This is a genomic window from Streptomyces sp. PH9007 (genome assembly GCF_059813725.1).
Window position 1 is genome coordinate 6079442 of the sequence record NZ_CM187440.1, and the last position, 55724, is coordinate 6135165.

53 protein-coding genes and 1 pseudogene (1 of these 54 cut by a window edge) are annotated in these 55724 nt (G+C 73.0%); 33 read left to right on the plus strand and 21 right to left on the minus strand.

Translation table 11 applies throughout. The features are described 5' to 3' along the window. Window positions 1-10: 10 nt before the first annotated feature. Window positions 11-277 (plus strand): hypothetical protein, encoded by a 267-nt coding sequence (locus ACTFAP_RS27755; RefSeq protein WP_495682861.1) that lies wholly within the window; start codon window positions 11-13, stop codon window positions 275-277. A 562-nt stretch (window positions 278-839) separates the two neighbouring features. Continuing rightward, window positions 840-941, plus strand: a pseudogene (locus ACTFAP_RS27760) (HipA family kinase); the annotation flags it as partial. 604 nt (window positions 942-1545) lie between these two features. Here the strand turns inward: ACTFAP_RS27760 and ACTFAP_RS27765 are convergent. Next, the gene (locus ACTFAP_RS27765) at window positions 1546-1845 is read right to left on the minus strand and encodes a hypothetical protein (RefSeq protein ID WP_500467734.1); all 300 of its coding nucleotides are present in this window, start codon (window positions 1843-1845) and stop codon (window positions 1546-1548) included. 19 nt (window positions 1846-1864) lie between these two features. Here ACTFAP_RS27765 and ACTFAP_RS27770 point away from each other — a divergent pair, with 19 nt between their 5' ends. Further along, entirely contained in the window at window positions 1865-2608 is a 744-nt protein-coding gene (locus ACTFAP_RS27770) for a hypothetical protein (protein ID WP_500469582.1), read from the plus strand. A 105-nt stretch (window positions 2609-2713) separates the two neighbouring features. Beyond that, window positions 2714-3151, plus strand: a complete 438-nt coding sequence (locus ACTFAP_RS27775; RefSeq protein ID WP_500467735.1) for a hypothetical protein — start codon at window positions 2714-2716, stop codon at window positions 3149-3151. A 538-nt stretch (window positions 3152-3689) separates the two neighbouring features. On the opposite strand, the gene ACTFAP_RS27780 is transcribed toward ACTFAP_RS27775, so the two are convergent. Continuing rightward, window positions 3690-4667: a DUF8094 domain-containing protein gene (locus ACTFAP_RS27780; protein WP_500467736.1), complete on the minus strand. Its 978-nt coding sequence runs from the start codon at window positions 4665-4667 to the stop codon at window positions 3690-3692. An 854-nt stretch (window positions 4668-5521) separates the two neighbouring features. Continuing rightward, entirely contained in the window at window positions 5522-6031 is a 510-nt protein-coding gene (locus ACTFAP_RS27785; protein WP_500467737.1) for a GNAT family N-acetyltransferase, read from the minus strand. Window positions 6032-6150: 119 nt separating this feature from the next. On the opposite strand from ACTFAP_RS27785, the gene ACTFAP_RS27790 reads away from it, so the two are divergent. Together ACTFAP_RS27790 and ACTFAP_RS27795 are read left to right on the plus strand one after the other, a co-directional pair. After that, window positions 6151-6570, plus strand: a complete 420-nt coding sequence (locus ACTFAP_RS27790) for a tyrosine-type recombinase/integrase (protein WP_500467738.1) — start codon at window positions 6151-6153, stop codon at window positions 6568-6570. Between the two features lie 95 nt (window positions 6571-6665). Next, complete coding sequence (locus ACTFAP_RS27795; RefSeq protein ID WP_500467739.1) at window positions 6666-7532, plus strand: GNAT family N-acetyltransferase; 867 nt, start codon at window positions 6666-6668, stop codon at window positions 7530-7532. Window positions 7533-7872: 340 nt separating this feature from the next. Here ACTFAP_RS27795 and ACTFAP_RS27800 read toward each other — a convergent pair whose 3' ends face one another. Continuing rightward, a complete protein-coding gene (locus ACTFAP_RS27800) occupies window positions 7873-8061 on the minus strand; it encodes a tetratricopeptide repeat protein (RefSeq protein WP_500467740.1) in 189 nt (62 codons plus the stop codon). Window positions 8062-8245: 184 nt separating this feature from the next. On the opposite strand from ACTFAP_RS27800, the gene ACTFAP_RS27805 reads away from it, so the two are divergent. The 6 genes from ACTFAP_RS27805 (at window position 8246) to ACTFAP_RS27830 (ending at window position 13504) form a co-directional block, all read left to right on the plus strand. Beyond that, the gene (locus ACTFAP_RS27805) at window positions 8246-9088 is read left to right on the plus strand and encodes a HipA family kinase (RefSeq protein ID WP_500467741.1); all 843 of its coding nucleotides are present in this window, start codon (window positions 8246-8248) and stop codon (window positions 9086-9088) included. Further along, window positions 9085-9483, plus strand: coding sequence for a DUF3037 domain-containing protein (locus ACTFAP_RS27810; RefSeq protein WP_390124603.1), 399 nt, complete (start codon window positions 9085-9087; stop codon window positions 9481-9483). The genes ACTFAP_RS27805 and ACTFAP_RS27810 overlap by 4 nt, the downstream gene beginning before the upstream one ends. Window positions 9484-9565: 82 nt before the next feature. Next, window positions 9566-10327, plus strand: coding sequence for a 3-oxoacyl-ACP reductase FabG (fabG, locus tag ACTFAP_RS27815; RefSeq protein ID WP_500467742.1), 762 nt, complete (start codon window positions 9566-9568; stop codon window positions 10325-10327). A gap of 92 nt (window positions 10328-10419) precedes the next feature. Then, the gene (locus tag ACTFAP_RS27820) at window positions 10420-11100 is read left to right on the plus strand and encodes a uracil-DNA glycosylase (protein WP_390124607.1); all 681 of its coding nucleotides are present in this window, start codon (window positions 10420-10422) and stop codon (window positions 11098-11100) included. A 278-nt stretch (window positions 11101-11378) separates the two neighbouring features. Next, on the plus strand, window positions 11379-12557 hold the full coding sequence (gene tuf / locus ACTFAP_RS27825) for an elongation factor Tu (protein WP_500467743.1): 1179 nt from the start codon (window positions 11379-11381) through the stop codon (window positions 12555-12557). A 92-nt stretch (window positions 12558-12649) separates the two neighbouring features. Next, complete coding sequence (locus ACTFAP_RS27830) at window positions 12650-13504, plus strand: fused MFS/spermidine synthase (protein ID WP_495682864.1); 855 nt, start codon at window positions 12650-12652, stop codon at window positions 13502-13504. A 32-nt stretch (window positions 13505-13536) separates the two neighbouring features. Here the strand turns inward: ACTFAP_RS27830 and ACTFAP_RS27835 are convergent, their stop codons facing one another. Together ACTFAP_RS27835 and ACTFAP_RS27840 are read right to left on the minus strand one after the other, a co-directional pair. Further along, window positions 13537-14514: a DUF8017 domain-containing protein gene (locus tag ACTFAP_RS27835; RefSeq protein WP_500467744.1), complete on the minus strand. Its 978-nt coding sequence runs from the start codon at window positions 14512-14514 to the stop codon at window positions 13537-13539. Between the two features lie 22 nt (window positions 14515-14536). Continuing rightward, the gene (locus ACTFAP_RS27840; RefSeq protein ID WP_500467745.1) at window positions 14537-15397 is read right to left on the minus strand and encodes an EamA family transporter; all 861 of its coding nucleotides are present in this window, start codon (window positions 15395-15397) and stop codon (window positions 14537-14539) included. A gap of 108 nt (window positions 15398-15505) precedes the next feature. Here ACTFAP_RS27840 and ACTFAP_RS27845 point away from each other — a divergent pair, with 108 nt between their 5' ends. Together ACTFAP_RS27845 and ACTFAP_RS27850 are read left to right on the plus strand one after the other, a co-directional pair. After that, complete coding sequence (locus tag ACTFAP_RS27845; protein WP_390124617.1) at window positions 15506-16081, plus strand: helix-turn-helix domain-containing protein; 576 nt, start codon at window positions 15506-15508, stop codon at window positions 16079-16081. Between the two features lie 17 nt (window positions 16082-16098). Next, window positions 16099-16653, plus strand: a complete 555-nt coding sequence (locus tag ACTFAP_RS27850; RefSeq protein ID WP_390124619.1) for a YbaK/EbsC family protein — start codon at window positions 16099-16101, stop codon at window positions 16651-16653. A 10-nt stretch (window positions 16654-16663) separates the two neighbouring features. Here ACTFAP_RS27850 and ACTFAP_RS27855 read toward each other — a convergent pair whose 3' ends face one another. Together ACTFAP_RS27855 and ACTFAP_RS27860 are read right to left on the minus strand one after the other, a co-directional pair. Further along, window positions 16664-17566: a serine hydrolase gene (locus tag ACTFAP_RS27855; protein ID WP_390124622.1), complete on the minus strand. Its 903-nt coding sequence runs from the start codon at window positions 17564-17566 to the stop codon at window positions 16664-16666. Next, a complete protein-coding gene (locus ACTFAP_RS27860; RefSeq protein WP_400008981.1) occupies window positions 17566-18516 on the minus strand; it encodes a LysR family transcriptional regulator in 951 nt (316 codons plus the stop codon). Before ACTFAP_RS27860 ends, ACTFAP_RS27855 begins: the two co-directional genes overlap by 1 nt. A gap of 127 nt (window positions 18517-18643) precedes the next feature. On the opposite strand from ACTFAP_RS27860, the gene bla reads away from it, so the two are divergent. Beyond that, window positions 18644-19603 carry a class A beta-lactamase gene (gene bla, locus ACTFAP_RS27865; RefSeq protein ID WP_500467746.1) on the plus strand — a complete coding sequence of 320 codons (960 nt, stop codon included), beginning with the start codon at window positions 18644-18646 and terminating at the stop codon, window positions 19601-19603. 12 nt (window positions 19604-19615) lie between these two features. Here the strand turns inward: bla and ACTFAP_RS27870 are convergent, their stop codons facing one another. Further along, window positions 19616-20026, minus strand: coding sequence for a CoA-binding protein (locus ACTFAP_RS27870; RefSeq protein ID WP_495682871.1), 411 nt, complete (start codon window positions 20024-20026; stop codon window positions 19616-19618). Between the two features lie 59 nt (window positions 20027-20085). Here ACTFAP_RS27870 and ACTFAP_RS27875 point away from each other — a divergent pair, with 59 nt between their 5' ends. The 7 genes from ACTFAP_RS27875 (at window position 20086) to ACTFAP_RS27905 (ending at window position 29299) form a co-directional block, all read left to right on the plus strand. Further along, entirely contained in the window at window positions 20086-20715 is a 630-nt protein-coding gene (locus tag ACTFAP_RS27875; RefSeq protein WP_500467747.1) for an IMPACT family protein, read from the plus strand. Window positions 20716-20862: 147 nt separating this feature from the next. After that, on the plus strand, window positions 20863-21951 hold the full coding sequence (locus tag ACTFAP_RS27880) for an LLM class flavin-dependent oxidoreductase (protein WP_500467748.1): 1089 nt from the start codon (window positions 20863-20865) through the stop codon (window positions 21949-21951). Continuing rightward, window positions 21948-22607 carry a CE1759 family FMN reductase gene (locus ACTFAP_RS27885; RefSeq protein ID WP_495682873.1) on the plus strand — a complete coding sequence of 220 codons (660 nt, stop codon included), beginning with the start codon at window positions 21948-21950 and terminating at the stop codon, window positions 22605-22607. The genes ACTFAP_RS27880 and ACTFAP_RS27885 overlap by 4 nt, the downstream gene beginning before the upstream one ends. Before the next feature lie 73 nt (window positions 22608-22680). Then, on the plus strand, window positions 22681-23733 hold the full coding sequence (locus ACTFAP_RS27890; RefSeq protein WP_500467749.1) for a pectinesterase family protein: 1053 nt from the start codon (window positions 22681-22683) through the stop codon (window positions 23731-23733). A gap of 190 nt (window positions 23734-23923) precedes the next feature. Next, entirely contained in the window at window positions 23924-25078 is a 1155-nt protein-coding gene (locus tag ACTFAP_RS27895; RefSeq protein WP_500467750.1) for an exonuclease SbcCD subunit D, read from the plus strand. Further along, the gene (locus ACTFAP_RS27900) at window positions 25075-28455 is read left to right on the plus strand and encodes an AAA family ATPase (protein ID WP_500467751.1); all 3381 of its coding nucleotides are present in this window, start codon (window positions 25075-25077) and stop codon (window positions 28453-28455) included. The genes ACTFAP_RS27895 and ACTFAP_RS27900 overlap by 4 nt, the downstream gene beginning before the upstream one ends. A 31-nt stretch (window positions 28456-28486) precedes the next feature. Continuing rightward, entirely contained in the window at window positions 28487-29299 is an 813-nt protein-coding gene (locus ACTFAP_RS27905; protein ID WP_500467752.1) for an SDR family oxidoreductase, read from the plus strand. Between the two features lie 108 nt (window positions 29300-29407). Here ACTFAP_RS27905 and ACTFAP_RS27910 read toward each other — a convergent pair whose 3' ends face one another. Together ACTFAP_RS27910 and ACTFAP_RS27915 are read right to left on the minus strand one after the other, a co-directional pair. After that, window positions 29408-31099, minus strand: a complete 1692-nt coding sequence (locus tag ACTFAP_RS27910; protein ID WP_390124646.1) for a DUF885 domain-containing protein — start codon at window positions 31097-31099, stop codon at window positions 29408-29410. Between the two features lie 93 nt (window positions 31100-31192). Continuing rightward, the gene (locus tag ACTFAP_RS27915; RefSeq protein WP_495682879.1) at window positions 31193-31738 is read right to left on the minus strand and encodes a GNAT family N-acetyltransferase; all 546 of its coding nucleotides are present in this window, start codon (window positions 31736-31738) and stop codon (window positions 31193-31195) included. Window positions 31739-31898: 160 nt separating this feature from the next. Here ACTFAP_RS27915 and sigJ point away from each other — a divergent pair, with 160 nt between their 5' ends. Then, window positions 31899-32810, plus strand: coding sequence for an RNA polymerase sigma factor SigJ (sigJ, locus tag ACTFAP_RS27920; protein WP_495685027.1), 912 nt, complete (start codon window positions 31899-31901; stop codon window positions 32808-32810). A gap of 51 nt (window positions 32811-32861) precedes the next feature. Here sigJ and ACTFAP_RS27925 read toward each other — a convergent pair whose 3' ends face one another. Further along, on the minus strand, window positions 32862-33611 hold the full coding sequence (locus ACTFAP_RS27925; protein WP_500467753.1) for an SDR family NAD(P)-dependent oxidoreductase: 750 nt from the start codon (window positions 33609-33611) through the stop codon (window positions 32862-32864). A 130-nt stretch (window positions 33612-33741) separates the two neighbouring features. Between ACTFAP_RS27925 and ACTFAP_RS27930 the strand changes: the two genes are divergently transcribed. Then, window positions 33742-34476, plus strand: a complete 735-nt coding sequence (locus ACTFAP_RS27930) for a GntR family transcriptional regulator (protein ID WP_495682881.1) — start codon at window positions 33742-33744, stop codon at window positions 34474-34476. Window positions 34477-34523: 47 nt separating this feature from the next. Here ACTFAP_RS27930 and ACTFAP_RS27935 read toward each other — a convergent pair whose 3' ends face one another. From ACTFAP_RS27935 to ACTFAP_RS27955, 5 genes are read right to left on the minus strand one after another with little or no spacing between them, the layout of a single operon-like run. After that, window positions 34524-35660 (minus strand): ROK family protein, encoded by a 1137-nt coding sequence (locus ACTFAP_RS27935; RefSeq protein WP_495682882.1) that lies wholly within the window; start codon window positions 35658-35660, stop codon window positions 34524-34526. A 50-nt stretch (window positions 35661-35710) separates the two neighbouring features. Then, a complete protein-coding gene (gene purB / locus ACTFAP_RS27940) occupies window positions 35711-37141 on the minus strand; it encodes an adenylosuccinate lyase (RefSeq protein WP_495682883.1) in 1431 nt (476 codons plus the stop codon). Window positions 37142-37152: 11 nt separating this feature from the next. Further along, window positions 37153-37944, minus strand: a complete 792-nt coding sequence (locus tag ACTFAP_RS27945; protein ID WP_495685028.1) for a GDSL-type esterase/lipase family protein — start codon at window positions 37942-37944, stop codon at window positions 37153-37155. Between the two features lie 18 nt (window positions 37945-37962). After that, a complete protein-coding gene (locus ACTFAP_RS27950; RefSeq protein ID WP_500467754.1) occupies window positions 37963-39003 on the minus strand; it encodes a hemolysin family protein in 1041 nt (346 codons plus the stop codon). Beyond that, a complete protein-coding gene (locus ACTFAP_RS27955) occupies window positions 39000-40310 on the minus strand; it encodes a hemolysin family protein (RefSeq protein ID WP_500467755.1) in 1311 nt (436 codons plus the stop codon). The genes ACTFAP_RS27950 and ACTFAP_RS27955 overlap by 4 nt, the downstream gene beginning before the upstream one ends. 130 nt (window positions 40311-40440) lie before the next feature. On the opposite strand from ACTFAP_RS27955, the gene tap reads away from it, so the two are divergent. Genes tap through ACTFAP_RS27970 form a run of 3 tightly spaced genes read left to right on the plus strand, consistent with a single transcriptional unit; the run spans window position 40441 to window position 44447 of the window. Next, window positions 40441-42768, plus strand: coding sequence for a telomere-associated protein Tap (gene tap / locus ACTFAP_RS27960; RefSeq protein ID WP_500467756.1), 2328 nt, complete (start codon window positions 40441-40443; stop codon window positions 42766-42768). A 6-nt stretch (window positions 42769-42774) separates the two neighbouring features. Beyond that, window positions 42775-43335 carry a telomere-protecting terminal protein Tpg gene (gene tpg / locus ACTFAP_RS27965; RefSeq protein ID WP_495682887.1) on the plus strand — a complete coding sequence of 187 codons (561 nt, stop codon included), beginning with the start codon at window positions 42775-42777 and terminating at the stop codon, window positions 43333-43335. A 38-nt stretch (window positions 43336-43373) separates the two neighbouring features. Beyond that, complete coding sequence (locus ACTFAP_RS27970) at window positions 43374-44447, plus strand: pyridoxal-phosphate dependent enzyme (RefSeq protein WP_500467757.1); 1074 nt, start codon at window positions 43374-43376, stop codon at window positions 44445-44447. Between the two features lie 7 nt (window positions 44448-44454). Here ACTFAP_RS27970 and ACTFAP_RS27975 read toward each other — a convergent pair whose 3' ends face one another. Beyond that, a complete protein-coding gene (locus tag ACTFAP_RS27975) occupies window positions 44455-45192 on the minus strand; it encodes a Mut7-C RNAse domain-containing protein (RefSeq protein WP_495682889.1) in 738 nt (245 codons plus the stop codon). Between the two features lie 81 nt (window positions 45193-45273). Between ACTFAP_RS27975 and ACTFAP_RS27980 the strand changes: the two genes are divergently transcribed. The 3 genes from ACTFAP_RS27980 (at window position 45274) to ACTFAP_RS27990 (ending at window position 48516) form a co-directional block, all read left to right on the plus strand. Beyond that, the gene (locus tag ACTFAP_RS27980) at window positions 45274-45927 is read left to right on the plus strand and encodes a TetR family transcriptional regulator (RefSeq protein ID WP_495682890.1); all 654 of its coding nucleotides are present in this window, start codon (window positions 45274-45276) and stop codon (window positions 45925-45927) included. A gap of 87 nt (window positions 45928-46014) precedes the next feature. Further along, window positions 46015-47550: an MDR family MFS transporter gene (locus ACTFAP_RS27985; protein WP_436982202.1), complete on the plus strand. Its 1536-nt coding sequence runs from the start codon at window positions 46015-46017 to the stop codon at window positions 47548-47550. Between the two features lie 144 nt (window positions 47551-47694). Next, complete coding sequence (locus ACTFAP_RS27990) at window positions 47695-48516, plus strand: SAM-dependent methyltransferase (protein WP_495685030.1); 822 nt, start codon at window positions 47695-47697, stop codon at window positions 48514-48516. A gap of 82 nt (window positions 48517-48598) precedes the next feature. Here ACTFAP_RS27990 and ACTFAP_RS27995 read toward each other — a convergent pair whose 3' ends face one another. The 3 genes from ACTFAP_RS27995 to ACTFAP_RS28005 form a co-directional block, all read right to left on the minus strand. Continuing rightward, window positions 48599-49927 (minus strand): MFS transporter, encoded by a 1329-nt coding sequence (locus ACTFAP_RS27995; protein WP_495682891.1) that lies wholly within the window; start codon window positions 49925-49927, stop codon window positions 48599-48601. Next, complete coding sequence (locus ACTFAP_RS28000; protein WP_495682892.1) at window positions 49924-50586, minus strand: FCD domain-containing protein; 663 nt, start codon at window positions 50584-50586, stop codon at window positions 49924-49926. Before ACTFAP_RS28000 ends, ACTFAP_RS27995 begins: the two co-directional genes overlap by 4 nt. An 88-nt stretch (window positions 50587-50674) precedes the next feature. Beyond that, window positions 50675-51619, minus strand: coding sequence for an RNA polymerase sigma-70 factor (locus tag ACTFAP_RS28005; RefSeq protein ID WP_495682893.1), 945 nt, complete (start codon window positions 51617-51619; stop codon window positions 50675-50677). Between the two features lie 173 nt (window positions 51620-51792). Here ACTFAP_RS28005 and ACTFAP_RS28010 point away from each other — a divergent pair, with 173 nt between their 5' ends. From ACTFAP_RS28010 to ACTFAP_RS28020, 3 genes are all read left to right on the plus strand, one after another. After that, on the plus strand, window positions 51793-52278 hold the full coding sequence (locus ACTFAP_RS28010) for a carboxymuconolactone decarboxylase family protein (RefSeq protein ID WP_495682894.1): 486 nt from the start codon (window positions 51793-51795) through the stop codon (window positions 52276-52278). Window positions 52279-52546: 268 nt separating this feature from the next. Continuing rightward, on the plus strand, window positions 52547-53710 hold the full coding sequence (locus ACTFAP_RS28015; protein WP_500467758.1) for a pectate lyase family protein: 1164 nt from the start codon (window positions 52547-52549) through the stop codon (window positions 53708-53710). Between the two features lie 118 nt (window positions 53711-53828). Beyond that, window positions 53829-55724: the 5' portion of a heparinase II/III domain-containing protein gene (locus ACTFAP_RS28020; protein ID WP_500467759.1), read on the plus strand. It continues 69 nt past the right edge of the window; 1896 of the gene's 1965 nt are visible here — the first part of the coding sequence; the start codon lies at window positions 53829-53831; the stop codon falls past the right edge of the window.

The window sequence follows — 55724 nt, forward strand, 5'->3', positions numbered from 1 at the left end:
TGGTCGAACTTTGCCCGGTCGTCGCGCCGAGAGGGCCGGCCGGTGCGGCAGCCGCGTTGTTGACCAGGATGTCGAGCGGTCGGCCGGCCAGGCCAGCCTCGACACCGGCGAAAAGGGTCTCGACATCACCGTCCACGCCGAGTTCGGCCCGGCCGGCGAGGGCGGTCCCGCCGGCGCGCTCGCCGACGCGGCCACGGCCGTGACCGGTGGCGACGGCGGCGGACCGGCGGCGAGCGAGCGTTTCCTGTCGGACTGCCTCCGGCTTGCCGGAACCTGATGGGATGCGGCTTCCCACAACGCCGATGCTGACGGGCGGCGACGACGCGTCTTCCTCCGGGGGCTCCTGTGCTGCCGAGCAGAACTGGGACGGCTTCCGCGCCTTACTGGGCCTCGACAGAGGCGATCACCTGGGCGGTCACCGGCTACCCGGTCCGCTACAGGGAAACCGGCCCTGGCGAAGGCCGGGATCATTCCCCCCAAGGCCGAGGGAGCGAAGCTTTGCCAATGGGCAGCGGCGCCCAAGGGTGGCTTTCATGTGCTCCGGCACACCTACGCTTCCGTGATGCCGGAAAGCGGGTGAGACCGTGGTCACGCTCGCCCGGTGGCTGGGTCACTCGTCGCCGGCCATCACGTTGGAGCACTGTGCGCACGTCATGCCGGAGGCCGGCAACAGGGGACGCGGCGCGGTCGATGCGCTCTTCTGGCGGGCCGAGAGGGTCCGGTGCTCGCGGCTGAACTTCCCGGATACTCCCCAGCTGAGATCGGGGTGGGCAGCCGGGGCGGACGGGTCCGCGGAGCACCGTGGACCCCCAGGCCGGATGGGCCGATAGCCTGGGGGAATGCTCCGCGAAACGTTCGCCACCCGCTATGTCACCCCCTTGCGGGAGGGGGGATCGCTGCCCGGGATCGTCGAAGCCGACGACCTCGGCACCTATGTCATGTAGTTCCCGGGGGAAGGCCGCTGACCTGCGATTATCGCCACGGGCAGACTCCTGAACTGGGGAAACGCTACTTTCGAGAGCTTTCCGTGGCGCACGGTTTTGTGCGGCTGGGACTCCCCACGGACTCCCCGGGGGGCGTGGTTCTCCCCAGAGACTCCCCAGGGGAGTGCATGTGAGAGTGCTCGCGCAAGTGGTGCGATGGCTTAGCAGGCGCGGATAGTGGCCCGATCTGCCTGTTGAAGCCACAGCAGCTACATGGCCGTGAGTGCCTTCGCCCCTGGGCGGGCCATGAGCATCTCCAGCTTACTGATCCTTGCTTTCTCTTGGAGGCCGTATCAGCGCGGCGGTGGTGCTGGAGTCCATCTCGATGCCTGAGGTGAACACGCTCACCCGCCGGTTGAGGATGGCGTCCCGAAACTCCCTGATGACGATCCCCGGAGAACTGTCCCTGACGCCGATACCAAGAGCGCGGCGGAAGCGGCCGAGTAACTGCCGGCCCGCAGGATCGAGCGGCGCCTGGCCGCCCATCAGGGCGGCCCCGGCGGGGTGAGGACCGTGATCGGCTGGCCGATCCTCCGGGGGCTGCGACCACTGTGATGACGGCCTACGCCTGGACACCGACTCCGAGTGCCTGGCCTGCCGCGAGCACATCGAAGACCTGCGGGCCCTTCGCCGGTCGGTGACGGACGCCGTGCAGGCCGACATGCCCGGCGCCAGCCGAGACGAGCTGGGCGCTGAGATCAGCCGACGCCTGCCCCAGGCAGCTGAAGCCGCAGCCTGCGAAGACGTGGCCCGGTGCCCACGGGCCGCCGCGCGCCACGCCGCCGCCGACCACGTCGCTGCGGTAGCCCGCACTCGGACCGCTCAGGGCACGGACATATGACCCCGCAAGCGGACGCTTCACCAGTCGGGATCCCATTGATCTGCGCATGACGCATCCGCACCAGTCCGCGTACGTGTACGTCGGCAACGCGGCCACGTACCTTGTTGACCCCAGCGGCATGGATGGTTGTCCTCCTGGTTCGCTCCCGGTGACAGGGGGCGTGTGCACGAATCCAGGCGCGATCGGATCCGATCCATCGCCTGTCGAAGTTGGGCTGGATTGGCTCTCGGGTCTGGGCCCCAGCACCCAGCTCTTCGGCCCGGGCAGCCGCATGGTCGAAGAACTCAAGCGTGACTACTCCATGACTGTCATACGGGGCAGGGTCTCTGGCAAGATTGCTCAGGGTAAGCAGAGGGGCAGCGAGCCTTACAACGTCCTAGCCGAAGAAGGTTCCGCGCGCTTTGTGAAGGATGCACTTGCTGTCTTGACCCAGGGGAAGACAGCACATCTTAAATCTGCGCGAACCGGTGGACTGCACGGTAGTCTCACCGCGCTGTACCTCGGCTCCTATGTGGCAAAGTGGCGTGTGAGTGAGATGCGCAACAGTCCATGGGAAGCAGGTGCCGAGTTTGAGGTAGTCAACGACACGATTGTGGATTCCCTTATTCATCCGCCGATCCCTGCACTCCGAGACATCTGGGATGAATGTGGCATCGGTGAGGCAATAAATGGTTTCATGGACTGGGTCAATGGGCCAATGGGCCAATGGCCACAAAGTCCCAGATCCTTCGCTGGTCGGAATGAGTTCCCATTGTCATCTGAGTGGGAAACTCTTTCCGAATGAAAGATGACTTCGAGGTAACCCATGTTACTCGCGCGCAGGACAAGGATCGGCTGGCATCGGCGAACAATAGTGTTTGGTCTGCTCGCCGCAATAATTGCCGGAATCGTGTCCGTACTGATCCTGGCGCGGTGGACGATGGAGCGGACAGAGCTCATCGGCCTGGGAACCCGGGACCGCGGCTGTGGTATGGGTGAGTGGGTCACCGGGGTCTCGCAGACTGACGTGGCAGGTCAGTACACCGGCGATATGTATGGTCGGATGACATTGGAAGAAGATGGCACCGCTCACATATCAGATTTTCCTGTCCTCGGCTGGGAGATCGACCGCGAATTCGACATGGTGACAACATCGGGAACATGGCGCCTTATCGCGAGAAATAGCGAGAGGCAACTCGTGGACCTGACTTTCGACATGCCCAATGAATTGGGAGGCGAAAAGACAGGGGAAACCCTGGAGATCGGCAGCCATGCGAACGGATTTCAGCTGTTCCAATATATCGGAGATCCGGATTCCTGCCATTTGAATATCTTCAATGAAGGGTAGGAACTTGCCGCGCTTCTGAGATTAGAAGCACTGTTCCGCAGCATCTGAGGCGGCCGGTGGAGCCAGCAAGACTCCACCGGCCGTTTTGTGTACAGATTCTCATGGTGCTGCAAGGAATTGAGATCCAGGAACTCCCAAGGCGGCCTCTCCTGAGCTCCCAGCCATCAGGCCACAGGTGTTCCGCACCGGTAGGGCTTTCGCCGACTCAGCCGATTCCTGGGACCGCATGCTCCCCTCAACGAGACCAGCTCCGTTGTTGTTGGGGGGAAATTGGCCGCCGGGCGACCTGAATCATCTGCTTGCCACCGCTGGCCTTCTGCTGGATTCGGTGCTGCTCGGGTAGCCCCACCATCGCCCGTTTCCCTCTCCTGTGTCAGGTGCGGTCGCCGGCGAGACCTGGTCGATGTTCCCGTCACCGCGGGCGGTTTGCCGGATGTCTTCGTGGGCCGGGCCGCGTCGGCGCGTGCCGGTGTCCTGGTTGCCGGCGGTTTGCCGGATGGTGCCTCCGCGGCTGCGGGCGGTCTGCCTCAGGCTGCGGTCATTCGGCGCCGATCAGGTGCCAGCGGTCGCCGAGTACCTGCGGGTCGGCGGCGGGCGGGATCGATACGGCGATCTCTCCCGTGTGATGGGTGATCAGAGGGTTGCGCGGGGTGGAGTTGTAGTGCGCGGACGACTCACCGGGGATGACGTCGCCGTTTACAGCTGTCAGGGTCTCACTATGGGCGACTGTGGCCACCACCACAGTGCCGCCGTCCTCGGTTCGCAGTGACCAGGTGTGCTCGTGGAGGGGGGTGGTGGCGGTGTATCGGGCGAGCAGCAGCGGGTCCTCGGTGCTGCGCCGGTCCAGGATGTTTTGACCGACGGGTGTGGTGGTCAGGGGTGCTCCGGGGCCTTCGCCTCCGGTTTCCCACAGGTCCTCGTAGGCTGCGGCGGCGTCCTGGGGCAGGAGTTCACCGGCGGAGTCATCGGCCGGCGCGGCCTGGGCCAGGCCGTGCTCGTCGATGGCGATCGCGGGCAGCTTCTCCTTGAGAGGGACCACGGAGACGAGCAGCCAGTTCTCCCCCTCGCCCTGTTCGAACGTCAGCAGTCGCGGGTCGCCGGCGTCCGGGGCTTCGTCTGCCTGGGCCATCCACCAGGTCTCGCCGGCGGGGATGAAGACCTCGGGATTGATGTATTCCCAGTCCTCGATCGGTTCGCGGTCCGCCTCCGGACGTCCGAGGTACTGCTCCAAGTCTGCGAGGGAGCGCTGCAGCAGCGATCCGCCTTCGATCTCTTCCAGGAGGGAGGCGTCGAGGTCGCGATATGCCTGGTTGTTGGTTTGGCTGTAGGCCGTGATCACCTCCAGTGCCTGGGCCTCGGTGATAGCCCCCTGCGGTACTTCCGGGGTCTGCTCCTCGGCTGTGGCGGGGGGCGCGGAGTCGGTGGTGGTGTCCTCGCCGCCCGATGAGCAGGCGGTCAGCAAAGCCAGCGCGGCCGTTGCGCTCAGAAGTGCCGTCTTGTGCGCGAGAGGTCTCATGGTCCCCGTCCTAGATGTGCGATGAAATGGTCAACGAGCCTAGACCGGGCGTCGCAGTGTGATGACGGCAGGTGACTCCAAGGTGAGTTTGTCCAACGTTCATGCCGCAGTCGGCGGGGCAGGTCTGAGTCCGGGGCGACAGCGCCGTGGCTGGCCACGCTTACGAGTGGACAGGGCCTGGGGGAGGGTCTTCGGGCCCTGTCGGAACTGCTGTGGTTGATCACGGCCGGGCACCCCCGCTCGCGCGGGATCCTGGAGGAAGTGGGTTTCGTCGCCGCTCCCCTCGCCGCCGGCGCGGCGATCGCCGTACTGGGACCGGTGCCCGCGTACTGCGCGAGCGCCGGCGTCTACCACGCGGTCCTGGCCATCTACCTCGCCGCCGCCCGCCGCCACCAGCCCATCCCCGCCACCGCCCCGCCCCACCACACACAGCGCGCGGACCCACAGCTGGCTCGGGCCTCTCGCCCAGCCCCGCATCCTGCTGTCTCCTGTCATCCAGCCGCTCACGCAGTCTGGCCATCTTGTCTCGGGTGGCGTCCAGCCGGAACTAAGGCGGGCAGCTCCAGGACCAGCGCTGCCCGCTTACTCTTCTCCGCCTCAGATACCGGGCCCCGGGGATGCTGGGTGGGGTCGGCCTGGGGGATTGCAGCGGTTCGCTGCACCGGCGGCCGACGCCCCGCCGCTGAGCTTGGCAAGGGGCTTGATCGAGCGCGAGAAGAAGAGCTCCAGGCCGCACGAGCCGCCAACTGTTCAGCTGACTTAACACACCACCTGAACGGGAAGGGGCGACTAACTGAGGCTGCTCCGGCAGAATGATTGGCAGTCCAACGGAGCCTCCGCGAAGTCGGGCAGCCTCAGGCGGTTTCATCCAGCGTGCTGATCATGAAGGTGCATGAGTCGGCCTTGTGCTGCGGGACACTCTCGGCGTCCAGATGGGTGTACCGGTCCACATACGAGATGACGTGCCGGTACCCCAGCCGCCAGTACAGCGCTGCCGCACGGACGTTGTCCTGCCGCACCCCTATGCCCAGGTGCCGCACCCCGCGCTCCCGCGCCCGGACCTCGGCCGTGCGGATGAAACTCGTTCCGATCCCCTGTGAACGCAGTGACGCTGGCCACACGAAAAGTCCGTTAATCTCCGGGCAATTCCCCACGGCTGCCCGGACCTCGGGAGCCTCGCACCCGTCCCAGCGCACCTCGCATGTCCCGACCGGGCGCCCATCCTGCCATGCGACCAGGTACGAACCGAGTCCCGCGCGCTGCCTTGCGTACCGCTGTTCATGATTCGCCGTCACCGACTCCGACGGTAGGACGACGTCGAGCACCGCCACATCCGCCTCCCGACAATCGGCGATCCGCACCATCTCGCCCACCCCCTCGTGCCAGCCCGCGCAATCATCGTAGGCCTTCTCCGCGGACCCCTCTGCTGTCCTGCCCCCTCCGCCACGGCAAGGGAGTCCGTGGCTCGAGCCCGCGCGAGCGGATGGTCCCCCTGATCAACGGCGCCGACCGCACGCAGCGATGGTTCATCGAGGATGTATGGGGCCAGTTCGACGACGACCACACCCGCCCCGGTGCCCCGCTGTTCCCCTCCGAACGCAGATGCGCCGACGGCTTCTCGGGCCGGGTCGGCGACGATGCCCTGCGCGGTGGGCTCAAGGCCGCGGCCATGGCGCATCTGCCGACGTGGGGCGACAAGCTCACCCCGCACGTCCTGCGGCACTTCTGCGCGTCCGAGCTCTACCTCGGCGGACTCGACCTGATCGCGATTCAGGAAGTCCTCGGACACTCCTGGATCGCCACGACCATGCGATACGTCCACGTCCAGCAGACCCGGGTCGAGGACGTCTGGGTGGCCGGACAGCAGCGGGCCGCGAAGCGGCTGGAAGGACTTCTGCGATGAAGTGGAACCTGCGGTTGACCGGGGCAGCCATGTCATGTGGCTGAAAGGTGTTGAGCAAGTGCTGCCCGAACCGAGGAGATCCGGGATCATGAAGCATGCTCCCGGATGACTGGCGCCTCACCCAAGACGTTGACGACTTCCTTGCCCGAGCCGGGGGCTTCCTGCGCTCGCGCCCCGCCCTGCACAACACGCCGCTGACGGACATCGAGAAACTGCGGATACGCAGGCCGGACGCACACGGACCCGTCAACGCCGTCTTCGGCTGGCTGGAGGCCGGAGGCGAGGTCCATGCGGTCTTCTATCTCACTTCGCGCGGCTGCCTGGGCCTCACTCCCCTCTCTGTCGAGCAGACCGACGCCCTCGCCGCCCATCTGACTGTCCTCGGTCACTCGCCCGCCAACGTCATCGCGGACCACGACACCGCCACCGCATTCGCCGACTCCTGGCAGCGGCACACGGGCGCGGCGCCAGCACTCTTCTGGCGGACGCATCTCTACCGTCTCGGCACACCCACTCCGCCGCAGCCGCACCCGGAGGGCCGGGGCCGTCTCACGGACGGGACAGACCGCGAACACGTCGTGCGCTGGTGCCGTGAGTTCTGCGTCGACGTCGGGGAGCAGTCCTCCATCGACTTGATCGACGCTGGCTCCTGGGACGACTCACGCTTCGGCGACCGGCACTTCACCTTCTGGCAGACCCCGGACGGAACCCCCGTCTCGATGGCAGCCGCGACCCCGGTCATCGGCGGCATGGTCCGGATCGACCCCGTCTACACCCCGGCCCACCTCCGGGGCCGCGGCTACGCGGGCGCTGTGACGGTCGAGGCGAGCCGGGCAGCGCTGGCCGCGGGCGCGACGGACGTCGTCCTGTTCACGGATCCGGACAACCCCACCAGCAACGCCCTCTACCGGCGCATTGGGTATGTCCACGTCGCCGACTTCGCCGGGTACAAGTTCTCCTGAAGCGCACCACAAGCCGGGTGAGGGCGTGATCGGCGCAGCAACCTGCTGAACAGCCCGCCACGCTCCGCCCCGAACACCCGGTGCCGGCCACGCGCCACGGCGGTCGACGCCCGTGACCCGGAGCCGGGGGTGGGGATCATCGCGGTGGGCTGCGCCCACCCGGGGGGCTGTTCCTGGTACATAGCCGGGCGCGGCCGGGCGGTGGACGCACCGGGGCGACATCCCGTGGAAGCTCATATTGCGGCACTGGCTGCTGGCCAGTTGAACAAGTTTCGGGGCCGGCATCACTGTCTGTGCCATCTGCCACCGCGCCAGCCCAACTCCTCCTGAACCGGGCCCGTCACTCGGCCTCATCCGCAGAACCAGCTGCGCTGACCTCAGCCTGAATGCGTGCGAGCTCGCCGCGGGTGGTGAGGGTGTGGGGGTGGTCGGGTCCGAGGATGCGTTCGCGGTCGGTGAGGACCCGTTCGCCGAGTTCGAGGGCCTCCTCGATGCGTCCGGCATCGCGGTAGCAGTATGCGCACGTCATGCCGGAGGCCGGCAACAGGGGACGCGGCGCGGTCGATGCGCTCTTCTGGCGGGCCGAGAGGGTCCGGTGCTCGCGGCTGAACTTCCCGGATACTCCCCAGCTGAGATCGGGGTGGGCAGCCGGGGCGGACGGGTCCGCGGAGCACCGTGGACCCCCAGGCCGGATGGGCCGATAGCCTGGGGGAATGCTCCGCGAAACGTTCGCCACCCGCTATGTCACCCCCTTGCGGGAGGGGGGATCGCTGCCCGGGATCGTCGAAGCCGACGACCTGGGCACCTATGTCACGAAGTTCACCGGCGCCGGCCAGGGCCGCAAGACGCTGGTCGCCGAGGTGATCTGCGGCGAGCTGGCCCGCCGGCTCGGACTGCGGGTGCCCGAGCTGGTGCGCATGGAGCTGGATCCGGTGATCGGGCGGGCCGAACCCGACCAGGAGGTCCAGGAACTGCTGAAGGCCAGCGGCGGACTCAATCTCGGCATGGACTTTCTGCCCGGGTCGCTCGGCTTCGACCCGCTCGCCTACCGGGTGGACCCGGCCGAGGCCGGCCGGGTGGTGTGGTTCGACGCCCTCATCGGCAACGTCGACCGTTCCTGGCGCAATCCCAATCTGCTGGTGTGGCACGGTGACCTGTGGCTGATCGACCACGGCGCCGCCCTGATCTGGCACCACAACTGGCCCACCGCGAGCCGCTGGGCCGAGCGCCCCTACGACGCCTCCGACCACGCCCTGGCCCCGTTCGGGCCGCGTGTCGCCGAGGCCGCCGCCGCGCTGGCCCCGCGGGTGACCGCCGAACTGCTGGCCGAGGTCACCGCCCTGGTCCCCGACGCCTGGCTGGCCGGGGAGCCCGGTTTCGACACCCCCGACGCGGTGCGCGCCGCCTACCGCGAGGTGCTGGCCGCCCGGGCCCGTAGCATCCATGAACACATCACCGTGGGCCCGCCCACCGCCGACAAGCCCTCCCAGGCCCCTGGCTGGCTGACCGGCGGCCTGTCCCTCACCACCCACAGCACCCAGGACGATGCCCGATGAACCACACCCCGGCGCGGCAGCGCGAGGTCTTCGAGTACGCGCTGCTGCGGGTCGTTCCCCGGGTGGAACGCGGTGAGTGCGTCAACGCCGGTGTGCTGCTGTACTCCCAGGCCCACTCCTTCCTGGCCGCCCGCACCCATCTGGACCCGCAGCGGCTGCGCGCCCTCGACCCCGATGTCGACCTGACCGGGGTACAGGCGGCGTTGCGGGCCGCCGAGCGGGTCTGCGACGGGGGCAGCACCGCGGGGCAGGCGGCCGGGGACGGCCCGGGCCGGCGGTTCCGCTGGCTGGTCGCGCCGCGCAGCACCGTCGTCCAGCCGGGGCCCGTGCACAGCGGGCTGACGGCCGACCCGGCGGCCGAACTGGAAAGGCTGCTGGCGACGCTGGTGCGCTGAACACCGGCGACACGCCGTTGACAGGCCGGTGGCCGACTTCTAGCGTCGCCTCGGCCACCACTCGACGGCGAGGAGACGCAGCATGTCCACCACTCAGCAGCGGGTCGCGATCGTCACCGGAGCGGCCAGGGGCATCGGCGCCGCCACCGCGCTGCGGCTCGCCGCCCAGGGCCGCGCCGTCGGGGTGCTCGACCTGGACCCCGATGCCTGCCGGGAGACGGTGGAGAAGATCACCGACGGCGGCGGCACCGCGCTCGCCGTCGGCTGCGACGTCTCGGACACCGACCAGGTGCGGGACGTCGTGCGGCAGGTGGCGGCCGAACTCGGCCCGCCGCTGGTGCTGGTCAACAACGCCGGGGTGCTGCGTGACAACCTGCTGTTCAAGATGGACGAGACGGACTGGGACACCGTCATCGGCGTCCATCTGCGCGGCGCCTTCCTCATGTCGCGGGCCTGCCAGTCGTACATGGTGGAGGCGGGCTTCGGGCGGATCGTCAGCCTCTCCTCGTCCTCGGCGCTCGGCAACCGCGGCCAGGCCAACTACGCCGCCGCCAAGGCGGGGCTCCAGGGCTTCACCAAGACCCTCGCCAAGGAACTGGGCAAGTTCGGCATCACCGCGAACGCGGTGGCGCCCGGCTTCATCGTCACCGACATGACCGCCGCCACCGCCGCCCGGGTCGGCGTCGGCTTCGACGACTTCCAGGAGGCGGCGGCCGCGAAGACGGCGGTGGGACGGGTCGGCGCCCCCGAGGACGTGGCCCGCGCCATCGCCTTCTTCACCGCGGACGAGGCCGGATTCGTCTCGGGACAGGTGCTGTACGTGGCGGGCGGGCCGCTGAACTGAGCCGGGCGGGCCGCCGGTTGTCAGTGCCACCGGGTACGTTCGTGCGCGAACCAACTCTTTGGCGCACCATCGGAGGTCGCGACGTGATCGGCATGCTGCCCGCATCCTGGCAGGGCCCGCTCGGCGAGGAACTCGGCAAGCCCTACTTCAAGGAGCTCACCGAGTTCGTCGAGGAGGAGCGGGCCCGGGGCCCGGTGTTCCCGCCCCGCGAGGAGGTCTTCGCGGCACTGGAGGCCACCCCGTACGACCGGGTGAAGGTGCTGATCCTGGGCCAGGACCCGTACCACGGGAAGGGCCAGGGGCACGGGCTGTGCTTCTCGGTCCGCCCCGGGGTGAAGACCCCGCCCTCGCTGCGCAACATCTACAAGGAGATGCACAGCGAGCTGGGCCACCCCATCCCCGACAACGGCTATCTGATGCCGTGGGCCCAGCAGGGTGTGCTGCTGCTCAACGCGGTGCTGACGGTGCGCGAGGGCGAGGCCAACTCGCACAAGGGCAAGGGCTGGGAGACCTTCACGGACGCGGTGATCCGCGCCGTCGACGCCCGTCCCGACCCCGCCGTCTTCGTGCTGTGGGGGAATTACGCCAAGAAGAAGCTGCCCCTGATCGACACCGAGCGGCACGTCGTGGTGCAGGGGGCGCACCCCTCCCCGCTGTCCGCCAAGAAGTTCTACGGCTCCCGCCCCTTCACCCAGATCAACGAGGCCGTCGCCGCGCAGGGCCACACCCCGATCGACTGGCGCATCCCGGACCTGGCGGCGCCCGCCTCCTGACCGGGGGAGCCCGGGAAAACCCTTCGACATGCCAGGGCCCAACGGGCCACGATGGTGCACATGTTCCGGCAGACCTTCCTCGCAGCGCCGTCCGCAGCAGCGGACGCGCCGAAGGCTGCCGTCTTCCTGCACGCCGCAGACGGCGCCCGACGCTGACCCTCCCCGGATCGCACCGCGGACCCCGCAGGGGGAGGGTCGGTGGGATCCAGGGGGTTCGCGCGCCGGCCGGGACGGTCCCCGGCCGGCGCCACACCGGCGCAGCCGTGAAGGAAGAAACCATGCCCAAGCAGGCATACGTTCGCACCAAGCCCCACCTCAACATCGGCACCATGGGCCACGTCGACCACGGCAAGACGACGCTGACCGCCGCCATCACCAAGGTCCTCAGCGACCGCGGCACCGGCACCTTCGTGCCCTTCGACCGCATCGACAAGGCCCCCGAGGAGGCGGCCCGGGGCATCACCATCACGATCTCGCACATCGAGTACGAGACGGAGACCCGGCACTACGCCCACGTCGACATGCCCGGGCACGCCGACTTCATCAAGAACATGATCACCGGCGCCGCCCAGCTGGACGGCGCGATCCTGGTCGTCTCGGCGGTGGACGGCGTCATGCCGCAGACCGCCGAGCACGTGCTGCTCGCCAAGCAGGTCGGCGTCGAGCACATCGTGGTGGCCATGACCATGGCCGACATGGGCGACCCGGAGCTGATGGACCTGGTGGAGCTGGAGGTGCGCGAACTGCTCACCGCGCAGGGATACGCGGGGGAGTCGCTGCCGGTGGTCCGGGTCTCCGGGCTCGGCGCGCTGCGCGGCGAGCCACGCTGGAGCGGCGCGATCGAGGCGCTGCTGGACGCGGTCGACACGTACGTGCCGGTGCCCGAGCGGTACGTGGACGCGCCGTTCCTGCTGCCGGTGGAGAACGTGCTGACCATCACCGGGCGCGGCACGGTGGTCACCGGCGCCATCGAGCGCGGCACGGTGCGCATCGGTGACCGCGTGCTGCTGGTGGGCGAGGCGGGCACCGAGACGGTGGTCACCGGCCTGGAGACCTTCGGCAAGCCGATGACCGAGGCGCAGGCCGGCGACAACGTGGCGCTGCTGCTGCGCGGCGTGGCCCGCGACGCGGTGCGGCGTGGTGACATCGTGGCCCTGCCCGGCAGCGTCACCCCGCGCCGCGTCTTCACGGCGGAGACGTACCTGCTCTCCGCGGCGGAGGGCGGCCGGCGCACGGGCGTGGCCAGCGGCTACCGGCCGCAGTTCTACATCCGTACGGCGGACGTGGTCGGTGACATCACCCTGCCCGACGGGGGGACGGCGCTGCCGGGGGACGCCGTCACCATGACGGTCGAACTGGGGCACGCCGTACCGCTGGAGCCGGGTCTCGGCTTCGCGATCCGCGAGGGCGGCCGCACGGTGGGCGCCGGGCGGGTGACGGCGGTCGAGGACGCCTGAGTGGCGCGGCGGGCGGCTCCCCCCGGGGCCGCCCGCCGCGGATCGCGGCCGGACCGGGCCACGGCCCGGTCCGGCCGGGGCACAATGTCCGGGTGAGTGAGCACGAGGCGATACCGGTGATCCGGCCGGTGGCATACGGCACCGCCCGGCTGCTGCCCGACATCGACCGGGACGGCGCCTGGCTGCTGACCGTGGACGGGGCCCCGCAGTCCTACGTCGACCTGCGCGACCCCACCCACCTGGAGTTCGAGTACACCCGCCGGATCGGCCATGTCCTGGACACCATGGCCCCGGCCGGCGACCCGCTCGACCTGCTGCACCTGGGCGGTGGCGCGCTCACCCTGCCCCGGTACGCCGCCGCCACCCGCCCCGGCTCCCGGCAGCGCGTCGTGGACGCGGACGGCCCGCTGGCCGCGCTGATCGCCGAGCGGCTCCCGGTGCCACTGGCCGAGCCCATCGAGACGCGGGTGGCGGACGCCCGGGAGGAACTGGAGGCGGCGCCGGCCGGCGCGTACGACCTGGTGATCGCCGATGTCTTCGACCGCTCCCGCATCCCCGGGCCGATGACCACCGCCGGCTGCGCGCACGCGGCGGCCCGCGCGCTGCGGCCGGGCGGCTGTTACGCCGTCAATCTCGCGGACGCCGCGCCCTTCGGCTTTCTGCGCTCCCAGCTCGCCAATCTCGCCGACGCCTTCGACCAGCTGTGTCTGGTCGCCGAGCCCCCCGTCCTGCGCGGCCGGCGCTTCGGCAACCTGCTGCTGCTCGCCTCGCGTACCGCGCCGCTGCCGCCCGAGGGCCTGGCCCGCCGGGTGGCCGCCGACCCGTTCCCGGCCCGCGTGGTGCACGGCGCCGAGCTGACCCGGCTCACCGGCGACGCCCGCCCCGTACCGGAGGACGCCGCCCGTCCCTCCCCGGCGCCGCCCGCCGGGGCGTTCGGCGTCGGCTGAGCCGCGCCCGCCCGCCCCGGCGGGCGGTGGCCTCAGTCCACCGCGTACGGCCGCAGGCTGTTCATCATCGCGTCGATCGTCTCCTGGGAGGGCTCCTCCGGGTACCCGGTGTCCATCACCAGGACCCAGGTGGCCAGATCGCCCTCGGCGTCGATGTAGGAGAACGTGATCGCCTTGCCGCCCTCGGGGCCCTCGCACGCCGCGTCCGGGTCCGGCGGCACATCGGTGACCGTGGCCGTCACCGTGTAGCCGGTGATGCCGTGCTCGCTGGTGAACGGCTCCGGTTCCGTGGTGGTGAAGGTGCCTTCCTGCTCCTGGTCGTAGGCGGCCAGCACCCAGTTCTTCGCCTCATTGGTGGCGGCCTCCTCGACGCCCGAGGCGCCCTGGCCCGCCTTGGTGCCGGCGAGCGCGCGGGAGGAGGCGTTGTCCGCCTCGGCGCACCAGCCGTACATGTACTCCACCGGTCCCGACATGGCGACCAGCACGTCCTGCGGATCGGCGCCCTCCCGGGAGTCGTTGTAGCCGACCAGGGTGTCCTCGGAGTTGGTCTGCCATTCCGGCGGCACGTCGAACGCGTTGTGCTTGTCCGCGTTGGTCTGCACCCGCCAGTCCGGGGCGACCACCGGGTCCGGGACGGTGACCACCGAACGCCTCGGGTCATCGGGTGCCGGGCGGGCGCCCGTGGTGCTCTCCCCTTCGGGAGGGGTCGGCGCGGCGGACGGCTGCCCGTCGCCGCCGCGCAGCACCAGCACCGTGGTGACCACGGCCGCCGCCGCCACGACGGCCGTCGCGACGACGGCGATCGCGGCCTTCGACCGGCCCCCGCCGCCGCCCCCGCCGCCCGGCGGCGGGGTGAGCACGGTGGGCGCGTACGGCCCCGGCGGCCCGTGCGGCGGCTGGTACCCCCCGTACGGGTAAGGGGGGTGCGTGGGATGCCCGCCCTGCTGCTGGTACGGACCGTTCACCGCGGAAGGTCGGCCGTCCCCCGGCTGCTGTTCTCCTGGCCTCATGGAACAGGAGAATAGAGAAGAACTATCCGGAGGCCAGCAGCAGTGTCCCGGTCATCGCGAGCCCCGCCCCCGCCGCCTGGATCAGCCGCAGCCGCTCACGCAGGACCCCGCGCGCCGCCAGCGCGCAGATGAGCGGGTCGAGTGAGGCCAGCACGGCGGCGATCGTCACCGGGCCGATCGAGGCGGCCAGCGCGTACGTGGCGTTGCCCGCGAGATCCGCCACCCCGACGAACGCCAGCGCCGGCAGCGTCCCCGCCAGGGCCCGCCGCCCGCCCTCCGGCAGCACCGGGGCGCCGCGCCGCGCCGCCGCGAACAGCGCCCCGCCGCCCACCGCCACACTGCACAGCCGCTGCACGAACAGCGCCAGCAGCAGCCCGCGCACGGTGGTCGCCGACTGCACGATCAGCACCAGCACCGCCCCGAACCCGGCCGCCGCGACCAGCGCCAGCGCGACCGTGCGGCGCTGGAGGGCGGCGCCGCGCAGCTGCGGGCCACCGGCCAGCAGGACGCCGACCACGGCGATGCCGATGCCCGCGTACTGCAGCGGCTGCGGCCGTTCGCCGAGCACCAGCGCCACCGTGATGGGCACCGCGACGGCGGTGGCCACCAGCGGCGAGACCACGCCCATCGGGCCGCGCGCCAGCGCCCGGTAGTAGCACAGGACCGCGCCCGGCCCGATCAGCCCGGCCGCCACCGCGCACCACAGCCGCGGCCCGGCCTCGCTCCAGGCCCCGGTGGCGACGACGATCGTGCCCATCGTCACGGTGGCCAGGCTCTGCGAGACCACCATCACGGTGAGCGCCGGGGTACGCCGGGACAGCAGCCCGCCACCGAAGTCGGCCAGCCCCCACAGCAGACTGGTCACCAGGGCCAGGGCTACCATTGAGTACCTCGCAGTACAGTGCGTTGGACGAGAAGGGAACGCCGTACTCTAGCGCACTTCATTGCACTGTGGCGTACAGAATATGTGACCCCTGCGGAGAGGCCGCCCGTGACCGACCTCGATCAGCTCACCCAGTCCCTCGCCCGCAACCTGCGCCGGCTGCGCACCGAACGCGGCTTCACCCTGGACGGGCTCGCCGCCAGGGCCGGCATCAGCCGGGGGATGCTCATCCAGATCGAGCAGGCCAGGACGAACCCCAGCGTCGGCACGGTGGTGAAGGTCGGCGACGCGCTGGGGGTGAGCATCACCACGCTGCTGGACTTCGACCAGACCCCCTCCGTACGGCTGGTGCCCCCGGAGCGGGCGATCCGGCTGTGGTCCACCGAGGCGGGCAGCCACAGCACGCTGCTGGCCGGCACCGAGGCGCCGGGCCCGCTGGAGCTGTGGCGCTGGCGGCTGATGCCGGGGGAGAGCCACGTCTCGGACCCGCATCCGCCGGGCAGCACCGAACTGGTGCATGTGGAGACCGGAGTGCTCACCATCCGGCTGGACGGCGTGGACCACGAGGTGCCGGCCCGGGTGTCCGCCTCGTACGAGGCCCACGTGGCGCACAGCTACCGCAACGACGGGCAGGAGCCCGTCGAGTTCATGATGGCGGCCTCGGTGCCGTCCGCGCACGGCTGACTTGTTACGGTGCCGCCATGCGCGCCCCCATCGGAGCATTCGACGAAGCCCGTCCCGCCATCGAGCGCCTGGACCTGCTGCCCGCGCCGGTCGGCGCCGCCCTGCGCGCCTGGACGGGGCCGGTGCCCGTCGAGCAGGTGCTGTTCGTGGACAGCGACCCGGAGAAGGCCGACACCGCGGTCTTCGTGGCCGCCTACGGCGCGGACCTGGAGCAGGCCTCGGCCAACTGTGTCGTGATCGCCGGGAAACGGGGCGGGGAGACCACGCTCGCCGCCGCCCTGGTGCCCGCCACCACCCGGGTCGATGTCAACGGCGAGGTGCGCCGCCGACTGGGCGCCCGCAAGGCGTCGTTCGCGCCGATGGAGCAGGCCGTGCAGGCCAGCGGCATGGAGTACGGCGGCATCACACCCATCGGGCTGCCGGACGGCTGGCCGCTGCTGGTGGACGCGGCCGTCGTCGAACTGCCCTGGGCGCTGATCGGCAGCGGCCACCGGCGCGGCAAGATCATCCTGCCGGGCAAGGCGCTCGGCTCCCTGCCCGGTGTGACGGTGGTGGAAGGGCTCGGCCGCTGACCCGCCCGGCTCAGCCCTGCCGCAGCTGATCGCGCAGCGCCCGGGCCACCCGGCCCATGAGCGCCTCCGCCTCCGGCTGCCGGCCCGCCGGAACCTGTGACTCGGTGAGCGCGGTCACCGCGAACGCCTGACCGTCCGCGTGCTCGACCACGCCCGTCTCGTGCCGCAGGTTCAGCAGGGTGCCCGTCTTGGAGGACCACACGGTGGCGTCCGAGCTGAAGTCGGGGGCCAGCCGCTGCCGCAGCAGATTGGCCCCCATCAGCTCCCGCACCCGCTGCGCGATCCCCGGGTCGATCGCCGAAGGGGTCCACAGCGCCTGGAGCAGTTCGGTGAAGGCACGGGCGGTGCCGGTGTTGGCGCGGGCGATGTCCAGCTGCCACACCGGGTGGCCCCGGCCGCTGGTGCTGGCGCCGATCGCCAGGGAGTGCGCGAGGTGGGCGTCCGCCGGATGGAGCCGGTCCACCGGGGTGTCCTCCAGGTCGCCCATCGGGTGCCGCACGAAGACGCCGTCCAGGCCGAGTTCGTCCAGGATCCGGGCGACCTCGGCGGGCGGGGTGAGCGCGAACAGCGCGTCGGCGGAGGTGCTGTCGCTGATGGAGACGCCCAGGTAGAGCAGGTCGTCGACGGCCATCCGGGCCGGGTGCCGGAACCGGCTCAGCCCGGTCGGTCCCGGCGCGGTGACGCGACCGGGCGCCACCTCGATCTGCCGGGCGGGGTCCAGCTCGCCGCGCCGTACCCGCTCCAGCGTCGCGATGGCCAGCGGGATCTTCACCAGGGAGGCGACGGGGAGTTCGAGATCGGGGTCGATGCCCAGCTCGTCGCCGGTGGCCAGATCGCGGACCAGGAACGAGCCGCGCAGCCCGCCGTCCCGCAGCGTCGCGCGCAACTCCCGCAGCAGACGGTCCTCGTTCATCATGCGGCCGTGCCCGCCCCCGTTTCCGTTCCCGATCCTGTTCCTGCCGGTGCCCCGGCCCGCGGGCCGCTCCCGTCCTGCGGTTCGGCGCCCAGGCAGCGGGCGATGCCGCCGCCCAGCAGCTGCCTGATCCGCTCGGCGTCCGCGCGTACGGCGGCGGCCACGGCGAAGCCGCGCACCGGCCGCAGTTCGCCGAGCGGGCGCCAGTGCAGGCCCAGCTCCGCCGCCTGCGCCCGCGAGCACAGCAGCAGGTCCCGTGAGCACAGCACCTCGGCGGCGGCCGCCGCCGGTGAACCGGCCGACATGAGCTGGGCCGGCCGCAGCCCCACCGCGTCGCGCAGCCGGGCCAGCGGGTCGCGGATGTGCGGCACCTCGTCCTCCGGCTGGAGCCACACCCGGCGCGGCGGGTCGCGGTCGGTGCGCCCGGCGCGCAGCGTCTCCAGATGGATCCGGGCCCCGGCGGGCTCGGTGGCCCCGGCCAGGCCCAGCGGCACGGTCCACACCGCCTCGCTCTCCGGCACCGCGACCAGGGCGGCGCGCACCTCCTGGACCCTCACCCGCTCGGCGCGCTCGGCGGGCGGCAGCGGCCGGGGCTCCAGGATCAGCTCGTGGCGCCGTGCGTCGGCGATGAGCCGGGCCAGCGCACCGGCCGGGCAGCCGTCCGGGACGGCCAGCCGGAACGGGCGGCGCTTGGCGGTCTCCGCCTCGTGCTCCAGCAGTTCGGCCAGCTGGACCAGCCGGCGGGCGTGCGGCAGCAGATCGCGGCCGAAGGGGGTGAGCGTCGCGCGGCGCGCGGAGCGTTCCAGCAGGGGTTCGCCCAGATGCTTCTCCAGCGCGGCGATCCGGCGGCTGGCCACCGACTGGGCCATCCGGGCGGCCGCCGCGCCGACCGTGAAACTGCCGCGTTCGCTCACCTTCACGAAGGCGCGGCAGGCACCGACCAGATCCATGGCCGCGACCCTATGCCACTTCGGCATGGAACCGCGCAACCGGGTCTTGGACGGCATGGGTGGCCGGGCGGGAGGGTGATCACGCGGGCGGGGACCGTCCCCGGTCCGTGCGTGAAGGGGAGCGAAGATGCGGGTGCACAGGCGAGTCGGCGGCAGGTTCCTGACCGGGGCACTGGGGACGCTGGTGCTGGTGCCGCTGGTGGGCTGCGGCGGCGCGGACCGGAGCGGTACGGCGGACGGTGGGGGCGAGCGGGCACCGGGCGCCTCCGTTGCGGACGCGGACCTCTCCCAGGATCCGGAGGAGGAGTTCGCGCGGCTGGAGGAGGAGTACGACGTACGGCTGGGCGTGTACGCGCTGGACACCGGCAGCGGCGAGGAGATCGGCCACCGGGAGGACGAGCGGTTCGCGTACGCCTCCACCTTCAAGGCGCTGCTGTGCGGGGCCGTGCTGGAGGAGTACGGCCTGGCGGGCATGGACGAGGTGATCCCGTACGGGGAGGAGGACCTGGTCCCGCACTCTCCGGTGACGGAGGAGAACCTGCCCGAAGGGGGCATGAGCATGTCGGATCTGTGCGACGCCACCGTCCGCTACAGCGACAACGCCGCCGCGAACCTGCTCTGGGACACCATCGGCGGCCCGGCCGGACTTCAGGAGCGGCTGGCCGGGCTGGGCGACGACACGACCCGGATGGACCGCTACGAGACGGAGCTGAACGAGGCCGTGCCGGGGGACGAGCGGGACACCTCCACCCCGCGCGTCTTCGCCGCGAACCTGGGCGCCTACGTGCTGGGCGATGTGCTGCCCGAGCCGGAGCGCGCGCAGCTGAGCGAGTGGCTGATCACCAACACCACCGGGGACGAGCTGATCCGGGCGGGTGTCGGTGAGGGCTGGACCGTGGGCGACAAGACCGGCGCGGGCGGCTACGGCGGCCGCAACGACATCGCGGTGCTGTGGCCGGAGGACGGCGGTGAGCCGCTGCTGCTCGCGATCTACTCCACCCACGACGAGCCGGACGCGGAGTTCGACAACGCGCTCATCGCCGAGGCCGCCTCGGTCGCCGTCGGAGCGCTGAGCGGCTCCCGGTAACAGGAAGACAGGTTAGCCCGGCAGCCGGGGGATCTCGATCGCCGGGCAGCGGTCCATGACCATGTCGAGACCGGCCGCCCGGGTGCGTTCCCGGGCGGCCTCGTCGACCACGCCGAGCTGGAACCACACCGCCTTGGCCCCGATGGCCACCGCCTCGTCGGCGACCGCGCCGGCGAGTGCGCTGTTGACGAAGACATCCACCACATCCACCGGGAACGGGATCTCGGCGAGCGAGGCGTAGCCGCGCTCGCCGTGCACCGTCTCCGCCTTGGGGTGGACGGGCACGACCCGCTTGCCGAACCGCTGGAGCACGGCGGCGACCCCGTACGCGGCGCGGCGCTCGTTGTTGGACAGGCCCACGACCGCCCAGGTGTCGCCGGTCTCGGTGAGGATGCGTCGTACGGTGTCCGTTTCGGTGTCCATGCCTGCGTCAACGACCGCCCCGGGCACGCCATTCCCGGGCCTCGGCTTAGGCTGGCCGGATGCGGGACGCGTATGTGACGGTGGCCGGTGCGGGGGGCGTGCACGAAACCGAGGTCAACCGTTCGCGCTTCGTGTGCGCGCTGGCACCGGCGGGCACCGAGGAGGCGGCGGCCGCGATCCTCGCCCGGGAGCGGGCGGCGCACCCCACGGCCACCCATCACTGCTGGGCGTATGTGATCGGTGCGGAGGCGGGCGTACAGAAGTGCGGCGACGACGGCGAGCCCGGCGGCACGGCGGGGGTGCCGATGCTGCGGATGCTCACCCGGCGGGAGATCCGGTACGCGGTGGCGGTGGTCACCCGGTACTACGGCGGGGTGAAGCTGGGCGCCGGCGGGCTGATCAGGGCGTACGGGGGCGCGGTGGGGGCGGCGCTGGACGCGGTGGGCACCGAGACCCGGCGGCGGTACCGGCTGGCGATGGTCACGGTCGATCATCAGCGGGCGGGCCGTCTGGAGCATGAGCTGCGCGCGAAGGGGCACGCGGTGCGTGAGGTGCGCTACGGGGCCGCGGTGACGATCGAGGTCGCGCTGCCGGCGGCGGGGGTGCCCGGGTTCGAGGGCTGGCTGGCGGACGCGACGGCCGGCGCGGCACGGCTGGAGCTGGGCGCGGACACCTACGGCGTGGCCTGAGGGGGCGGGTCGGGGGAGGCGCCGACAGCCCGCGGGCCGGGCTCCGGCAAGGGCGCCGCGGGGGCCGCCGGCACGGGGGAATAGTGGGCGGCCGGGGCGTGTTCCGGCAGTATAGTTGAACAGTAAACAATCCAGGAGGCGGGCACGATGCAGTTCGGCATTTTCACGGTCGGGGATGTCACCACCGACCCCACCAACGGCACCACGCCGAGCGAGCACGACCGCATCAAGGCCATGACCGCCATCGCGCTCAAGGCCGAGGAGATCGGGCTCGACGTCTTCGCCACCGGCGAGCACCACAACCCCCCGTTCGTCCCCTCCTCGCCCACCACCATGCTCGGCTGGATCGCCGCCCGCACCGAGCGGCTCATCCTGTCCACCTCCACCACCCTCATCACCACCAACGACCCGGTGAAGATCGCCGAGGACTTCGCGATGCTCCAGCACCTGGCCGACGGGCGCGTCGACCTGATGCTGGGCCGTGGCAACACCGGCCCCGTCTATCCCTGGTTCGGCCAGGACATCCGGCAGGGCATCCCGCTGGCCATCGAGAACTACGCGCTGCTGCACCAGCTGTGGCGCGAGGACGTCGTCGACTGGGAAGGCCGCTTCCGCACCCCGCTCCAGGGCTTCACCTCCACCCCGCGCCCGCTGGACGGCGTCCCGCCCTTCGTGTGGCACGGCTCCATCCGCAGCCCCGAGATCGCCGAACAGGCCGCGTACTACGGCGACGGCTTCTTCGCCAACAACATCTTCTGGCCCAAGGAGCACTTCAAGCGCCTCATCGACCTGTACCGCGACCGCTGGGCGCACTACGGTCACGGGCCGCGCGAGAGCGCCGTGGTCGGCCTCGGCGGGCAATTCTTCATGCGCCGCAACTCCCAGGACGCGGTGCGCGAGTTCCGCCCCTACTTCGACAACGCCCCGGTCTACGGCCACGGCCCCTCGCTGGAGGAGTTCACCGACCAGACACCGCTGACCGTCGGCAGCCCGCAGGAGGTCATCGAGAAGACCCTGACCTTCCGCGAGTCCTTCGGCGACTACCAGCGCCAGCTGTTCCTGGTCGACCACGCGGGGCTGCCGCTGAAGACCGTGCTGGAGCAGCTGGACCTGTTCGGCGAGGAGGTACTGCCCGTGCTGCGCAAGGAGTTCGCCGACCGGCGGGCCGACGGCGTCCCGCAGGGCCCCACCCACGCCGCCCGGGTCGCCCAGCACAAGGAAGGAGCCCTGCGATGACGACCCCGCTGAAGCTGACGGTCATCACGGCGGGCCTCGGCAAGCCGTCCACCACCCGGCTGCTCGCCGACCGGCTGGCCGAGGCCACCGCCGCACACCTGGAGGAGAACGGCCGCGAGGTGACCACCCGGGTCATCGAACTGCGCGAACTGGCGGGCGACATCGCCCAGCACCTGGTCACCGGATTCCCCGGCCCGGCGCTGCGCGACGCGCTCGACGCGACGACGGGGGCGGACGGCATCATCGCCGTCACCCCGGTCTTCAACGCCTCCTACAGCGGACTGTTCAAGTCCTACGCCGACCTTCTGGAGGCCGATCTGCTGGCGGGCCGCCCCGTCCTGGTCGGCGCCACCGGCGGCAGCGCCCGGCACTCGCTCGTGCTGGACCACGCCATGCGCCCGCTGTTCGGCTACCTGCGGACGGTCACCGTACCGACCGGGGTGTACGCGGCGTCCGAGGACTGGGGCGGCGGCACCGACCCGCTCGTGGACCGGCTCCCCGAACGCATCCGGCGCGCCGGCCGCGAGCTCGCCGCACTCATGGCGGGCGCGCCGCGAGCCGGTGCCGCCGGGCCGGCCCCCGCGTCGGCGGCGGTCGAGGAGCGGGAGGTCATCCCCTTCGCCGAACAACTGGCGGCGCTGCGCCCCCAGCGCTGAGCCGGCAACCAAACCGAGCCCCGCGGCAACCAGGGTGCGAAGGACACCACCTCCCTCGCAGAACGGATGACCCATGCGTTCGCGTCCCCGCACCCTGGCCGCACCCCTGCTGCTGGCCGCCGCCCTGCTCTCCACCGCCCTGACCCCGACCGCCACCGCAGCGGCCGGCCACGCGGCCCCCGCCTCCCTGACGGTGGCCGCCGACGGCAGCGCGGCCTTCGCCGGCATCCAGGCGGCGATCGACGCCGTCCCCGCCAACAACACCAGCCCCGTCACCATCACCGTCCAGCCGGGCGTCTACCGGGAAGTCGTCCTGGTGCCCAGCAACAAGCCGCACATCCGGCTCGTCGGCAGCAGCGGCCGGGCCGCCGACGTGACGATCGTCTACAACAACTCCAGCGGCACCCCCAAGCCGGGCGGCGGCACGTACGGCACGAGCGGCAGCGCCACCTTCGCCGTCGACGCCGACGACTTCCAGGCCCGCAACATCACCTTCGCCAACGACTTCGACGAACTGGCCCACGCCGACCAGCCCAACCACCAGGCGGTGGCGCTGCGTACCCGCGGCGACCGCATCGTGCTCTCCAACATCGCCGCCCACGGCGACCAGGACACGCTGCTGCTGGACAGCGCGAACAAGGACCGGCAGGGCCGGGTCCACATCTCCGACTCCACCATCACCGGCAACGTCGACTTCATCTTCGGCCGCGCCACGGCCGTCATCACCCACTCGGTCATCCAGGTCACCCGCCGCCCCGACGGCACCTCGGCCGGCTACGTCACCGCCCCCTCCACCGCGCCGCAGTTCCCCGGTTTCCTCATCACCGACTCCACCATCACCGGCGACGTGAGCGACCGCACCTACTACCTGGGCCGCCCCTGGTACTCCGGCGGCGACGCCACCCTGCACCCCCAGGTGACCGTCCGCGACACCCAGCTGTCCGCCGCGATCCGCACCACCCCCTGGACCGACATGAGCGGCTTCCCCTGGCAGGGCGCCCGCTTCACCGAATACCGCAACAGCGGCCCCGGCGCGGGCACCCCGAGCGGCACCCGCCCCCACCTGACCGACCAGCAGGCCGGCTCCCACGCCCCGGCCACCTGGCTCGGCGGCTGGACGCCGTAGACCACCCGTTCCTCCTCGCGGTCCTTCCCCCGACAACACCGGGGGAAGGAACCGCACGCACCGTCCGCCCCACCCGCCGGGCGCGCCGACACGGACACCGCTTAGCGTAGGGACCTTGGCCGACCCACCCCTTCCCTGCCGGTCCGGGTGCGGCGGCGAACGGGTGTACGGAGTGATCGGAGCGGGCTGGGTGAGGTTTCTGCACACCTCCGACTGGCATCTGGGGCGGGGGCTGCACCGGGTGCCGTTGATCGAGGCGCAGCGGGTGTTCCTCGACCATCTGGTGGAGACCGCCCGGCGGCGCGAGGTGGACGCGGTGCTCGTCGCCGGGGACATCTACGACCGGGCCGTGCCGCAGCTGGTCGCCGTGGAGCTGTTCGACCACGTGCTGCGGCAGTTGGCCGGGGCCGGGGTTCCCGCCGTCATGATCTCCGGCAACCACGACTCGGCCAGAAGACTGGGAGTCGGCGCGGGGCTGATGGGGGGCGCCGGGGTGCACCTGCGGACCGACCCCGAGGACTGCGCCACCCCCGTCCTGCTGCGGGACGCCCACGGCGAGGTCGCCGTGTACGGGCTGCCGTACCTGGAACCGCAGCTGGTGCGGGAGCAGTTCGCGGTGGAGACCGCCCGGCACAGCGCCGTGCTCGGAGCCGCCATGCGGCGGGTGCGCGAGGATCTCGCCCGCCGGCCGGCCGGGACGCGCGCCGTCGTGCTCGCCCACGCCTTCGTCACCGGCGGCGCGACCTCCGACAGCGAACGCGACATCACCGCGGGCGGTGCCGCCTCGGTGCCCGCCGCGCTCTTCGACGGCGTCCACTACGCGGCACTCGGCCATCTGCACGGCTGCCAGACGCTCACCGAGCGGGTGCGGTACTCGGGCTCCCCACTCGCGTACTCCTTCTCCGAGGCCGGCCACCGCAAGTCCATGTGGCTCATCGACCTCGACGCCGCCGGCGCGGTGCGCGGCGAGCGCGTGGACTGCCCCGTGCCCCGCCCGCTGGCCAGGATCACCGGACGGCTGGAGGACCTGCTGGCCGACCCCTCGCTGGAGCGGCACCGTGAGCACTGGGTCGAGGCCACCCTGACCGATCCCGCCCGGCCCCCCGAGCCCATGGCCCGGCTCTCCGTCCGCTTCCCGCATCTTCTCGCCCTCGCCTTCGCGCCCGAACAGGCCGCCCGCGAGGGCCGCCGCAGTTACGCCGAGCGGCTGCGTGGCCGCGACGACCAGCGGATCGCCGAGGACTTCATCGCCCACGTACGGCCCGGGCAGGCACCCGACGCACAGGAACGCGCCGAACTGCGGCGCGCCCTGGAGGCCGCCCGGGTGGGGGAGCGAAACGCATGAGGCTGCACCGGCTCACCCTGACCGCCTTCGGGCCGTTCGGCGGCACCCAGCACATCGACTTCGACGCCCTGTCATCCGGCGGGCTGTTCCTGCTGCACGGCCCGACCGGGGCCGGGAAGACCGCCATCCTGGACGGGGTGTGCTTCGCGCTCTACGGATCGGTGCCCGGCGCGCGGCAGCAGGCCCCGGGTGGGCTGCGCAGCGACCACGCCGAGCCGGAGACGGCGACCGAGGTCGTCCTCGAACTCACGCTCGGCGGCCGGCGCCTGGAGGTGACCCGGCGGCCGGAACGCGAGCGGCCCAAGAAGCGCGGCACCGGAACCACGACGGAACGTGCGTACAGCGCGCTGCGCGAGCGGACCACGGACGGCGCGGGCGGCACCTGGCGGGCGCTCAGCCGCTCGCACCAGGAGATCGGCGAGGAACTCGGTCAGCTGCTCGGCATGAACCGGGAGCAGTTCTGCCAGGTGGTGCTGCTGCCGCAGGGCGACTTCGCCCGCTTCCTGCGGGCCGGCGCGGAAGACCGGGCCAAGCTGCTCGGGCGGCTGTTCGACACGCGGCGGTTCGCCGCCGTGGAGCAGCGGTTGGCGGACCGGCGGCAGGAGGCGGCGGCCGGGGTGCGGGACGGGGACGACCGGCTGCGTTCCCTGACCGACCGGCTGCGGCAGGCCGCCGGGGCCGGGGAACCGGCGGAACCGCCGGAAGACGTACTGCCCTGGGCGGCCCAGCTGCGCAGCCTCGCCCGTGAACAGCGGGACATCGCCGCCCAGGCCCTGCACGCTGCCGAGGCCGGGCACACGCGGGCCCAGCGCGCGTTCGCGCGGACGACCGAGCGGGTACGCCGCGCGGAACGGCTCGCCGAGGCCCGCCGCCGCGCCGAGCGCTGGGACGGCCAGCGGGCGGAACGCGAGCGGACCGGGTCCGAACTCGCCGCCGCCCGGGCCGCCGCGGCGGTCGCCCCGGCCCTGCGACTGCGCGAGAACGCCGAGGCGGAGCACCGGGCCGCCGCCGCGGCGGCCGGAGCCGCGCGTGCCGGGCTGCCCGAACCGCTCAGGGAGGCGCCCGCGGACCGGCTGGCCGCGCAGGAGCGGACCGTACGCGGCCACCTCGGCGCGCTGGCCGCCGCCCGCCAGGCGGAGGACCGGGCCGGCCGCCTCGCCACCGAACTGGAGACGCTGGCCGGGGAGGAGCACGAGGACGCGGAGCTGCTGGCGGACACGGCCGGATGGCTGGAGCGGTTCGGCGGGGAACGCGAGGAACTGGCGCGGCAGCTGGCGGCGGCGGAAGCGGCCCGTACCAGGGCCGGGCACCGGACCGGGACACTGGCCGACACCGGGCACCGGCTGGACGCCGCACGCCGCCGCGCCGCGCTCGCCGACGGGATCGGGGCGGCCGAGAAGGACGCACTGCTGGCCAGGGAGACGGCGGCGGGCGCGTACGAGGAGTGGCTGGAGCTCAAGGAACGCCGACTGCGCGGCATGGCCGCCGAACTCGCGGCGGGACTGAGGGCGGGCGAGCCCTGCGCGGTGTGCGGTGCCACCGAGCACCCGCACCCCGCGGCGGGCGGCCCCGACCCGGTGTCCCCGCAGGACGAACGGGCCGCCGAGGAGGCCCACCGTGCCGCATCCGCCCACCGCGAACGGGCCTCCGCCGCCCTGGCCGCACTGCGCGAGGCGCACGCCGCCGCCGACGCGGCGGCCGGGGAGGGGACGGTCCCCGGCCTGGCCCGGGCGCTGGCCGCGCTGGAGGACGAGCAGCGCGCCGATCTGGCGGTGGCGGACACCGAGGAGGAGGTACGCGGACGGTTGGCGGCGGCCGAGCGGCGCCACGCCGAACGGCAGGCCCTGCACCGGGACATCGAGCGCCGGATCGCGGCCCGTACGTCCCGGGAACGCGCGCTGCGCACGGAGCGGGACGGCCTGCTGGCGGAGATCCACGCGGCGCGCGGCGAGGCCCCCACGGTGGCCGACCGCGCCGCCGAACTGAGCGCCCTGGCACAGGCCCTGGCCGGTGCGGCGGAGACGGTCCGCGGAGCGCGGGAGAGCGCGCAGCGGTGGGAGGCTGCGCGGACCCAGGCGCGGGACGCCGCCCACCGGGCCGGATTCCCCGGACCGGAAGCGGCGGCCCAGGCGGTACGTTCCGCCGAGCACCAGCGCTCCCTGGAACGCCGCCTGAACGACTGGCGCACGGAGGAGGCCGCCATCGCGGCCCTGCTGGCGGACGCGGTCGGGACCCCCGGAAGCGATGCCGGCGTCGCGCCGGGGGCGACGGACGTTCCCCGGCAGGCGGGCGCTCGGCTGCCCGGACCGGTGCCCGGACCGGGCGAAGAACCGTCGTGGCAGCCGGGGACAGCCGGTGCGGGCGAGGGACCGCCGTCGGGTACGACGGCGGCCGGGGGCGCCGGCGGTGCCGCCGCCTTCGAGGCGGGGGACGGCGCGGGCGTCACGGTGGAGCGGACGGTTGCTTCCGTACCGGGACAGGGGCGCCGGCCGCATCCGGCGGCCGAGCAGGACGGGGACGGCGCGAAGGGCCCGGCGACACCCCGGGACCGGCGCGCCGACCCTCTGCCGGGCCAGGCCCGCGAGGTGGCGTCGGCACCGGCGCGCACGCTGACCGAGGCCGTCGCCGAGGCCGCGCGCCACCTGTCCGGCGCGGACGACGGGCCCGCCGACCCGGTCGCCGTCGTCCGGCAGGCGCTCGACGCCGCCACCGTACGGCTGCGGGAGGCCGCCGCCGCCGACAGCGCCGCGCGGACGCGCTGCCGGGAGCTGGACACCCTCTCCGCCCGGCTGGCGACACAGGCACGCGCCCTCGCCCCGATACGCGAGGAGGCCGCGCGCATCGCGCGGCTGGCCGGTCTTGCGGCCGGGACGGCGGCCGAGAACACCTACCGGATGCGGCTGGAGACGTACGTCCTGGCCGCCCGGCTCGAACAGGTCGCCGAGGCGGCCGGCAGCCGCCTGTACCGGATGTCCGCCGGGCGCTATCAGCTGGCGCACTCCGACAGCAAGGCAGGCCGAGGCCGTTCCGGCCTCGGCCTCCACGTCCTGGACGCCTGGACCGGGCGGCCCCGGGACACCGCCACGCTCTCCGGCGGCGAGTCGTTCTTCGTCTCGCTGGCGCTCGCGCTCGGTCTGGCCGACGTGGTGGCCGCCGAGGCCGGCGGGCAACGGCTGGACACGCTGTTCATCGACGAGGGATTCGGATCCCTGGACGAACAGTCCCTGGACGAGGTGCTCGACGTGCTGGACTCGCTGCGCGAACAGGACCGCGCGGTCGGCATCGTCAGCCATGTACCGGACCTGCGGGCCCGCATCCCCACCCAGCTGGAGGTGCTCAAGACCGCCCGGGGGTCCGCCGTACGGAAAACCGGGTGACGCGAGACGCGGCGTATCGCAAGGTGGGGCCATGACCCCTCATCAGCCCCTGCTCGGCCGTACCGCCCTGGTCACCGGCGCCTCGCGGCGCGCCGGGATCGGCTTCGCGACCGCCCGGCGCCTCGCCACCCTCGGCGCGAGCGTCTATCTGCACCACCACACCCCGCACGACGCCGAACAGCCGTGGGGCGCCGACCCCCAGGGACCGGCCGCGCTCGCCGCCGCCGTCCGGGAGGCGGCCGGCCCGTCCGCCGTCGTCGCGCACGGCCCCGGCGACCTGGCCGATCCGGCCGTCCCCGCCGCGCTGATCGACACCGCGGCCGAAGCCCTCGGGGGCCGCCTGGACATCCTGATCGCCAATCAGGCCCTCAGCGGCCACGACGGGCCGCTGCCGGAGCTCACCGCCGACATGCTCGACCGGCACTACCAGGTGAACACCCGTGCCTCGGTCCTCCTGGTGCAGGCGTTCGCCCGTCGTCACCGGCTCGGCGGCCCCGACGCGCCGGCCGGACGGGTCGTGCTCATGACCTCGGGCCAGGACCTGCGCGGTGGCATGCCCGACCAGATCCCGTACGCGCTCTCCAAGGGCGCCATCGCCTCCATCACCCGCAGCCTGGCCACCGGCCTGATGCGGCAGCGCATCACGGTCAACGCCGTCAACCCGGGGCCGGTCGACACGGGGTATCTCACCGGCGAGCACCACGCCATCGTCGCCGGGCTGTTCCCGGAGGGACGCTGGGGCGCCCCCGAGGACGCCGCCCGGCTCATCACCTGGCTCGCCGGGGACGAGGCCGGCTGGATCACCGGCGAGGTCATCAACTCCGAGGGGGGATTCGCCCGCTGACGCCCTCGTGATCCCGTGGTGGTGGCGCCGGGTGCCCGTGGTGCCGGGGTGAGCCCGCCGGCCGGGCCGCCCGTCCGGCCCCGAGGGGCCCGGACGGGCGGCCGTTCCTCACAGCGCCGAGAGCTCCGCCTCCAGGTCGTCCAGACCCAGCGAGCCCTGCGACAGCGCCGCCATGTGCCACTTCTTCGCGTCGAAGGCGTCACCGTGCGCCGCCCGCGCCGCCTCCCGGCCGCGCAGCCAGGCGCGCTCCCCCAGCTTGTAGCCGATGGCCTGCCCCGGCATGCCCAGGTAGCGCACCAGCTCGCTCTCCACGAAGTCCGCGGGCCGCCCGCTGTGCTGCCCGAAGAACTCCTGCGCCAGCTCCGGCGTCCACCGCTCGCCCGGGTGGAACGGCGAGTCCGCCGGGATCTCCAGCTCCAGGTGCATGCCGATGTCGATGATGACCCGCACCGCGCGCATCATCTGGCAGTCCAGGTAGCCCAGCCGGCGCTCCGCGTTGTCCAGGAAGCCCAGCTCGTCCATCAGCCGCTCCGCGTACAGCGCCCAGCCCTCGGCGTTGGCCGAGACCATGCCCACCGTGGTCTGGTACCGCGAGAGCTGATCGGCGACGTGCGCCCACTGCGCCAGCTGGAGGTGGTGACCGGGGACCCCCTCGTGGTACCAGGTGGAGACCAGGTCGTAGACCGGGAACCGGGTCTCGCCCATCGTCGGCAGCCAGGTGCGCCCCGGCCGCGAGAAGTCGAGCGAAGGGCTGGTGTAGTACGGGGCCGCCGCGCTGCCGGGCGGGGCGATCATCGACTCCACGCGCTTGACCCGGTCCGCCAGTTCGAAGTGGGTGCCGTCCAGCGCCGCGATGGCCTCGTCCATGAGTTCCTGGAGCCAGACCCGGATTTCCTCGACACCCTCGACGGCCTCGCCCTCGGTGTCCAGGTGACGCAGCGTCTCCCACGGGGTGGCGCCGGGCAGGATCTTGGCCGCCTCGGCCCTCATCTCGGCGTGCAGCCGGTGGAACTCGGACCAGCCGTACGCGTACGCCTCGTCCAGGTCCAGGTCGGTGCCGTTCCAGTAGCGCACCCAGCGGGCGTACCGCTCGCGGCCCACGATCTGCGGGGCACCGGCCACACCGGGGGAGTACGTGCCGGACAGCCACTCCCGCAGTGCCACGATCGCGCCGGTGGCCTCGCGCGCGCCCTCGGCCAGCTCCGCGCGCAGCGCCTCGGGGCCGTCCGCGACGAACTGCGCGAACCAGCTCTTCTCCGCGCCGTCCGCGATCCACTCCTCCAACTGGCCGATCACGGTGGTGACCTGACGCGGCCCGGCCGGAAGCCCGCGCTCCAGGCCGGCGGCCAGCGCGGCCCGGTAGCTCTCCAGCGAGGCGGGTACGGCGCGCAGCCGGGTGGCGATGTCCGCCCAGTCGGCCTCGGTCTCGGCCGGCATCAGGGAGAAGACGCTGCGCACATCGTGCACGGGGGAGAAGAGGTTGCTGACGGCCCGCAGGTGCTCGTCCGCCTCGTGCACGGCGAGTTCGGCGGTGAGCCGCTCGCGCAGCAGCCGGGCGCAGCGCCGCTCGGCGTCGCTGTCCGCTCCTGGGCGGCTCTCCGCCTCGGTCAGCTCCCGCAGGGTGCGCCGGGCGAGTTCGGCCCGGGCCAGCTGGCCTTCGGGGGAGTAGTCGGGCAGCCGTCCGGCGCTCTCGGCGACGCCCAGGAAGGTGCCGGTGATGGGGTCGAGCGCGACGAGGGCGTCGACGTAGGAATCGGCGAGGGCTCGGGGCAGCACGGGGCTGGTGGTGTCTTCGGACATGCGCCCCATCCTGGTACCTGACCCCGGATTCGTCACTACTGATGTGCCCGGTCGTTCCTGTCGTGGCCGGTCAGCGGCCGTGGTGCCGTGGCGTCAGGGTACGGGGGCGGCCGGATCCAGCGGGGCGGGCAGCGGCCGGGCGGCCAGGGGGGCGGAGAGCACCACGGTCTCCCCGTCAGGGTGCCGGCCGACCGTCAGGCCCGAGGCCCGCAGCAGGGCCAGGAGCCCGTGCTCGCCGCTGCCGCCCGGGGTGGTCACCGCGTAGATCTCCGTGTAGCCGGCGCCCGCGGCCAGGGTGAGCAGCCGGCGCAGCAGAGCCGTGCCCACCCCGCGCCGCTGTCGGCCGTCCGGCACCAGCAGGGCCAGTTCGACCTCGTCGCCCTCGCCGTCCCACAGCAGATGTCCCAGGCCCGCCAGGGCGCCGTCCCGGTCCCGGGCGGCGACGCCGTGCCCGAACCGGGGGCTGAGCAGATGCGGCAGCAGCCGGTCGGCCTCCTCCGCGTCCCGCACCCCGTGGTAGCGCTCGCGCAGGGTCTGGAGCGAGCAGCGGGCGTGCAGCTCCTGGGCGGCGGCCAGATCGCCGGGCCCCACCGGGTCCACCGAGCGGACGATGGTGCGATGGAGGGAGGAGTCAGCCATGGAACCACTGTCCCTCCCCGGTGTTGCCCGGCCACGAACGTCCTGTGACCGCGGGGTTAAGGATGCTTCGGTGGTAAATGCGGCCTTCGGTCGGCCGGGCCCCCATGCCATGCTCCGAGCGTAACCCGGTGCGGAGGTAAAGCCGGTGTGCCGGAATGGGATGCTGGCCGGCGTGGACGATGACGGGCTGAAGATCTTCGAGGAGCACCGCGGCCTGCTGTTCGGTGTCGCCTACCGGATGCTGGGCGCCGTCGCGGACGCCGAGGACATCGTGCAGGAGACCTGGCTGCGCTGGTCGGGCGCGGAGCGCGGCGCCGTCGAGCACCCCCGGGCCTATCTGGTGCGGATCACCACCCGGCTGGCGATGGAGCGGCTGCACCGGCTGCGCGAGGCCCGCGAGACGTACCCGGGCACCTGGCTGCCCGAACCGCTGCCCACCGCCGCGCAGATGGAGCCGGCGGAGGCGGGGGACGCCGCCGGGCCCGCGCTGCGCGCCGAGTCCGTCTCGCTGGCGGTGCTGGTGGTGCTGGAGTCGCTCAGCCCGCTGGAGCGCGCGGTGTTCGTGCTGCGCGAGGCGTTCGCGTTCCCGTACCAGGAGATCGCCGGGACCCTGGGACGCGGCGAGGCGGCGGTACGGCAGTTGGCGGGCCGGGCACGTCGGCATGTCGCGGAGCGGCGACCGCGCTTCGAGGTCGATCCGGTGCAGCGCCGCGATCTGACCGAGCGGTTCCTGGCCGCCGCCACCCAGGGCGACCTGGACGGGCTCATGGCGCTGCTGGCCACCGACGTGCAGGTGCTCGGGGACGGCGGTGGCCGGGGCAAGGCCCCGCTGCGGGTGATCACCGACGCCCGCAAGGCCGCCCGTTTCCTCACCGGGATCGGCGGGCGCCAGCCTGCCGCCTCGCAGGTGCGCTTCGTGGACCTGAACGGCGGCCCGGGGCTGCTGGTCTCCAGCGCCGGCGCGCCGTACGCGGCGTTCCAGCTGGAGGTGGCGGACGGGCTGGTGAGCCGGGTCTATCTGATCTCCAACCCCGACAAGCTGCGGCATCTGGCGGGGGTGGCCGGCGGCTGAGCGCCGCCGCGGGCCGGGCCGGGCGGGGCCGGCCCGCGGCCTGGCGGCCGGCTACAGCCCGCCGGAGACCCGCAGCACCGCGCCCGTGGTGTACGAGGCCTCCTCCGACAGCAGCCAGGCGACGGCCCCGGCCACCTCCTCCGGCTGCCCCGGGCGGCGCATCGGCACCCGGTCCTGGTTGCGCCAGGGGCGCTGCGCGTCGCCCATGGTGGCGTGCATGTCGGTGACGATCATCCCCGGCTGCACGGAGTTGACCCGTACGCCGTCGGGGGCCAGCTCCTTGGCGAGGCCGACCGCCAGCGTGTCCACGGCCGCCTTCGTCGCGGCGTAGTGCACGTACTCGCCGGGGCTGCCCAGGGTGGCCGCGCCCGAGGAGATGGTCACGATGGCGCCGCCGGAGCCCTCGTACCGGGTGGACATCTCGCGGGCCGCGCGCCGGGCGCACAGCAGGGTTCCCATCACGTTGACGTCCACCACGCGCCGCATGATGTCGGTACCCGTTTCGGTGAACCGGCCCAGCGGTCCGGTGATCCCGGCGTTGCACACCGTGCCGGTGACCGGACCGAGGGCGCGGACGGCGGTGTCGAAGAGGTGGTCGACCTGGTCGGCGTCGCTGGTGTCCACCTGGACGGTGACGGCCTGACCGCCCGCTTCGCGCACCAGCGCCGCGGTCTTCCCGGCGGCGTCGGTGTCGCGTTCGTAGCCGATGGCGAGGTGGTGCCCGGCCCGGGCGAGGCGGACGGCGATGGCGGCGCCGATACCCCGGCTGCCTCCTGTGACCACAGTGACGTGCTGTTTCATGGCACGACTCTATCGAGGTACCTCGGTACCGTTGTCGGGATTGATTGGTCTTGACCAAGTCGCCGGGCCGCCCTAGGGTCCGCCATATACGCAACAACCTTTCATAATCACGGGTTTCGGGGAGGCAACGGTGGAAACGACGCAACGGGAGCGCGAGCCGGAGCCCAAGTACTGGCATCTGCGCACCCTGCTCTCCAAGGCCCTGGACACCGAGTTCTCGGTGGGCGAGATCCTCCCCAACGAACGCGAGCTGGCCGCCCGCTTCGGCGTCGCCCGGGCCACCGTGCGCCAGGCCCTGGAACAACTGGAGCTCGAAGGCCGCCTCCAGCGGCGCCGCGGCGTGGGCACCACCGTCGCGCCGCCTCGCGTCGGGGTGGACCTCAGCCCCTCCCAGCACTCCTGGCCCGGCTGGTCCGGCGATCCGTGGACCGCCACCGCCGCGGCACCCGCACCGCCGCCGCCCGCCGTGGCCCGGCTGCTGGACATCCGGGCCGGCGAACCCGTCGAGGTCATCCACCGCATCCTGATGACCCACGGTCAGCCGGTCGCCACCGAGCAGCTGTACGTACCCGGTGCGGGCGAGCCGCGACTCCCCGCCGCCGAAGGCCCCGACCGGGCCAGGCGGTTGCTGCGCGGGCTCCAGGAGACCGACGCCTCGGGACAGGACCGTACCGTCGAACTCGGCGCGGCGGGCGCCGAGGCGGCCCGCCGCCTGGAGCGGCTGCCGGGATCACCGGTGCTGCTGGTCACCACCCGCTACTTCGCCGCGGGCCGCACCGCGGCCGTCTCCGTCGCCACCTACCGGGCCGACACCTGCCGGCTCACCTTCGCCGACCAGCCGGCCCTGACCGCCCTCACCAGCTGACCCGGCACGGCTGACCCGGGCACGGCACCGCCACCGGCCGGGCCGGGTCACTCCGGCCGGACGCCGCACTCCGCCGGGCCGCCCGGCGGGTGCACCGCGAACATCTGCGCCTCCACCCGGTCCAGCGCCATCCGCAGCGCCCCCCAGGCGATCGCCTCCGCGCCCAGCGCCGACGCCGCCACCCGCGGGGTGCGCAGGCAGTACCGGGACAGCTCCCGTGCCAGCGGCTCCACCACCCCGTCCAGCCCCGAGGCCCACCCGCCCACCACCACCAGCTCGGGATCCAGCGCCAGCACCAGCGCCGTCACATCGTGGGTCAGCCGCTCCACATAGCGCTCCACCGCCGCCCCCGCCAGCGCCTCCCCACCCCGCGCCCGCTCGAACACCCGCCCCACCGCGGCCTCGTCCAGCGCCGCCAGCGGCCGGCCGTCCGTGGACAGCAGCGACTCGGGCGTCGCCCCCCGCCCCAGCAGATGCAGCGCACCGATCTCCCCGGCCGCCCCGCCGTACCCCCGGTGCACCCGCCCCCCGATCAGCGATCCCGCGCCGGGTGACAGCCCGGCCAGCACCATCACCACATCGTCACAGCCCACCGCGGCGCCCCGCCAGCGCTCGCCCACCGCCGCCACGTTCGCGTCGTTCTCCACCACCACCGGCGCCCCGAGCGCCGCCCCAAGCCGCTCTCCGAGCGCCAGCCCCGTCCACCCCGGCAGTGCCGCGCACAGCCGCACCGAACCGTCCGCCGCCATGATCCCCGGCGAACCCACGCCCACCGCCCGCACCGAATCCCGCGCCACCCCCGACGCCATCAGCGCGGCCCGCGCCGCCCCCTCCACCAGGGCGAGACGCTCGGCGGCCGGCGTCCGCGCCGTCGCCGTCCGCACCGCCGAGCCCACCCGCCGCCCGGCCAGATCGGACACCAGCACCGCGACGCGCAGCGCCCCTATCTCCACCCCCAGCAGATGTCCGGCCTCCGCCCGGAAGCGGAAGCGGCGGGCCGGGCGACCCACCCGGGGCGCCCGTGTCCCGTCCCCGTTCACCGCCGCGGCGGCGTATCCCGCGCCCAGCAGCGACTCCACCACCTGCTCCACGGTGGGCCGGGACAGCCCGGTGACGGCGGCCAGCTCCGCCAGCGACGGAGACCGCCCCGACTCACCGGCCGCCCGCAGCGCCCGCAGCACCACCGCGGAGTTGATCCTGCGCAGCAGGGAAGGATCCCCGCCCTCCCACGACGTCAGAGAATCGCCCCCGGCGTGTACGCGGCAGCCTTCGGATGCCGCTTCGCCACCTCCTCCACGGCCGCCACCACGGCCGCCACCTGCTCCCCGGCCGCGCCCGTGAACGACAGCCGGTCCGCCATCAGCGCCGCCAGCTCGGCCGCGCCCAGCGGGATACGGTCGTCCGCCGCCAGCCGCTCCAGCAGCTCGTTGCGCTCGCCGCCCTCCCGCAGCCGCAGCGCGGACGCCACCGCGTGCTCCTTGATCACCTCGTGCGCCGTCTCGCGGCCCACCCCGGCGCGCACCGCCGCCATCAGCACCTTGGTGGTCGCCAGGAACGGCAGGAAACGGTCCAGCTCCCGGGCCACCACCGGCTCGAACGCCCCGAACTCGTCCAGCACCGTCAGGAACGTCTCCACCAGCCCGTCGAAGGCGAAGAACGCGTCCGGCAGCGCCACCCGGCGCACCACCGAGCACGAGACATCGCCCTCGTTCCACTGGTCGCCCGCCAGCTCGCCCACCATCGAGGCGTGGCCGCGCAGGATCACCGCGAGCCCGTTCACCCGCTCGCACGAGCGCGTGTTCATCTTGTGCGGCATCGCCGAGGAGCCCACCTGCCCCGGCTGGAAGCCCTCGGTCACCAGCTCCTGCCCGGCCATCAGGCGGATCGTCTTCGCCAGCGAGGACGGCGCCGCGGCCAGCTGCACCAGCGCCGAGACCACCTCGTAGTCCAGCGAGCGCGGGTACACCTGGCCCACCGAGGTCAGCGCCCGCGCGAAGCCCAGGTGCCCGGCGATCCGCGCCTCCAGATCCGCCAGCCGCGCCGGGTCACCGCCCAGCAGGTCCAGCATGTCCTGGGAGGTGCCCACCGGGCCCTTGACGCCGCGCAGCGGGTAGCGGGCCAGCAGCTCCTCCACCCGGCCGAACGCCACCAGCAGCTCGTCGGCGCCCGTCGCGAAGCGCTTGCCCAGCGTGGTCGCCTGCGCCGCCACATTGTGCGAACGCCCCGCCATCACCAGGCCGCCGTACTCGCCCGCCAGCCGGCCGAGCCGCGCCAGCAGCGCCACCGTACGGTCGCGCACCAGCTCCAGCGAGAGCCGGATCTGCAACTGCTCCACGTTCTCGGTCAGATCCCGCGAGGTCATGCCCTTGTGGATCTGCTCGTGCCCGGCGAGCGCGTTGAACTCCTCGATCCGCGCCTTCACATCGTGCCGCGTCACCCGCTCACGCTCAGCGATCGACGCCAGGTCCACCCGCTCCAGGACGCGCTCGTAGTCGGCGAGCGCCTCCTCCGGGACGGCCACGCCCAGATCCCGCTGGGCGCGCAGCACCGCCAGCCACAGGCGGCGCTCCAGCACCACCTTGTACTCGGGGGACCACAGCCGGGCCAGCTCCGCCGAGGCGTAGCGGCCGGCCAGGACATTCGGAATGCGGGGCTTGTCTGTCACGTCACCGGATTCTACGGCGGGCTCAGCTCGGGTCGCTTCGGAGCCCGCCCGTCGCCCGAGGAGCGGCCCGTCAGCCGCCGCCCGATCCACGGCAGCAGATGCTCCCGGGCGAACCGTACGTTCGTCCCGACCCGCTGCCCGAACCCCACCGGGGCGGGTGGCGGCAGCGGAGCGTCCCAGTCGAAGGAGGCCGGGTGGCCCAGTCGCTGCCACACCGCCTCCGCGACCCGGCGGTGCCCCTCCGTCGTCAGATGCAGCCGGTCGTCCGCCCACATCCGCGGGTCGCCCAGCGCCCGCGAGGCGTACAGATCGGCCACCACCACGCCCTCGTGCCGGGCGGCGAGCGTGTCGATGTGCGCGTACAACTCCTCCATCCGCCCCCGGTAGCGCTCCAGCACCGGACCGGTGCGGCCGGGGGAGCGCATCAGCAGCAGTGTCCGGCAGGACGGCGCCAGCCGTTCCACCGCCTCCTCCAGCAGCCCGCACACCCGCGGCAGGTCGCAGCGCGGCCGCAGCACGTCGTTCAGGCCGCCGACCAGCGTGACCAGATCCGCGTCCATCGCGGCCGCGAGGGGCACCTGGTCGGAGGTGATCTGCGCGATCAGCTTGCCGCGCACGGCGAGGTTCGCGTACCGGAAACCGGGCGCGTGCCCGGCCAGCCGGTCCGCCAGCACATCGGCCCAGCCCCGGTACGAGCCGTCGGGCAGCGCGTCCGACATGCCCTCGGTGAACGAGTCCCCCACCGCGACAAAGCTGCGGACCGGCTCCGCGCCTTCCTGTCCCCGGTCCCTCTCCTCTTCCATGGCATTCACCGGGCGATGCTATCGAGAGCGGGCCGCCGAGGCGGGACCGCCCGGGGTGCCCACCAGCTCGCGCAGCACGTCCTCCATCGTCACCACCCCCGTGGGCCCTCCGTCCGTTCCCATCACGGCCGCCAGATGCGTCGCCCCGCCGCGCATCGCGGTCAGCACCTCGTCCAGCGGGGTGCCCGCGCCCACCCGGGCGATCGGCCGCAGCGCCGACAGCGTGAAGGGCAGTTGCGGGCGGGCGGCGTTCAGCGCGTCCTTCACATGCAGATAGCCCAGCACGGCGCCGCGCTCGTCCAGCACCGGGAAACGCGAGAACCCGGTGCGCGCCGACAGCGCCTCCAGCTCGTGCGGGCTGATGCCCACCCGCGCCGTGACCACCGCTCCGCGCGGTCGCATCACCTCGCCCACCGGCCGCCGCGCCAGCCGCAGCGCGTCCCGCAGCCGCCCGGTGGCCCGCTCGTCCAGCAACCCGGCCGCCCCCGAGTCGGTGACGATCCGGTCCAGTTCCTCGTCCGAGAACACCGCGAGCACCTCGTCGCGCGGGGTGACCCGCAGCAGCCGCAGTACCGCGCTCGCCAGGTCGTTGATGCCGCGCACCAGGGGCGACAGCGCCCGGGAGAGCGCCAGCAGCGGCGGGCCGAGCAGCAGCGCGCAGCGCAGCGGGGTGGCCAGCGCGATGTTCTTGGGCACCATCTCGCCCAGCAGCATGTGCAGATAGGTGGCCACGCTCAGCGCCACCACGAACGCGATGGGGTGGATCGCCCCCTGCGGGACACCGATCCCGTGCAGCAGCGGCTCCAGCAGGTGCGCTATCGCCGGCTCGGCGACGATGCCCAGCACCAGGGTGGTCAGGGTGATGCCCAGTTGGGCGGTGGCCATCAGCAGGGAGAGATGTTCCAGCGCCACCAGCACCCGGCGGGCGCGCGCGTCGCCCTGCGCGGCGAGCGGGTCGATCTGGCTGCGGCGCACCGAGATCAGGCAGAACTCCCCGAACACGAAGAACGCGTTGAGGGCGATCATCAGCAGCCCGGTCAGCAGTTGGAGCGCGATCACCGTGCCTCCTCGGGGGACGGTACGGGGGCGGTCAGCCGCACCCGCACGACGCGGTGGTGGTCGGTGCGCAGCGCCGACAGCTCCCAGCCGGCGCTGTCCACCCGGTCACCCGGGGCGGGAATGCGGCCCAGTTCGGTGGCGATGAACCCGGCGAGCGTCTCGTACGGCCCTTCGGGCAACTGGAGCCCGATGACCTGGAGCTGGTCGCGGCGTACCGCGCCGTCCGCCTCGTACACGCCGGGGCCCAGCGGCAGCAGATCGGGCGCCTGGCGCGGATCGTGCTCGTCGCGGACACTGCCGACGATCTCCTCGATGATGTCCTCGAAGGTGAGCACCCCCGCGGTGCCGCCGTACTCGTCGATGACCACCGCCATCGGCCGTTCGTCCGACAGCTCCTCCAGCAGCCGGTCGGCGGGGAAGCTGTCCGGCACCAGGAGCGGTTCGCGCAGGAGTTCACGCACCGGGGTGCGGGCCCAGCGCTCGTCGGGCACCGCGAGCACGTCCTTGAGCTGGACGATGCCGCGCACCGCGTCCAGGCCGCCCTCGCACACGGGGAACCGGGACAGGCCGGTGCCGCGGATGGCGTCGGCGACGTCCTGGAGGGTGGCGTCGGTCTCCAGGGCGGCGACCCGCACCCGGGGGGTCATGATCGACTGCGCGGTCAGCCCGGACAGCTGGATCGAGCGGACGAACAGCTCGGCGGTGTCGGCGGCCAGCGTGCCCTCCTCGGCGGAGTGCCGGGCCACGGCGACCAGTTCCTGGGGAGAACGGGCCGACGCCAGCTCCTCGGTGGGCTCCAGGCCGAGCCGGTGCAGGACGCGGTTGGCGGTGTTGTTCAGATGCCGGATGAAGGGCCGGAAGGCGGAGGAGAACCCGCGCTGGAGGGGGGCCACCCGGCGGGCGACGGCCAGCGGGGAGGAGATGGCCCAGTTCTTGGGGACCAGTTCACCGATGACCATGAGGACAACGGTGGACAGGGCGGTGCCCAGCACGAGGGCGACGGTGCCCGCGGCGGAGCCGGGCAGCCCGGCCGAGCGCAGCGGGCCCGCCAGCAGCGCGGCGGTGGAGGACTCGGCGAGCATGCCGATCACCAAACTGGTGAGGGTGATGCCCAGCTGGGCCCCGGAGAGCTGAAAGGTGAGCGACCGTACGGCGCTGAGGGCACCGGGCGCGCCGGGCAGGCCGCGCTCGGCGGCCTCCTCCAGGACCGACCGTTCCACGGTCGTCAAGGAGAACTCGGCGGCCACGAACACCCCGCAGGCCACGGTGAGCAGAAGGGCCACGCACAGCAGCAGAATCTCGATCACGACACCACCGTCCTGACGGAAGGGGACATAACGTCCCACTGTACGAGCCGGGAACGGAAGGCACGGGGAGGAGCGGCACACCCGCGCCGGGGAGCGGGCCCGCGGCGCGGCGGGGGATAGGGTTGCGGTCATGTCTGACGCGGAGAACGCCCTGTTCGCGGCGGTTGACGCGCTGGTGGAACAGGCCGCCGCGCCCGGCGAACTGCCCCCACCGGCCGAACGCAGGCGGCTGCGGGAGGCCGCCGGGCTCACCCGGCAGCAGGTCGCCGGGGCACTGGACGTCAGCTGGCAGGCGGTGGCCGCCTGGGAGTCCGGCAGCGCGGTGCCACGCCCGCCGAAACGCGCCGCGTACGCCCGCCTGCTGGAGCGGCTCGCCGAACGCCATCCGCAGCCGGCCGCACAGGGCGGAGAGAGCCGTCCGGCGGACGGCGCGGTGGGCGACGGGAAGCGCACCGGCGGTGCGACCGGGGCGCGGGAGGAAGAACCGCCGACGGCGGGCGTGGGCGCCGACCCGGGTCCGCGCGGGATGGCCGCCGGTGGCGGTGCGCCGGGCGCGGCCACGGATCGGGCGCGGGGCGCCGTCGTGGACGGGCCGGATGCAGACGGGCCCGACGCACCCGGAGCGGATGCCGCGCCGGTGCCGCGCACGGAACGGAAAGGCGCTGCCGCCCGGCCGTCCGGCGCACCGGCTCCCGACCGCCGGCCCGCCACCGGGGCGAGCGACCGCCGGGGAACGCCGGCCCCCGACCGTACGGGTACGGCCGCCGGCGCGGTGGCCGTACCGGGCCCGGCACGGCCCGGCGACGACGCCGCGGCACTCCCCGCCGCCCGACCCGCCGGTGCGCCGTACCCCGCGGGACCGCTCGTCGTCCTGGACGGTGCCGCACGCGCCCACACCGCCGACGGCCGTACCCTGCACTGCCCCGCCGCCACCGTCACGGACCTGGTGGAGTGGGCGCTCGGCGCCGGCATCGGGCAGGAGCGGCTGCACCGCCACGGGCGCGACGCCGATCCGCTGGTCGTACTCACCGAAGCCGCCGCCGAACGGCTCGGGCTGCCCGCGCGGCTGACGGACCGCCGCAACCTCCGGCTGCCCGAGGACCACCCCGCGGTCCGCGACCTGGTCGCGGCCGGCTGGCGGCTGACCCGCCGCGGGTTCGGGCCCTGGGCCCGCGTCCACCAGCCCGTCGAGGCGCACGGCACGCGCCGCTGCGTCCAGCTGGCGGTGCTGCCCTGGGACGCCCTCGACACCCGGGCCTGGTCGGACCTCACCGCTTTCGCCACGCCCGGTGAACTCGCCCGCGCCCTGGGCACGTACGCCAGCCGCGTCCTCACGCCGCGCGGCTCCACCGCCGTCAACGGCCTGGAGCTGATGACGGCGCTGCGTCCGCCCACCCGGCCGGTACGGGACGCGACCGGCGGCTGGACCTCGGGCCACGTCGCCGGGTCGCTCGCCGTCGCCGTGGACCCGGCCCCGCCGGAGGCCCCCGACGAGCATCCCGTCGCGGCCGGCCGCGACCCGCACGACGTCCTCGACGAGGAGGCCTACGAGTGGGTGCGCGACCCGGACCTGCTCAGTGACGCCGAGTGCGCCCTGCCCCATGCCGTCGGCCTGGACGTGAACATGGCGTTCGCCGCCGCCGCCAACCGGCTGCGGGTCGGCCTCGGCGCCCCCCTGCACACCGACGGCCCGCGCTTCGACCCCAAGCTGCCCGGCGCCTGGTACGCCGACCTGTCCGGCATCGCGACGGACCCCCGGCTGCCGTCCCCGTTCACCCCCACCGGACAGCGCCCCACCGGGCCCGCCTGGTACGCGACGCCGACCCTGGCCTACGCCGCCGAACTCGGCCACCCCGTACGGCCGCTGGAGGCCTGGCTGCGGCCGGAGGCCGGACCGTACCTCGACCCCTGGTACACCCGGCTGCGGGACGCCTACCTGGCGACGATGGCGGACCTGGGGGTGACCAAGGACCTCACCGACGCGGAGTTCCTGGCCGCCATGGAACGGCACCGCGGCGCCGACCCGGCGACCGCGGGGGTGCTCTCCGCGATCAAGGCGACGGTGAAGGGCGGCATCGGCAAGCTGCGCGAACGCCCGCAGGGCGCGGGCCACCGCCCCGGCGGCCGGTGGCCCGCCCTGGAACGGCCCACCTGGCGCCCCGACATCAGAGCCGCCGTCATCGCCCAGGCCCGCACCAACATGCACCGCAAGATGGCGCGGATGGCCGCCCACGGCCACTTCCCGCTGGCCGTGCTGTCCGACTGCGTCGTCTACCCCGCCCCCGGCCCCTCCCCGCTGGACCTGCTGCCCCGCACCGGGGACGGCGCCCCGGCGCCGGGGGTCTTCCGGCTCGGCGTCTCACCCGGCATGGTCAAGCTCGAAGGGGCCAGGGAACTGTGGTGGGCCGCCGAACTCATGGAGCAGGGACACAACCCCGCCCGGCACATCAAGGAGTAGTACCTCGTGGGAGAGATCGGCGACGGCATCGAGACCGCGCTCCAGGCCACGGCCACCCGCCCGCCGCCGGTGACCCCCGGCGCCCGGTTCCGGCTGCTGCTGCGCGCCGAGAAGGGCTCCACCAAGGCCGTGGCCGCCCGGCTCGGTATCTCCCCGCGCACCGTGCAGCGCTATCTCGCCGGGCAGATCAGACGTCCCACGCCACGCCTGGCCGCCGCACTGGAACGTGAGGCGCGCCGCGCCTGGCAGCCCCGCGTCCGGGCCCGCGCCATCCGCGCCGCCTCCGCCGCCGGGGTGGTGGTGGAGACCCGCGCCCGGTTCGGCTTCACCGCCGCGCCCGGCTCCACCGACGACCCGCGGCTGCGCCGGCTCACCGAGCAGCTGCCGCCCGACGCCTCGGCCCGGCTGCTGGCGGCCCACCAGGCCGGCGGCTCGGAGGAGGACCTGCGCCGCATCCTGGGTGAAGCGCTCGGCCACGTCTACTTCCGCGACCACGGCCGCCGCGCCCAGGACCTGGACGTCGAGATCAACGACGTCGACTACCTGGAACTGGACCTCGGCGGCTGACCAGCACCGGCGCCCTCGGTTTCGGTAGGGTCCCGGCCATGAGTGTCGAACCCGCCGCGACCTGGGCGGCCGAGGCCATCGGGCGGATACGGGAGGGGTACCGTCCCACGCCGCTGCGCGCGGTGGCGCTGCCCGGTGCCGACGGAATCGACGTGCACTTCAAGGACGAGTCGGCGCATCCCACCGGCAGCCTGAAGTACCGGCTGGCACGGGCCCTGTTCCTGCACGCCATCGGCACCGGTGCCATCCGGGCGGGCACACCGGTGATCGCCGCCACGGGCGGGCCGGTCGCGGTGGCGGGGGCCCGGCTCGCGAGACTGCTGGGCCTCGGGTTCACCGCCGTCGTCCCCGGGAAAACACCGCCGGCGGTGCTCGCCGGGATCGAGCGGGAGGGCGGCCACTGGCAGGTGGGGGAGTTGCCGCCGGCCGCGGTGCAGGAGGAGGCGCGGGCCCTGGCCGCGCGGCGCGGTGGTCACTTCCTGGACCACTTCACGGACGCCGTGCCCGCCGTCACCGGCTGCGGCGAGCCGACCATCGCCGAGGAGATCTTCGACCAATTGGGGCGGGGCCCGCACCCGGTCCCGCGGTGGATCGTCAGCGGCGCCGGGACCGGGGCCACCTCCACGGTGATCGGGCGTTATCTGCGCCGGCACGGCCACCGGGGCGGGCTGGCCGTGGCGGACCCGGAGAACTCCGCCTACTTTCCGGCCTGGGCCTCCGGGTGCGCCGACTACGCCACCGGAATGCCCTCCCGGATACCCGGCATCGGCCGCCCGCGCGCCGAGCCGGGCTTCTCGCCGGAGGTGATCGATCTCGTCATCCCGGTGCCCGACGCGGCCTCCCTCGCCGCCGCGCACTGGCTCCGCGAGACGACCGGCATCGAGGCGGGCCCCTCGACCGGCACCCAGGTGTGGGGGCTGTGTCATCTGCTGGCCCGCATGCGGGAGGCCGGCACGCGCGGCAGCGTGGTCGCGGTCATCGGCGACGGACCGGCCCCGTACCGCCGCACCCACCTGGACCGGCGGTGGGCGCGGGAACGGGGCCTGGACCCCGCCTCGCACGAGGCGGCGCTCGCGCGCTTCGCGCGCACCGGCCGCTCCCCGGTGGAATGAGCGGAGCTCAGCCGCCGGCGGCCGGGCCGAACTCCGCCAGGGCGGTGGCCACGATGGCCTCCAGGTGGTCGGAGTGGGCCCCGCGCCAGTAGACCCGGGCACAGCGCGTACAGCGGGCGAACACGTCGTACGTGCGCCGGGTCCCGCCGTCCAAGCCGGAGGCGACCTCGTCCTTGCCCACGGTCTCCAGCTCGCCGTTGCACGCGGTGCACCGCGTCCACGGGGCGAGACGGGGCGCGAAGCGGCCCAGTACGTCGCGCAGTTGCTCATCGGGACGGTCGCTGTAGACGAAGCCGCCCGCCCAGATCTCCCGGCGGCGCAGCAGCCCCCGGTCCCGGGAGAGCAGCACCCGGCGCTCGGTGGCGGAACGGGTGGCCAGGGCCGGGTCGCCGATGTCCTCGCTCTCGTAGGCGGCGTCCACCCCGAGCAGCCGCAGCCGGCGGGCCAGGGTGCCCAGGTGGACGTCGAGCAGGAAGCGCAGCGGCGCGCCCGGCACCCGCTGGGGCCGGGTCACGGCGGCGACCTCGATGGTCTCGCCGCCCCGCGGGACGTAGGAGAATTCCACCGGCCTGCCGTCCGCGGTCAGGGCGCCGATCTCGGTGAGCGGGGTGCCGCAGGACTCCACGACATGGCCGAGCGTGGACACCTGGTCGACGGCGGCCCGTACGCCTTCCGCGCGCCGGCGCGCGGACAGCAGCGGGTGGAGTGCGGGGGCGAAGCGGAGCCGGATCTCTGGGGGAGGCACCGGGCCAGCATCCCATTGGCCGGGCGGCCGGCACCGGAAATTAATTTTGCAGACTCTGCACTTTTGCATACCCTGCAAGGTGTGACCGGTGAACAGAGACCCGAGGGGCTGCGCGACCGCAAGAAGCGGGCCACTCATCGTGCGCTCACCGAGGCAGCCATGCGGCTCGCGGCCGAGCACGGGGCCGAGAACGTCACCGTCGAGGCGATCAGCGAAGCAGCCGGTGTCTCGCCGCGTACCTTCTTCAACTACTTCGACAACCGCGACGAGGCCTTCGTCATGATCGACGCGGATGTCGCCGACCGGGTGCGGCGGTCGGTGCTCGACGCACCACCCGAGCGCCCCCCGCTGTGGGCCGTCGCGGACGCCTACGCGGCCGAACTGCCCGACCCCGGCACCGACCACGAACTGTGGGAACTGCGCGTGCAGGTGCTGCGCCGCTCCCCGCATCTGCTGGTCCGCACCCTGGGCGCGCACCAGGCCGACGAGGAGCGGCTCGCGGGCACCATCGCCGCACGCGTGGCCGCCGCCGGATGCGCCGACCCCGGTGTCTACCCCCGGCTGCTGGCCGCCGTCGCCAACACCGCGGCCCGCGTCGCCATGGAGCACTGGAGCTCCGGCGACCGGGAGCAGCCCGTCCCGGAGATCTTCCGTGAGGTCTTCGGCCACCTCGCCGCCGGTCTGCCCGCCCCCGGGCCCGCCGCGGCCCTGACCACCACCTCGGCCGGGTCCTGAGGACCCGGCCGCCACCTACACCCTCCGCACATCGAGAAGGACATCGTGACCCTCACGACCGAGGCGCCCGAGGAAACCCCGGGCGCCATGACCAACCGCCAGATACTCCAGGCGATGTCCGGCCTGATGGCCGGCATGTTCGTCGCCATCCTGGCCGGCACGGTGGTGGCCAACGCCCTGCCCCGCATCATCACCGACCTCAACGCCAGCCAGTCCTCCTACACCTGGGTCATCACCTCCGAACTGCTGGCGATGACCGCCACCGTCCCGCTGTGGGGCAAGCTGTCCGACCTCTACAACAAGAAGCTGCTGCTCCAGCTGTCCCTGGGCCTGTTCCTGGTCGGCTCGCTGCTGGCCGGCTTCTCCCAGGGCGTGGGCCTGCTGATCTTCAGCCGGGTCGTGCAGGGCATCGGCGCCGGCGGGCTCACCGCACTCGTCCAGATCGTGATGGCCGCCGTGATCCCGCCCCGCCGGCTGGGCAAGTACGCCGGGATCTTCGGCGCCGTCTTCGCCGTCGGCACCGTCGCCGGACCGCTCATCGGCGGCGTCCTGGTCGACACCTCCTGGCTGGGCTGGCGCTGGTGCTTCTTCATCGGCGTGCCGTTCGCCCTGGCCGCGATCGTCATCCTGCAGCGCACCCTGACCCTGCCCACCGTGCGCCGTGAGGTCAAGATCGACTACCTGGGCGCCGGACTGATCGTCGCCGGGGTGTGCGCCCTGCTGATCTGGACCACCATGGCCGGCAACCAGTTCGACTGGGCCTCGTGGCAGACCGCCGTCCTCACCGGCGGTGGCGTGATCCTGCTGGGCTTCGCCGTCCTCGTGGAGTCCCGGGTGGCCGAACCGGTCATCCCGCTGACGATCTTCCGCAACCGCACCGTCACCCTGACCACCGTCGCCAGCCTCCTGGTCGGCCTGGCCATGTTCGGCGGCACCGTCTTCCTCTCCCAGTACTTCCAGATCGCCCTGGGCAAGTCCCCGACCGTCGCCGGCCTGATGAGCCTGCCGATGATCGGTGGTCTGCTGGTGTCCTCCACCGTCGCCGGACAGCTCATCAGCGCCACCGGACGCTGGAAGATCTATCTGGTGGCCGGCGGCGTCACCATGACCGCCGGGCTCGGACTGCTGTCCACCATCGGTGCCGACACCGGGTTCGGGCTGCTCAGCATCTACATGGCCCTGCTGGGCATCGGCGTCGGTCTGCTCATGCAGAACCTGGTGCTGGCCGCCCAGAACGACGTGCCCGCCGCCGAACTGGGCAGCGCCACCTCCGTACTGTCCTTCTTCCGCAGCATGGGCGGCACCATCGGCACCTCCGTGCTCGGCGCGGTGCTCGCCAACCGGGTCGCCAGCCAGCTCGGCGGCTTCGACGCGGGCGGCGACAGCCACTCGGTGCCCGACATCTCCCAGCTGCCGGACGAGGCCCGCGAGGTCGTGCAGAACGCCTACGGCAACGCCACCGGCGATCTCTTCCTGATCGCCACCCCGTTCGCCGTCCTCGCCCTGATCACCGTCCTGTTCATCAAGGAGAAGGCGCTGAAGACCACCAACGCCACCCAGCGGTTGGCCGAGGAGGCCCAGCAGGAGGAGGCCGCCAAGGAGACGGCCCCGACCGCCGGCTGACCCCGTACGCCGCGCCCGCCCCGCAAGCCGGGCGGGCGCGGCGTACCGGCCCCGGCCCCGTTACCCCTACCGGGTCTGTGACGGGCCATCGGTTCTGTGCATCATGGGACCCACGGTCCCTCTAGCGATGGCGAGTTGACCCCGATGGGTGAGTACGGCAAGGACGTGCGGGAGACGGCGGCGGCACCGGAGATCGACACCTCGGTCCCGCACTCGGCCCGGATATGGAACTACTGGCTCGGCGGCAAGGACAACTACGAGGTCGACCGGACGGCGGGCGACCAGTACGCCGCGACCTTCCCCGGGATCTTCGACATCGCCCGGGTCAGCCGCTACTTCCTGCACCGCACCGTGCGCCACCTGGCGGGCGAGGCGGGCATCCGGCAGTTCCTCGACGTGGGCACCGGCCTGCCCACCGAGGACAACACCCACGAGATCGCCCAGCGTGTCGCCCCCGACGCGCGGATCGTGTACGTCGACAACGACCCGCTGGTGCTGGTGCACGCCCAGGCGCTGCTCACCTCGACCCCCGAGGGCCGCACCGATTACATCGACGCCGACCTCCACGACCCGGCCCGCATCCTCCGGCTGGCCTCCCGCACCCTGGACCTGACCCGGCCCGTCGCGCTGATCCTCTCCGACGTCATGGGCCATGTCCCCGACGACCGGCAGGCCCAGGACGTCGTGCGGCAACTGGTGGGCGAGCTGCCGCCGGGCAGCTATCTGATGCTGTCGCACGGCGCCACCACCTCCCAGGAGGTCATGGAGGCGCAGGACGACTACAACGACAGCGGCGCCGCCCCGTACCGGCTGCGCACCCTGGAACAGATCTCCCGGTTCTTCGACGGTCTGGACCTGGTGGAGCCCGGCGTGGTGCCCATGCCCCAGTGGCGGCCCGACCTCGGTGAACTGAGCCCGCACCCCGAGGGCGCCGGGATCGGCGGGCTCGCCCGCGTCCCCGGCTGACCGGAGGCGGCGGTGGCCCGAGCCACCGGGCCGGCGGGTGTCGTCGAACGTCCTGACGGCCCCGCCGGCCCGGCCCACCGCCTCACCCCGCGCCGACCGTCTCCCGCTCGCGCGCCGCGGGCGCCGCGCGGTGGGCCGGGGCCGGATGCCGTTCGCGCTCCCGGCGCATCGCCCGGCCGTGCAGCCGCAGCAACTGCGTCACGCCGACCGCGATGAAGAGCAGTACCACCGAGAACGCGATGCGGTAGTCGTCGCCGGTGGCGTCCAGCAGCAGCCCGACGGTCAGCAGCGCCAGCGAGGAGGCCGTGAAGCCACCGATGTTGACGATGCCCGAGGCGGTGCCGTGCCGCTGCGCCGGGTTGGCCAGCCGCGCGTAGTCGAAGCCGACGGTGGAAGCCGGTACACAGCCGCCGAGCACCACGCACAGCAGCACCAGCAGCCAGCTCGGCGCGCCCTCGCCCGGCCACCAGATCGCCGCCGTCCACGTCACGGTCACCACGGCCGTCACGGTCAGCACCACCGGCAGCCGGGCGGTGCGCCAGCGGCTCAGCAGCCAGCCGAAGGGCAGCCCGAGCAGCAGGCTGGTCAGCACCACCAGGGTGAGCAGCTCGCCGGCCGTCACCCGGCCGTAGCCGTGCTCCTCGACCAGGAACGGCAGCCCCCACAACAGCAGGAACACCATCGCCGGGCACTGGGTGGTGAAGTGCGTCCACATGCCCAGCCGGGTGCCCGGCTCGCGCCAGGCGGCCCCGATCTGGCGGCGGATCGCGCCCCGGCCGGTCGCCGGGGCCGGCTCCGGCGCCTGCCCCCGCGGCTGGTCCCGCAGGAACAGCACCAGCGGGATCAGCACCAGCAGGCCGCCCAGCGCGCTGCCGGCGAAGGCGGTGACCCAGCCCGAGTCGTTCAGCACACGGGAGAGCAGCAGGGTGGAGGTGAGGTTGCCGGTCATCCCGGCGAGGCCGGTGAGCTGGGCCATCATCGGCGCGCGGCGGGCCGGGAACCAGCGGTTGCCCAGCCGCAGCACCGCCAGGAAGGTCATCGCGTCGCCGCAGCCCAGTACGGCGCGGGCGGCGAGCGCGGTGCCGTAGGAGGGGGCGTAGGCGAAGCCGAGCTGGGCGGTGACGAGCAGGGTCAGACCCAGGATCAGCACGCGCCGGCTGCCGAGCCGGTCCACCATGACGCCGACGGGTATCTGCATCGCCGCGTAGACGAGCAGCTGGAGGATGGGAAAGGCGGACAGCGCGGAGGCGCCGACCGCGAAGCGGTCCGCGGCGTCGAGCCCCGCCACCCCGAGGGAGGTGCGGAAGACCACGGCGACGAAGTACACGGCGACCGCGATCAGCCACACGGTGACGGCACGCCGGCCGCCGGCCGGATCGGCGGGGGAGCCGGGATCGGCGGGGGAACTCACCGGACCTCACCCCTGGCCAGTTCGGAGACCCGGCTGACGTGCCGGACGGTGACGGCCAGCGCTGCCTCGGTGTCGCCGGCCCGCAGCGCGTTCAGGATCTCCTGGTGCTCGGTGAGGGCGAGCGCGATCCGGTCGGGGCGGGAGCGTACGACGGCCACGCCCATGCGCAGCTGCCGGTCGCGCATCTGGTCGTACAGCCGGGACAGGATCGCGTTGCCGCCGCTGCGGACGATCTCGGCGTGGAAGGTGCGGTCGGTGAGCGCCATGTCGGCCAGCCGGCCGGCGGCGGCCTGGGCGCGGTGCAGCTCCAGCAGTTCCGCCAGCCGGTCGGTCAGCCCGGGCGGGGCGGGTACCGCCTTGCGCACGGCGTGCGTCTCCACCAGCAGCCTGGTCTCCACCACGTCGGCGATCTCCTGGGCGGAGACGGGCAGCACCATGGCGCCCTTCTTCGGGTAGAGGCGGATCAGCCCCTCGCTCTCCAGGCGCAGCAGTGCCTCGCGCACGGGGGTGCGGGAGACACCGGCGGCCTCGGCCAGCTCGCCCTCGGTGAGCAGGGTGCCGCCCTCGTAACGGCGGTCCAGCACGGCCTGCTTGATGTGCTCGTAGACGTGGTCGGCTGCGGGGGGTCGTTTGGTGGTGGGGGCTGCGTGCTGCGGCATGCGCACAGCATAGATACAACAGAGATGCGCGGCGGGCGCGCGTCCGCCATACGGGCGGAGCGTTCCGGCCCGGCCGGCGTGCGGGGGCTCAGCGGCGCAGCGCGGTCTCCCGGTCCATGTGGGTCAGCTTCTCCGGGTTGCGTACGGCGTACAGGCCGGTGATCAGGCCGTTGTCGACGTGCGCCGTCACCACCGTGTCCAGTGCGCCGTCCAGCCGGACGATCAGCGCGGGGTGGCCGTTGACCTGTGCCGGGCGCAGCGCCGCGGTGACCTTGCTCAAACCGCCGAGCAGCAGCCGGGCCACCTTGTCGGCCCCCACGATCGGCCGCGGGATGGCCTGTTTGACGCCGCCGCCGTCCCCCAGCAGGACGACGTCGGGCGCGAGGATGTCCAGCAGGCCCTGGAGATCGCCGGTCTCGGTCGCCCGCCGGAACGCCTCCAGCGCGTCCCGGGTGCTCGCCTCGGAGACGGCCTCGCGGGGGCGGCGCGCCGCGACATGGGCCCGGGCCCGGTGCGCGATCTGCCGGACGGCGGCCGGGGACTTGTCGACGGCGTCAGCGATCTCGCCGTACCCGAGGTCGAACACCTCGCGCAGGACGAACACCGCCCGTTCGGTGGGGGCGAGCGTCTCCAGCACCAGGAGCATCGCCATCGAGAGGCTGTCGGCGAGTTCGACGTCCTCGGTCACGTCGGGGGCGGTGAGCAGCGGTTCGGGCAGCCAGGATCCGACGTAGGACTCCCTGCGGCGGCCCAGGGTGCGCAGCCGGGTCAGCGACTGGCGAGTGGTGATCCGCACCAGGTAGGCGCGCCGGTCGCGCACCTCGTCCAGGGCGACGCCGGACCAGCGCAGCCAGGTCTCCTGGAGGACGTCCTCGGCGTCGGCAGCCGAGCCGAGCATCTCGTAGGCGACGGTGAACAGCAGGCTGCGGTGGGCGAGGAAGGCGGCGGTGGCGGGGTCCGTGCCGTGCTCGCCCCGGGGGTGCGCCGCAGTGTGCGGAGTGGGCTGGCTGGGGGTGCTGTGGTCGCTGGTCACCGGCTGCTCCTGCCTTCGTGGTGCCAAGGGTGGCACGCGCACAAGACGCCGGGACGCCGCGCCGTGTGACACCCGTCGGCGGTGGTGCTCGTCACACGCCGTACCCGTCACAGGGGCCGGGCGGGCGGCATCTTGTGGTCGGCAGTGCACCATCCACGAGTGAGGACGACGTCATGGACGCCCGGTTCAACCTGTTCGACAACGAGATCGCGCTCAAGTTCGCCAAGCGGTTCGCCAACGCCGCCCTGATCATCCAGCAGTCGCCGCTGCCGCACTCCCTCCAGGAGCTGGTCTCGCTGCGCGCCAGCCAGATCAACGGCTGCGGTCACTGCATCGACATGCATGTGAAGGAGGCGGCCGCCGCCGGGGAGAGCGCGGTGCGGCTGCACCTGGTGGCCGCCTGGCGCGAGTCCACGGTGTTCACCGAGGCGGAGCGCGCGGCCCTGGCGCTGACCGAGGAGGGCACCCGGCTCGCCGACGCCCACGAGGGGGTCAGCGACGCGACCTGGGCCCGGGCGCGCGAGCACTTCGACGACGACCGGATCGGCGCGCTGGTCTGTCTGATCGCCATGATCAACGCGGCCAACCGGCTCGCGGTGATCACGCACCAGAAGGGCGGCGCGTACGAGGCGGGTCAGTTCGCCGCGGCACTCGACTGAGCGGCGTCCGGGATCTGTCGGCCGGATCCGTCCGGCCACCGAACGAACCGGCCCGGGACCGCGTGGTCCCGGGCCGGTTCGTGTACGAACGGGCGGGCCGGGAAACGGCCCGTGCTGCGCGAACCGTTGACATGAGGCAGTTGTCAACTCAGTCTGGTTACGGCCGGGTTACTGCAACCGGTTGCACCATCGTGGGTTCACATGCCGACGACCTCACGAGGGCTCGCTGGCCCTCGGAACGTTCCCCCACCGGCTGAGAGGACTCCTCATGTCGCGCACCACCCGCACCACCCGTACCACCGTCAGGGCCGGTATCGCCCTGGCCGGCGGACTCGCCCTGCTGGCCGGCGCGCTGACCGCCGTCTCCCACGCGGGCACCGCCGAGCAGCGGACCCCGGGCGCCGTGCCCGGCACCTTCGCGGCGGACCCGTTCGCCGACGCCCCCATCGGCTACGCGGCCGAGGCCGGCGGCACCACCGGCGGCGAGGGCGGAAGCACCGTCGCCGAACACCTGCTGAGCGAGTACGCGGACAGCAGCGGGCTCAGCCCCTCCGAGGCGCTGTACCAGCTGCTGAAGGGCCACCAGAAGAGCGAGGAGGAGGGGCTGATCGTCTATGTCGACCTCTCCCTCAGCCAGGAGGGACTGAAGGAGAGCAAGATCGACATCAAGGACGTCGAGAACGTCTCGGTCCTCGGCGTCGGTGACGCGGGCGAGCTGGACGGGGTCGGCTTCAAGGTCACCCGCTCGCAGAACATCATCATCCGCAACCTCACCATCCACCACGTCTCCGAGGGCGAGGGGGACGCGATCGAGGTGACCGACAACAGCTCGCACGTGTGGATCGACCACAACGACCTGTCCAGCGAACGGGACAACGAGCCCGACAAGGACCACTACGACGGTCTCGTCGACATCAAGCGCAACAGTGAGTACATCACCGTCTCGTGGAACAACATCCACGACCACTGGAAGACCTCACTGATCGGCCACAACGACAGTGCCGACCAGGCGCCCGACAAGATCACCTACCACAACAACGCCTTCACCTCGCTCAACACCCGGGTCCCGCTGATCCGCCACGCCGACGTGCACCTGCTCAACAACGTGTTCACCGACATCAACGGCTCGGCCATCAACGCCCGGATGGGCGCGCGGGTGCTGGTCGAGGGCAACTGGTTCGAGAACGTCGGCTCCGGCGAGGTCGATTCGCACGCCGGGTACATCGAGGGCCCGGTCGGCTGGTTCTACGGCAGCTCCGAGACCGGCTACTGGAACCTGAAGGACAACACCTTCATCGACAGTCCGCACGAACACCTGGAGTCCACCACGGACTTCACCGTCCCCTACAGCTACCAGGCGGACACCCCGGCCGCCGCCAAGCAGGCGGTCGAACAGTACGCGGGCACCGGCGTCATCGACGTCAACCCCTGATTTCTGCGAACGGTTGCAGTCATCAGGAGCCTGTGTGCCGCGCTCGGCCGGCCGTGCTGGAGGGGCCACTCCGGTACGGTCGGCCGCGACACACCGCGCCGCGGGAACAGGAGCTGACATGGCGGAAGCGACCGAGGAGACAGACGTGACCGCGGGCCCGCTGACCGCCCGCCTCCCGCTGCTCGCCCCCGGTGCCGGTCCTCGGCTGACCGCCGCACTGCGCGACGCCCCCCGCCGGATCCCCGCGCCGCCCGTCACCGACCGCGCCGTGTGGGACGCCGTCGACCACCCCACCCGCGACGCACTGCTGCGCCGCGCCGCGGCCGAACACGCCCGCCCCGCCCCCGTCCTGCGCGCCTCGGACTGGGCCCGCGCCTTCCGCGACGGCGTCCGCACCGCCTACGAGGACCAGGCCCGCGCCCTGCGCCTGCGCACCACGCTGTTCGTCCTCGCCGCCGTCCTCACCGGGGAGAGCGCCCCCGCCACCGCGCAGCAGGGCGACACCCCGAACCTGGACGCCGCCGTCGACGGCCTGATCGCCCTGTGCGAGGCCACCACCTGGTGCTGGGCCCCGCACGACGGCCACACCGCCGCCCGCGGCGAGGTGCTGCCCGACCCCGACCAGCCCTACCTCGACCTCGGCGCCGCCGAGGTCGCCACCCTCCTGGCCTGGGCCGACCACGCCCTGGGCCCGCACCTGGACCAGCGGGCCCCCGGGGTGCGCCGCAGGCTGCGCCGCGAGGTCGACCGGCGCGTCCTCACCCCCTTCACCGCCCGCCGCGACTGGCCCTGGATCGGCATCGACCGGCCCGCCGACAACTGGAACCCCTGGATCCACAGCGCCGTCACCGCCGCCGCGCTGCTGCTCACCGACGAAGAACCGGAGCGCGCCGCCACCCTGGTGCGGCTCACCGCCGACGGGCTCGACCGTTTCCTGGCCACCGTCCCGGACGACGGCGGCATCGACGAGGGTGTCGCCTACTGGTGGCACGGCGCCGGGCGGCTGCTGGAGACCCTCGACCTGCTGGCCGCCGCCGGCGGCCCCGGACTCGACGCCCGCGACCTGCCCGTGCTGCGCCGGCTCGCCCGCTTCCCGCACCGCATGCACCTGGGCGGCGCCCGGTACGTCAACGCCGGGGACGCCGCCGCCCGGCTGCCCGGCACCCTGCCCTGGCAGGTGCTGCACCGCTGGGGTACGGCGCTGGACGATCCGGCCGTACGCGACCACGCGGCTGCCCGTGGCCGCGCCGAGGTCCCCGCCGCCCACCCGGAGGCGGGTCTGGGCAGCGCGCTGACCGCACTGGCCGACCCGCACTGGCGCGCCGCCCGCGCCCAACAGGCCCCGGGCGGGAGCAGTTGGCTGACGGCGGGGGAGTGGCTGCCGCGTACCCAGGTGCTGCTGGCCCGCGAACGGCCGGGTAGCACCGCAGGACTCACGGCCGCGGCGAAGGCCGGGCACAACGCCGAACGCCACAACCACCTGGACGTCGGCTCCTACTGGATCGCCCTCGACGGGGAACCGCTGGTCATCGACCTGGGCCAGCCCACGTACACGGCGGACAGCTTCGGCCCGCACCGCTACCGCGCCTGGCCGCTGATCAGCGCCTGGCACAACCTCCCCGCCCCGGGCGGCGAAGGACAACTGCCGGGCCCCGACCGGGCCGCCCGCCGGGTGCGCGCGGAACTCACCGCCGAAGGGGCGGAGTTCCACGCCGACCTCACCGCCGCCTACCGCGACGGGCTGATCGGCGAGCTGACCCGCACCATCCGGCTGGTACGGACCGCGCCGCAGCCGCACATCACGGTCACCGACCGCTGGTCACCGGCGGACGGGCCGGTGCTGCTGCGTCACATCCTGACGGGCGAGGTCACCCTGGGCGGCGCGGGCGAGGCCACCGTCCGGACGGCGGACGGCCGGGCCCTGCGCATCGCCTGGGACCCGCGCGACGCCGAGGCCGCCCTGGACCACCGTGAGCTGACGGACCCGTTGCTGCGCGGCTCCTGGGGCGACCGG

What these genes read in the sequence shown, in the direction of transcription:
- ACTFAP_RS27840 (WP_500467745.1), bottom strand. Translation starts at nt 15,397, where the DNA reads ATGGTAGCCCTGGCCCTGGTGACCAGTCTGCTGTGGGGGCTGGCCGAC.
- ACTFAP_RS27915 (WP_495682879.1), bottom strand. Translation starts at nt 31,738, where the DNA reads ATGGCTGACTCCTCCCTCCATCGCACCATCGTCCGCTCGGTGGACCCG.
- ACTFAP_RS27905 (WP_500467752.1), top strand. Translation starts at nt 28,487, where the DNA reads ATGACCCCTCATCAGCCCCTGCTCGGCCGTACCGCCCTGGTCACCGGC.
- ACTFAP_RS27900 (WP_500467751.1), top strand. Translation starts at nt 25,075, where the DNA reads ATGAGGCTGCACCGGCTCACCCTGACCGCCTTCGGGCCGTTCGGCGGC.
- ACTFAP_RS27805 (WP_500467741.1), top strand. Translation starts at nt 8,246, where the DNA reads ATGCTCCGCGAAACGTTCGCCACCCGCTATGTCACCCCCTTGCGGGAG.
- fabG (WP_500467742.1), top strand. Translation starts at nt 9,566, where the DNA reads ATGTCCACCACTCAGCAGCGGGTCGCGATCGTCACCGGAGCGGCCAGG.
- bla (WP_500467746.1), top strand. Translation starts at nt 18,644, where the DNA reads ATGCGGGTGCACAGGCGAGTCGGCGGCAGGTTCCTGACCGGGGCACTG.
- ACTFAP_RS27780 (WP_500467736.1), bottom strand. Translation starts at nt 4,667, where the DNA reads ATGAGACCTCTCGCGCACAAGACGGCACTTCTGAGCGCAACGGCCGCG.
- ACTFAP_RS27875 (WP_500467747.1), top strand. Translation starts at nt 20,086, where the DNA reads ATGCGGGACGCGTATGTGACGGTGGCCGGTGCGGGGGGCGTGCACGAA.
- tap (WP_500467756.1), top strand. Translation starts at nt 40,441, where the DNA reads ATGTCTGACGCGGAGAACGCCCTGTTCGCGGCGGTTGACGCGCTGGTG.
- ACTFAP_RS27925 (WP_500467753.1), bottom strand. Translation starts at nt 33,611, where the DNA reads ATGAAACAGCACGTCACTGTGGTCACAGGAGGCAGCCGGGGTATCGGC.
- ACTFAP_RS27820 (WP_390124607.1), top strand. Translation starts at nt 10,420, where the DNA reads ATGCTGCCCGCATCCTGGCAGGGCCCGCTCGGCGAGGAACTCGGCAAG.
- tuf (WP_500467743.1), top strand. Translation starts at nt 11,379, where the DNA reads ATGCCCAAGCAGGCATACGTTCGCACCAAGCCCCACCTCAACATCGGC.
- ACTFAP_RS27890 (WP_500467749.1), top strand. Translation starts at nt 22,681, where the DNA reads ATGCGTTCGCGTCCCCGCACCCTGGCCGCACCCCTGCTGCTGGCCGCC.
- ACTFAP_RS27855 (WP_390124622.1), bottom strand. Translation starts at nt 17,566, where the DNA reads ATGAACGAGGACCGTCTGCTGCGGGAGTTGCGCGCGACGCTGCGGGAC.
- ACTFAP_RS27785 (WP_500467737.1), bottom strand. Translation starts at nt 6,031, where the DNA reads ATGGTGCGGATCGCCGATTGTCGGGAGGCGGATGTGGCGGTGCTCGAC.
- ACTFAP_RS27870 (WP_495682871.1), bottom strand. Translation starts at nt 20,026, where the DNA reads ATGGACACCGAAACGGACACCGTACGACGCATCCTCACCGAGACCGGC.
- ACTFAP_RS28000 (WP_495682892.1), bottom strand. Translation starts at nt 50,586, where the DNA reads ATGCCGCAGCACGCAGCCCCCACCACCAAACGACCCCCCGCAGCCGAC.
- ACTFAP_RS27850 (WP_390124619.1), top strand. Translation starts at nt 16,099, where the DNA reads ATGCGCGCCCCCATCGGAGCATTCGACGAAGCCCGTCCCGCCATCGAG.
- ACTFAP_RS27800 (WP_500467740.1), bottom strand. Translation starts at nt 8,061, where the DNA reads ATGACGTGCGCATACTGCTACCGCGATGCCGGACGCATCGAGGAGGCC.
- ACTFAP_RS27990 (WP_495685030.1), top strand. Translation starts at nt 47,695, where the DNA reads ATGGGTGAGTACGGCAAGGACGTGCGGGAGACGGCGGCGGCACCGGAG.
- ACTFAP_RS27860 (WP_400008981.1), bottom strand. Translation starts at nt 18,516, where the DNA reads ATGGATCTGGTCGGTGCCTGCCGCGCCTTCGTGAAGGTGAGCGAACGC.
- sigJ (WP_495685027.1), top strand. Translation starts at nt 31,899, where the DNA reads ATGCTGGCCGGCGTGGACGATGACGGGCTGAAGATCTTCGAGGAGCAC.
- ACTFAP_RS27835 (WP_500467744.1), bottom strand. Translation starts at nt 14,514, where the DNA reads ATGAGGCCAGGAGAACAGCAGCCGGGGGACGGCCGACCTTCCGCGGTG.
- ACTFAP_RS28015 (WP_500467758.1), top strand. Translation starts at nt 52,547, where the DNA reads ATGTCGCGCACCACCCGCACCACCCGTACCACCGTCAGGGCCGGTATC.
- ACTFAP_RS27910 (WP_390124646.1), bottom strand. Translation starts at nt 31,099, where the DNA reads ATGTCCGAAGACACCACCAGCCCCGTGCTGCCCCGAGCCCTCGCCGAT.
- ACTFAP_RS27885 (WP_495682873.1), top strand. Translation starts at nt 21,948, where the DNA reads ATGACGACCCCGCTGAAGCTGACGGTCATCACGGCGGGCCTCGGCAAG.
- ACTFAP_RS27795 (WP_500467739.1), top strand. Translation starts at nt 6,666, where the DNA reads ATGCTCCCGGATGACTGGCGCCTCACCCAAGACGTTGACGACTTCCTT.
- ACTFAP_RS27970 (WP_500467757.1), top strand. Translation starts at nt 43,374, where the DNA reads ATGAGTGTCGAACCCGCCGCGACCTGGGCGGCCGAGGCCATCGGGCGG.
- ACTFAP_RS27985 (WP_436982202.1), top strand. Translation starts at nt 46,015, where the DNA reads ATGACCAACCGCCAGATACTCCAGGCGATGTCCGGCCTGATGGCCGGC.
- ACTFAP_RS27880 (WP_500467748.1), top strand. Translation starts at nt 20,863, where the DNA reads ATGCAGTTCGGCATTTTCACGGTCGGGGATGTCACCACCGACCCCACC.
- ACTFAP_RS28010 (WP_495682894.1), top strand. Translation starts at nt 51,793, where the DNA reads ATGGACGCCCGGTTCAACCTGTTCGACAACGAGATCGCGCTCAAGTTC.
- ACTFAP_RS27810 (WP_390124603.1), top strand. Translation starts at nt 9,085, where the DNA reads ATGAACCACACCCCGGCGCGGCAGCGCGAGGTCTTCGAGTACGCGCTG.
- ACTFAP_RS27790 (WP_500467738.1), top strand. Translation starts at nt 6,151, where the DNA reads ATGGTCCCCCTGATCAACGGCGCCGACCGCACGCAGCGATGGTTCATC.
- ACTFAP_RS27945 (WP_495685028.1), bottom strand. Translation starts at nt 37,944, where the DNA reads ATGGAAGAGGAGAGGGACCGGGGACAGGAAGGCGCGGAGCCGGTCCGC.